Raw genomic sequence first — 57671 nt, 5'->3', positions numbered from 1 at the left:
GAAATCGAATGAAGCCATCACAAGTCCTATTACTAAAATATTTAGTAGCCTTCTATTTTATGACATTCTCATAGAAAAAAAGTCTACTGCGATTTCTCGCTAGCAGACTTTCAATTAATTCTATTTAAATAAACTAGATCGACCAGCCTATTGGATAATTATCTGTAATAGAAACAGGTAATTTACCTTGTGCTTGGATCTCACCCGTTAATACTTTCGCTACTGCCTTCATAGCTAGCGGACGATTCTCGTAAGCAGCTATGTACCCTTTAACCTCAGGGAACTTCATAAGGTCAAACGGATTACGTCCTGCTACAACAACAAAGCATTTACTCCGCTTAGATAACTCCTTAGCAATTTGAGTCTGACCTTCTGAGAAAGTTGCATCATAAGATACCATTACAATCTGATCATAAGCCTTGCTAAGCTCTAGGATATCTACAACCGTCTGATCTGTCGGGAAAAGATCCATACGCGCTTCATCAACTTCAAGCTTAGACTTCTCTAGATAATAACCTAACGTCTCTTCTTGTTCGATAAACTCCACGACTTGGGTATCCGTACGGACCTCAGACCATATAACCAGCGTTCGTTTACTAGGATCTAATGGAAGCTGCTCCTCATTCTTTACGAGGGTTACACTTTTCTCATAAACACTAGATGCTAGCTCACTCCACTCTGGAAGACCTATTTGATCAAATGACAAAACAGAATTGGTTGATTGTTGTTGTAGCTTCTCTTTAAGCTTCAGAATTCGTTCAACGGATTGATTAATCCGCTCTTCTGAAATCCGCCCACTTTGAACAGCTTCAAGCAAGGCATTAATACCTGTTACCTGATGTTCATAAACATGTGATATAAGTACAATATCAACACCAGCTTCTACCGCAAGTACAGTTCCTTCGGCAAATCCAAAATTATCTGCGATCGCTTTCATTTCAATACAATCCGAGCAGACAACGCCTTCAAATCCAAGTTCTTGACGTAAAAATCCATCTATAACACGTGGTGACAACGTAGAAGGTAGCTCACCCTCCTCAAGTGCTGGAAATATGACGTGAGCAGACATAACGATATCAACACCATGATCAATCGCTTTCTGGAAAGGTACAAGCTCAATTGAACGTAAACGTTCCATACTGTGCGGAACAATTGGCAGAGAATAATGACTATCTGTAGCTGTATCACCATGACCTGGAAAATGTTTAATCGTTGCAGCAACCCCAGCAGCTTCATATCCTCGTACTGCAGCTAAACCCATGTCTGCGACTAAGTTTGGATCTTCACCATATGATCGCACACCGATTACGGGGTTCATGGGATTATTATTCACATCAACATCTGGTGCAAAATTCACATTGATCCCCATCGCACGAAGCTCTCTACCTGAAATATAGGCTGTCTGGTAAGCTGATTCTAGATCACGACTTGCTCCTAGAGACATATTACCTGGCATAAGCGACACACCTTCTTCAATACGTGTCACCATTCCGCCTTCTTGGTCAATTGAGATCAGCAAAGGGATATCTGTTGAATTGGAAGCTATCTGTTGTAATTGATTAGATAGTGCAGCTACTTGAACTGGATTCTGCAGATTACGACGGAAGTAAATGATACCTCCTAAATCATACTCGCGAATCAGGTTTTCAATATTGGGATTTGCCTCTACTGCATCAAACCCACACATGATCATTTGACCAATCTTTTGCTTTAATGTTAATTCTGCTGCACGCATCATTCTCATCCTTTCATTCGTTGCATTACTCATTACTTGTAACTAAGATGATAGATCTGGAAGTATAGATTTTGAGTCGGTATTTTTCTCGCGATATTCAGATGGGGTAGCACCTGTAAACTTATAGAAGACTCTCGTAAAATATCTTCGTTCAGAGTACCCAACCAATTTCCCTATCTGAGCAACGCTTTTATCACTCACTAGTAGCATTGATTTCGCTAACTCAATTCTATGTCGTGTTAAATATTCAAGGAAAGTCTCATCAAATGTCTGCTTAAAAAGCATAGAGAAATATGAATAAGATATTCCTAGATAATCTGAAATTTCTTCAACGCCTAGATCAGAAGCTAGATTCTTATCGATATAATCCTTCGCTGAAACCATCAACATATCGCTGGGCTTCCGACTTGTTCCCGAATTAAACGAATCATTGAGTAGCTTATGAATAATATCAAGCAGGCTTTTGATCGATAAAGAGCGTTCAAGCATATTCCATACTGATTTTTCATCCTCGTTAGTTAATACGTTAATTTCATGCATCTCCCGAAGTAAATGTAAGATCATGAAATGTAGAATCTGTTCAGCCCGCTGAAGCGACTGTCCTGATATCTCACGTAACGTATTGTTTAGCTCATGGAACGCTTGCTCCATTCGGTCACGTTCTTGTTTCTTAATCGATGATACAATTTGTTCCACGAGTCCCCACATCGAATAATTTAATTCGTTCGACTGTGTTACTTCCTCCTCCAGCATGATAATCTGATGACTTTTCGGAGATAAATGAACCGTTCTTTGAAGCTGTTTATATGCATCTGCTAGCATTTCAATCGATACATGCACAGGATAAATGCCAACTGAAACAGTCAATTTCACATTTTCTTTAACCGCTTGCAGCATTTTCTCAGACCACATTTTCACGTCATCAAATACAAAAACATCTTCTTTCTCATGCTGAATAAGAATACACCATTCACCCTCGCGTGTTTGCAAGACTGCATAAGCTAGGGATTGACCATTTAAGGCATCTAAAAGAACATTTCGTATAGCAAAGTTGATTAACTTGCGCTCTTTCTCATTCCATTGTCTTGAGATATGAGAGTATTCATCTAAATCAATGAGCAACAGCGTATATTCAAGCTTATCAAGCTTATTTTCTTCATCAAACAAAAATTGTCTGCTACTAACGGTTGTGTAATCCAGTAGAACATCAAATAAAAATTTCTCATAAGCCAATATCATGGCTTTGCTCCATTTTTTTCTCTCTTTGATTACTTCTAACTTCTTACTTTTCAATTCCGTCGCAACCTTACCCACAACAACCTCAAGCTCCGCATAGTTAATCGGCTTTAGAATATAATCCTTTGCCCCATACTTCAAAGAAGTTCTCACATATTCAAAATCTTGATAACCCGTTAACATAATAACTGTGCACTCTTTGCCATGATCTCTAAGCTTCTGGAGAAAAGTAACTCCATCCATATGAGGCATTCGGATATCACATAGAATCAGATCAGGATCATGCTCTAGAACATATTCCAGAGCCTTTAACCCATTAGATGCTATATCCACAGAAATAAATCCATAATTACTCCACGGAATAACCTTCTGTAAATTACGTACAATATTAATTTCGTCGTCGACTAGCAGTACCTTCAAATCCATCATCATCACCTGCCGACTTATATTTAGGAATAACACATTTGATTACCGTTCCTTGGTAAGGCATACTACAGATCATAATGCCATAAGGCGCTCCATAATGAATTCGCAAGCGATCTGCAACATTCATAATTCCTAAACCAACTCTTTCGGATGCTTCTGTCTGCTTATGAATTTTGGTTTGAGTGGTTTTATATTGAAATCTTTCTAATATTTCATTTGAGATACCTAATCCATTATCTTCAACCCAAATCACAATATTTTCTTCCTGCTCTTCTAACTTAATCGTAACTCTGCCACCATGCTCAAACCCCTCAAATCCATGCTGTATACTGTTCTCGACAAGTGGCTGCAGTGTCAGTTTAAGTATAAAGTAGCTTTCTAGAGAGGCTGGAATATCAATCCTATATTCGAATAAGTTCTCAAATCGGAATGACTGAATTTCCAGATAATTTTGGAGATAATCAAGCTCAAGCGACAACGGTATTTCTTCTTTATGCTCAAACATACGTAGCATGGAACCTAATCGATAAATGAACTGACTTACCTTTTTGCCCTCATTCTGAATGGCTAGCGCATTCATTGACTCTAGTGTGTTAAATAGAAAATGCGGCTTAATCTGTGCTGCGAGAAGCATTAGCTCAGCTCTATTCTTATGTTGCTGTTCCATTTTTACTTCTAGAACTAATGAGTTAATACGCTCAACAAGATTATTAAATCCTCTTGCCATAACCGTTGTCTCATCCTTGCCACTCACAGGAACGCGAACGTTTAAATTACCAAGCTCAACCTGCTTCATCGAAGATACGAGCTTAAGGATAAATCGAATATATCGATTAACAAATAATAGATTAAACAAGAGAGCGAAGATCAAACAAGAAACCGTAATGATCGCTACGGTCTTCATCACACCTAGTGTCTTTCCTGAGATATAGACCCAGGGAGTTACATAGACAAGACTCCAATTTTTAATCCCTGCATGCTCGAGATTAAAGTTATATACCGACAACATACTTTCTACATTGCGAAAACTCATTTTCTGTGTTTGATATTCGGAAGCTAAATCAATATCATCTATAATGTAATCATAAATGCTCATACTGTTTAATTCATGACCGCTATCTTGAAGAATTAATCCGTCATGATTAACGATCATAAACCGACTTTCAGGTGGTTGATTGTGCAAGAATGCCCTAAAAATAAAGTCCAGTTCACTTAAGTTCATCTGCTCAAGCAAATAGCCCTTTACATTCATAAAATCGGGTTCTCGAATTAATCGAAAAGTTGTATATAAGGTCTCATTCTTCGTTAAATCTGGGTATTCATAGGGACCAAACCATGTCGGAGTTCCATTCTCTCTAATCATTTCTGAAAAAACGGGGTGTTCTTGAAGTTTTTCGAACGGAACATATTTGATCGACGTTGGTCTMTCCTTCTGATTAGAAAAAGAATCTCCCAATAAATTATAGATGATTGCTTGATTCACGGGGCCAAACGTCAAGAACGTATTCATCATAATATCTTCTGCGTACTTCTTCTCTTCAAAGTTTGGAGACTTCCAAACACTAATAGGAAGAGCATATAATTTATTCAAATCTGTCTGAAATCGCCAGAATTCTGAGTAAGTATTCGCCTCTTTAAAAACGGATGAAATGTTACTAACAACCGCATTAATGGTTAGCTCTGTCTGATCCGTAAAGTTACGCTCGATAATATTTTGCATAAGTATGTAAGTAATAACACCTACAATGAAAAGAGGAGCAATAATGAATGCTATGAATGCTAAATACACTTTTTTTCTTAGATTCATCAATTGAAGTCTCCCCTTGCATCCATCCAGCCTGATTACGTAAGTGAAAAACAATTCTCCTTCATTACTATATTAACCTTTAATACTTCCTGCTGTAACCCCTTCAATAATCCTATTTTGTAAAAATGTATATACAATTACAACTGGAACAATGCTGAACATGGAGGATGCGAACAATCTTCCATAATTCAATTGCATGGAATCACGGAAGGCTACCATTGCAACAGGCAACGTCTTCATCTTATCACTTGACACGAAGAAGGAAGCCATAATAAATTCATTCCAGTTCCCCAAATAGTTTAGAATAAATACAGTGACTAGCGCTGGCATTGTTAGTGGCAGTACAATCTTAAAAAATAAACCGAACGCAGATAATCCATCCATTACACCTGCTTCTTCCATCTCTGCAGGAAGCGATTTTAAGAATGCAGCAATAATAAATACGGTCAGCGGGATCCCAAAGGTCACATAAGGTAATACAATCGCCCACGGTGTATCTACTATACCTAAAGCAACCGTAAGGCGATAGAGTGGTATCAGTAGAAAGCTCCCAGGAATCATAAGCGCTGCACCAATAAAGAGCATAATAAATTTATTGATCATTCTATAACGCATACGACTAATAACATAAGCAGTCATTGCTGCCATAATCATCGATAGAACACTAGCACCTACCGAGATGTACATACTATTGAAAAAATAGCGTGCAACAGGCGTTAAATCCCATACTGCAATATAATTACTAAAATCAAATGTTTTAATCGGTAAACTAAATGGACTTGCGATTACATTTGCAGAACTCTTAAAGGAGTTGGAGAAAGCAAAGTAAATCGGATAAATTGTGACGATCACATAGATCCACAAAACCAGATGGATGATGAATTTTCCTGTATTTTTCATCCGTTCTCCACATCCCCGAATTTTTTGGAAATTACATTATAAATGATCGTTAATCCAATCGTAATAATCATAATTAAGTTTGCAATAGCATTCGCATAACCATACTCACTTCTGTTGTATGCGGAGTGGTACATATGCGATCCCATAACTTCAGTAGTGCTGAATGGTCCGCCATTTGTCATTACGATAACTATATCAAGTGCCTTCATCGCTCCCGTCATGGACAACAGGATGATAACCATAATAACCGGTCTAATGAGTGGTACAGTTATTAAACGCATTCTTTGGTATGCTGTTGCGCCATCAATTTCAGCAGCTTCCATAACTTCCCTCGATATACCAAAAATAGCTGCTAATACAAGGACGACATAAAATCCAGTCCACTGCCAGGCATTGGTAATTAGAATCGCAAGAAATGCCGTCCGATCATCACCTAACCATGGTAATGCCCAGCTTTCCAATCCGATAACCTTTAGAGTTAAATTAATAATTCCTGCATCTGGATGGAATACAACGAAGGAGAATAATACTCCTACAACTGCTGTTGATAAAATACTTGGTAAGAAAACAATCGTTTTGTAAAATCCACGAAGTTTACGTACTTCGGAGATCATAAATGAAATAACAACAATGATTGGAATCTGGACGAAAATTGAAAACAAAATAAAGTACATGTTATTCTTTAAAGCCGTCCAGAAAATTTCGTCATTGGTCAGAGCTTTCACATAGTTATAGAATCCAGCAAATACAGGTTCATTAACCCCATCCCAAATTGTAAACCCAACTGTTAGCGTTTCATAAACGGGAACCAGATAAAACAAGGTATACATAACGACAGTAGGAAGTAAAAACAAGATATAAGTTAGGGGATTTCGAAGTGTTTTATTCATAGGGAATCTGTACCTTCCTTTCTGTTCGAAACTTATGCTTGAGTATGTCAGTTTCTTCAACGTGTTAAGTAGGAACGGGTATCACATGTCGGTGATACCCGTTAACTTCTTTAATTTTTTCAGTCAAACTTCCATTACTTCTTAGCAGCAGCCTTCTCTTTATCTGCTTCTTCTTGAACCTTTTGAATTTTCTCAGCAGCTTGAGCACCTGAGATACGGCCAGCAAGCAATTCTTGCAATGTCGTACCAACTGCTGAATTCACTTTACTTGGAACGATCGAATCGAATGCTGGGAATAGATCCTTACCAGCTGTCGTACTAATGATTTCAGTTATAATTGGTTTTGCTCCAGCAATCTCATACTTCATTGAAGGCAACCAGCTGTCTTCTTTATTCTGTTTAACTTGCTCTTCCTGGTTATACAATGCTTTGATAAATTCTTTTGCAACTTTCAACTCTTGTTCATTCATTTTAGCGGAGAATCCATATCCGTTAGAGAATGAGGAGTTAACTGCATTATCTCCAGGACCACCAGTAGTTGGGAGCAAGAAGAAGGATACATCTGCTGCTACAGGTGTTTGAGCAGGATCTGTATAAGCACCATTAGCCCAGCTGCCATCAAAGTACATTGCAACTTTACCTGTTCTAAATTCTATTTGAGACTCAGCATATGATAGTGCTAGAGCGTTCTTCGTGAAATAACCTTTTTTCACTAGATCTTCGTATCTGTTGAATCCGTCAACAACGTCTGTCCATTTCTTTGTTCCTGCTTGAATGTCCTCAATAATTGTGTTACCACCTGCACGTACCCATAAGGTATTCGCAATCATTGCGCTTGACCATGCATCTTTACCTGACATACCAAATGGCGTTACGTTCTTGGATTTCAAAGTTTCTGCAACAGTTAACAGTTCTTCCCAAGTTTTTGGAATCTGGATATTATTATCAGCAAAGATTTTCTTGTTATAGAATATGCCTTCTACATAGCCAGCTAGCGGGAGTCCATAAACTTTACCGTCAGCTGTGAATTCGGATAAGTTGTAGAACTTATCGTTTATGCCTAGTTCTGCAAGGATTGGCGTCAGATCAAGTAGGTTACCTGTTTTCGCGAAATCTTTAACATCCGTACCACCGAATAAGTTAAAGATTGCTGGAGGGTTACCAGATGACATTTCAGCACGAAGCTTCTGCCAGCGGTGAACTGTCTCCTCAAGTCCTTCAATTTCAAGTGTTGCGCCAGGCACTGCCTTTTCAATTGTAGCTTTTGTAGCCTTCAAACGCTCTAACTCTTTCATTTGTGTTTCTTTTACTAGAATGTGACGAAGCTTAACTGTAAATGGTTTAGCTTGTTCTGGAGAAGGAGTTGCTGCAGGCGCTGTACTTGCCGCTGGAGTTGCTGCAGGTGCCGTACTTGTCGCAGGCGCTGCTTCTTTACTACATCCAGCTAATACTGCTCCTACTGTCAGTAATGAAATCATAGTTACTGCTGATTTTTTCATCTTGTGACCTCCCAATATTTTTTAATAAATCTTACAATTCAAATTATAATTGGGAGGGGATATTCCTCACAGGTTGTTATTTCAACTAAATAGGGATAAAATCCTCTTCTTTTGTAGTTAAAATGTGCCCTACTGCAAGAACCGCTCTTGTACTCTTTACAAAGTTCAAATTTACTATAAAATTAGAATCAAATCTATTTAAGAGGTGTATAAATGCTAGGATTTATTGTTAATCCTGTATCTGGTTACGGAAGAGGAGCAGTTGTCTGGGAGCAAGTTCAGCGAGAATTACGAAATCGGGGTTTGAACTACTTTTACAAAATCACTAAGCATTATGGTGAAACGATCCGATTAACACAAGATCTGCTTAATGAGCAAGACATTAGTACGCTTATTGCTATTGGCGGTGACGGCACAACGAATGAAGTTGCTAATGGGCTCTATCAATCAGGACAAATAAAAACAGTTCGATTCGGACAAATACCAGGCGGAACAGGTAATGATTTTGCTAGAAGTCACGGTATATCATCTGAACCATTACAAATATTAAACTTAATTTTGAATGGCAAAAGTGGTACTTACACAGATTTAGTCGAACTTGATGGTAAAGTTGCGCTTAATTGTATCGGTGTTGGATTCGACGCTGTCGTTGCCAAATATACGAATGAGGCATCCTATAAGAATTTGTTAAATAAATTCAAACTCGGAAAGCTAGCCTATTTTATCTCAGCTATTAAAGCGTTCGCCACTTATCAACCCTATTCTGCTGTTATAACAGTAGGTGAGACTGAGCACCGATTCTCATCCGTTTGGATGGTTGTTAATTCCAATGGCCCTTACTTTGGCGGTGCAATGAAAGTATGTCCTCACGCCATAAGTGATGATGGTGAAGTCGATGTATTAGTATTTCATTCCAAAAACCGTTTGAAACTAGTTTCAATATTCCGTTCAATCTATTCGGGTACACATATTAATCATCCCGCCGTCACGATCCTAAAGGGATCTCAAATTAAACTTTCCACAGATTCCCCGCAGCAAGTTCAAGCAGATGGTGAATCTTTAGAGCACTCATCCATTGATATCCGTGTACTCAAACAACAATTATTCGTTATCAAATAAATATAATTAGAAGAAACGCATCCGTCTACGTATTTGGATGCGTTTCTTCTTGACCAAACAAAAAGGCTGTCCCACTAAGAAGAAGAATCTTCTTGTGGAACAGCCATTATTTATCTGCTAGTAATTAGCGACCGATTTGGTGGATCGGATGACCAAGTGCAACTTCAGCTGCTTCCATCGTGATTTCACCAAGTGTAGGATGCGCATGAATAGTCATAGCAACATCTTCAAGTGTTGCACTCATTTCAATTGCAAGACACATTTCGGAAATAAGGTTTGAAGCTTCAGGACCGATAATTTGAGCACCGATAATAATACCAGTGTCTTTGTTAGCGATTAGCTTCACGAAACCATCGGAAATGTCCATTGAAAGTGCACGACCGTTAGCTGCATAAGGGAATTTACCTACAGCAACGTTAATACCACTTTCTTTGGCTTCCTTCTCACTATATCCAACATAAGCAATCTCTGGATCAGAGAATACAACTGCTGGAATAACTTTATAATCAATCTCACTAGTCAAGCCTGCAATAGCTTCTGCAGCTACTTTACCTTCGTAGCTAGCTTTGTGTGCAAGCGCAGGACCAGGAACGATATCACCAATCGCATAAATATGAGGCACACTTGTGCGACATTGATTGTCGATCTCAACTAATCCACGATCTGTAACCTTCACACCAGCAAGCTCAAGACCTAAGTCACCATCCGTGTTAGGACGACGACCAACAGTTACTAGGCAGTATTCTGCTGTAACTTTCTTCTCTTCGCCATTCACTGTGAACGTTACCGTTACATCTTTATCCGTTTGTTCAGATGATTGAGCTAGTGCTTCATTAAATACATCTACTTTAAGGCGATCTAAATTCTTCGATACTAGCTTAGACATTTCTGTCTCTGAAGCTGGCAGAATCGTTTTGGAGCCTTCAAGAATTGTAACCTTCGTTCCGAACTTCGCGAATGTTTGACCAAGCTCAATACCAATATAGCCTCCGCCGATAACAATCATGCTGCTCGGGATTTCTTTAAGCTCAAGCGCTTCTGTCGAAGACATAATACGTCCGCCGAATGGGAATGGCTTAAGCTCGATTGGACGAGAGCCTGTTGCGATAATGCAATGCTGGAAGCGATAACGCGGAGCTTCCTGATCATTGAATACACGCGCTTCGTTCTGATTAATGAACATGACTTCGCCATTAAACATTTGAATTTTATTGCCTTTAAGCAGACCTGCAACACCACCAGTTAATTTCTTAACAACGGTTTGCTTCCACTCTTGGACTTTACCAAAATCAACTTTAACATTGTCAGCAGTAATACCCATTTGATTGGAATGAGTCATATGCTCATAACGATGAGCTGCTGAGATTAGAGCTTTGGAAGGGATACAGCCGCGATTCAAGCACACGCCGCCCCACTCTGATTTATCAACGATTAGAACACTTTTACCTAATTGTGCTGCACGGATAGCGGCAACATAACCACCGGGACCTGCACCAACTACCAACACATCAATATCTAAAGAAGCATCTCCTACTACCATGTGTTACACCTCCATTAAGAAAAGTTCTGGACTAGCAAGCAATTTTTTAATGTAATTCATAAAGTTTTGCGCTGTAGCACCATCGATCAAACGGTGATCAAAGCTTAGGGAAAGCGCCATTACAGGAGCAACAACGATCTCGCCGTTTTTAGCAACTGGTTTCTCTGTAATACGTCCAGTACCCAAGATCGCAACCTCTGGATAGTTGATAATCGGAGTAAAGAACATACCACCAGCTGAACCAATATTTGAGATTGAAATTGTGCTGCCTTTCATTTCGGCAGAAGTAAGCTTACCATCACGTCCACGTGTAGCTAAATCAGTAATGGAAGCAGCGATGTTCCAAATGTTTTTACGGTCTGCTTCATGGATGACAGGAACGATCAAGCCGTTATCTGTATCTGTTGCAATACCGATATCATAATGTTTTTTGTATACAATTTCTTGTTTTTCTTCATCAATTGAAGCGTTAAGCGCTGGGAACTCGCGGCATGCTGCAACAAGAGCCTTCACGATGAAAGGAAGGTATGTTACTTTAACACCTTTTTTCTCAGCCACAGGCTTCATTTTGGCACGGAAGGATACAAGCTCAGTTACATCAACTTCATCCATAATAGTTACGTGTGGAGCCGTATATGCGGATTTAACCATTGCATTGGAGATCGCCTTACGGATACCTTTGAATGGTACGCGCTCTTCAAGTCCAGCTGTTGTTGTTACTGCTGCTGGAGCTGCTTTAGCTGCAGGTGCTGCCGCTGAGGCTTCTTGAGCAACAGGAGCTGCCGCAGGTGCGCCACTTGCATGTCCAAGAACATCTTCACGAGTAATGCGACCGTTCTTGCCAGTTGCTGATACTTCAGCAATTGCTACGCCTTGTTCGCGAGCAAGCTTGCGTACGCTTGGAGTAGCAAGCACTTCAGTCTTGCTTGTTGCTGGTGCAGCAGCTGCTGGTGCTGATGCTGCTGGAGCACTAGCAGGAGCTGACGGAGCTGATGCTTCGCTAACTGGTTCTGCACCAGCTGGCAATTCGCCAGTTACATCAATAATGGCTACAACTTCACCAATGTTACATACTTTACCTTCAGCAACTCTTACCTCTTTAACAATACCTTCAACTGGACAAGGCACCTCAACAACAGCCTTATCATTTTGTACTTCCATTAAAATTGTTTCATCGTCTACTTTATCGCCAGGCTTAATGTTCATTTTAACAATTTCGCCTTCGTGAATTCCTTCACCTAATTCTGGGAATTTATATTCATACAGAGCCACGTAGATGACCTCCTAAAATTATATTGTAATTTATTTAAATGAATTTTAGGTCATACCAGAAGAAACAGCATTTCCGTCCTTTACAGGACGGATGTGTTTCTTAACTGAAAAACTAAAACTCAAGTACACGTTTTACTGCATCCATAATACGAGCAGGTGTTGGTAACCAAGCATCTTCAATTTGAGCGAATGGATAAATGGTATCAGGACCTGCAACACGAAGCACTGGTGCTTCAAGGTGAAGAATTGCTTTTTCATTGATTTGTGCAATGACTTCAGCTGCAATACCTGAAGTTTGTTGTGCTTCTTGAACAACGATTGCACGATTTGTTTTCTTAATAGATTCAACAATTGTATCTATATCAAGTGGCATTAAAGTACGTAAATCAATAACTTCAACATTAACACCGTTCTTAGCAAGCTCTTCCGCTGCTTTCATCGAAGTATGAACCATCATACCGTAAGTAATGATCGATACGTCAGCACCTTCACGAACTACGTTTGCTTTACCAAGCTCAACAGTGTATTCACCTTCAGGAACTTCTGCACGGAATGCACGGTATAAATTCAAGTGCTCCATGAAGAATACAGGATCATTATCGCGGATTGCGGCAATCATCAAGCCTTTTGCATCATAAGGGTTAGAAGGCACGACTACCTTAATCCCTGGCGTTTGAACGAGCAAACCTTCCAAAGAGTCCGTGTGTAATTCTGCCGCTTTAACTCCGCCACCAAATGGTGTACGGAAAACGATTGGAGAATTGTAGCGTCCGCCTGAACGATAACGCATACGAGCAGCTTGAACTGCAATTTGATCTAGTGCTTCATAGATGAAACCAACAAACTGAATCTCAGCTACTGGACGGAAGCCTTGAATACCAAGACCTACTGCCATACCACCAATTGCAGATTCCGCAAGAGGAGTATCGAATACACGGTGTTCACCGAATTCTTTCTGTAATCCCTCTGTTGCACGGAAAACGCCACCTACGTGTCCAACATCTTCCCCGAATAATAGTACATTTTTATCTCTTTCAAGCTCAACGCGCAGTGCGTCTTTAATTGCTTGAATCATATTCATTTGAGCCATGTTTGTTCACTGCCTCCCTAGTTAGAAAGTCTCCTTGAGACTTTATCGATATTTCCTTCTCTGTTGGTCGGAGACCTATTATTTAGAAAGTCTACACGATACTTTATAGAAATCAGATTATGAGAAATTAGCTTTTTGTTCTTCCAAATACTTAGGTGTTTGTTCAAACATCGAATCGATTAAGCTACTAACTGTCATGCTCTCTGTCGCTTCTGCTTTCTTGATCTGTTCAGCAACAGTCGCTTTTGCTTCTTCTTTCACGCGATTCTCTTCTTCTTCCGTCCAAAGACCCTTCTTCGTAAGGAAATTACGGAAACGAACAAGTGGATCTTTAACTCCCCATTCAGCCTCTTCATCCTTTGTACGATACTTTGTTGTATCATCAGCCAAGGAATGCGGCTTAAAGCGATAAGTAATAGCTTCAATCAAAGTAGCACCTTCACCATTACGCGCACGTTCTGCAGCTTCAGTAACTGCTTGAACAACAGCTAATACATCATTACCATCAACTTGAACGCCTTTGATACCAGCTGCTAATGCTTTATGAGCAATAGATTGTGCACCTGTTTGCTTCGAATATGGTGTCGTAATGGCATAACCATTATTTTGTACAAAATAAATGACAGGCAATTTAAAAGCTCCTGCGTAGTTTAAGCTTTCGTAGAAGTCACCTTCAGAGCTTCCGCCGTCACCTGTATATGTGATCGCTACACGCTTCTCATTTTTAAGTTTAAATGCCATTGCCACGCCCATTGCGTGAAGTACTTGTGCACCGATAATAATTTGTGGCATTAGTACGTGTACATCTTCAGGAATTTGTCCACCATGTTGATGGCCTCTTGAATATAGGAATGCTTGATACATCGGAAGTCCATGCCATACAAGCTGAGGAATATCACGATATCCCGGGCAAATGAAATCATCTTTATTAAGAGCAAACTCAGAACCGATCATTGAAGCTTCTTGACCAGATACAGGAGCATAGAATCCAAGACGACCTTGACGGCCTAAATTTATAGCGCGTTCATCCCATGTACGGGTGAATACCATTCTTCTCATTAATTCGCGAAGCTGCTCATCGCTAAGCTTCGGCATCTTTTCTTCATGTTCAAAAGAACCATCTGGAGCAAGAACAGTTAATGGCGTAATATCGCCAGAGCTTACTTCATAGTTCAACTTACTAAGTATTTTACTCATTCCATTCACCTCAAAATAAATTTTTAAAGTAGTTAATATCTGTTATAGTATTATTATAGTTCTGTTTTAACAAAAAGTACACTGTATTTGTTATAAAAAACAATTATCTTTTTTTATAGTATAGTACAGATGTAAATTCGATATAATACAGTTTGAAGATTTTTCGCAAACTATTATATGACAATAGTCACAGCTTGAGAGGTGTTGTACAATGAATTCTGATTTATCTCGTTATTATCAAAGAACAATTATGAAGCAGACACTTCAATCCGAACATCTTGGTGAATCAAGACCACTCCGAATATATTTGCCACCAGGATATAACGAACTGCTATCCTATCCCGTTATTTATTGCCAAGATGGAGAGGAATTCTTCAATTTCGGACGCATTGCTACTTTTTTTACACGCGGCATATTAGACGAGGGTCTTGAACCAGCCATTATTGTCGGTGTTGATGTGAACGTGGCGATTCGAACATCAGAATATGCGCCAGAAGGAGAGCGTCATCAAGCTTATCTCTCTTTTTTTGCTGAAGAGCTTGTACATTGGGTAGAAGATAACTATCCTGTTAGAACCAATCGTGAGGATAGAATATTAGCTGGCGATTCTCTCGGCGCAACTGTTTCACTACACATTGCCTTAAATTATCGTAACCTTTTTTGCAAAATAGTATCCTTTTCTGGTGCATTTTTTGAATCAACGCGGAAATCCCTTGCGAACGAACAAGATCTGTCTTGGCTAGACATCTTCATGATTATCGGAACAGATGAAATAGAAGTCAAAACCGAACGCGGAACATTCGATTTTGTACATGAGAATCGTGTTACACGCGATATCTTGGTCCAAAAACAAACAAAGCTTCTCTATTTAGAGAAGCCCGGTAAGCATGTATGGGGTTTTTGGCAGACTGAGATGCTACATGCTCTGCATCATTTTTTGGGCTAAGAGCTAAATAAGAGCTAACTAGATTGAATATCATAGCGATTTCTTAACTTATCAATCATAGCTTGAATATCATCGGGGGCAATCAGATCGGCTACACCAAGCTTCTGATTTGCTCCTAATTGTTCTAATGTCTGATGTATTTCACTCACATAACGATCCACTGTCACGTAATCACCTAGTGCTTCAGATAGGGAAACCATAGAATTTGCAGTAACGAGTGGATGATCGCTAGTTTGACCATCAGCAGCATGGTCATAGAATGCTTGTGCTCCCTGTGCATAATTAATACCAGCACCTTCAACAACGATAAAAGCCTGTACTGCAATTGCGTTAAGCAGTCTACGCTGAGCAATGCCACAAAATTTACGTCCCTCAATACTCAAATCATAATCCCCTGGGCAATAGGATCCGCCAACTTCCCCTTTGTTTACTTGATCTGTCCAATTTCTTAAACTCTGTTTGATAAATTGGAACATCCTTTCAAAATCTGTATGGAAATCTACTTTGCCTACAATCTTAGGTACAATTATCGTCATGTTAATTACGCCTTGATCTAGAGGAACCGCTGCACCACCTGAATTTCTTACAGCTACTGAATACCCTTCTTCCTCTAACCTTGTCTTTGCCTGCGCAGCGCATGGTAACTTACTATCGCGTAAACCCATTACAAATGCACGTGGATGTCTCCATAGATGGACAATCGGTAATGCTCCTTCACCTACTTGACGACATAATAATTCTTCGAGTGCAAATGGATATAGTATATCGCTCCCCGTTAAATCTGCGCTTCGATCGAGTATACGGGCAGCACGTAGAATTTCCAACATATTATTTCATCCCTTCAACCTTACAATTATGCATCAACTCCTATTGTAAAGGTTGATCCGCGAAGGTGTCCATCATTTTACGCACAAATGGAAAAACTAGGTTTGCTGCTTGTGGTGAAACATTCTCAGCAACAACTGCAATTGCATATTTTGGAGAAGTCGTTGGACCATAACCAATAAACCATTGATTTACTCTTTCTCTGCCGTCAACAATTGTCTCTGCAGTACCCGTTTTACCTGCTAGTTTCCATTTAGCCGACTTTAAGGGCATCGCCGTTCCACTTGTTACAACCTCTCTCATCCATCCTAATAAGCGATTCGAGGTTTGAACAGAAATGCCTTTGCGTTTAGGTACGATCTCATTTGGTTCGAATTGCAAATAACGCATATCATCTTGAAAACGAATTTCTGAGACAGCCCTTGGACTTAACACCTCACCACCATGTAATAAGCTTACAATTAGATTAGCCGCTTGTAGTGGAGTTACTCGTACATCACGCTGTCCAATAGCTGTCTGAATTCTCACGCCGTTATCTGTTCTTGGTGTCCCTTCAGCAAACAGCTGTCCTGCGTCCTCTGCATCTAATTGTTTGACGATTTCTCGTTCTCCGCGAACCGTTCCAGACCAACCAACTGGAGTTAATAAGCCAAGCTTCTTGGCATATTTCTCGATTTGAACATCGGTTAAACGCTCTGCCACTTTGGCAAATACGACATTACATGAATCTGCAAAAGCCTGCTCAAATGTGATGATCCCGTGTCCTTCCTTTTTCCAGCAATGAAAATGATATTTGCCAAGCGAACCCTTGCATTCAAATAGTTCATCGTTCGTCACAACACCTTCATCTAACGCTGCTGCTGCTATTACTGTCTTGTAGATCGAGCCCGGAACTGTCATTTGCAATGCACGATTATTCCAGTTTCTCTGATCTGGTTGAACATGATTCGGATCGAATCCAGGAGCACTTGCCATAGCGATAATATCACCATTTGTTGTGTCTAACACAACAACCGCACCCTCTTTGATACCTGATTGTCTCAATAATTGATCTACGATTTGTTGTGCAGAATGATCAATTGTCGTCACTAACTTTAGAGGATAATGCCTATTGTCACCCCCGATGGTTCGTACACCTAGCCCCTGCACAAATTCGCCTTGAGGATTCACAAATAATGAAAGCGAGGTACTGCCATCTCCTCTTAACCATCTCTGCATCGTCTTTTCTAATCCAGAGCCACCAATCTCACTTCGCAGCGTTAGGTCACCCTTATTTAATTGATGACTAAATTGAGAGGTAATCCGCTCTGGATCTTGACCAATAAAGCCAAGTAAATGGGATGCAATGAAATCAGATCGATACCTATCACTTACTTTTGCTACTTGAACATAAGGCCAATCGAGCTTAGCGATATACTCCGCTTGATTGTTGGTTAATTCAACAGTTCCGCTACTGTTTGGCCCCTTCCATACATCCGGTTCCTTCACATTCATTAACCACTTCTGTAATCCTTCTAGCGGTGTATGTAAAATAGTCGCAAGACGCTCAACGTTCTGAGCGACTATTCGTTTATCGTTCTCGTCCATTTCTACATTCCCCGTAGGAAATGCAATTAGTGCCGATTTAAGTCCTCCAGTTAAGAGATGCATGTTTCGATCATAGAATTGTCCTCTTCCATCGCCAAGAACTAGCCCTTTTTGCCTCTGTATTACAGAATTTCTTACAAGATCTATTCGATGACTAGAATAGCTTCGAGCCGTTACAGCTTGAATCCAAAAAAGCCTAATTATAATCCATATCATACATGTCGATAGTATAAACAATATAACAAGCATTCGCTGTCTAATTCGCTTCTTCGTTTGGGTCATCACTTGCAATCACCATTTCCATGTAGTCTCATTATTTGTCATTATCTCCGCCTGTGATTGATAAATACATAAAGCCTGCTTTCCTTTACGGAAAACAGGCTTTACTTATCATACTTACATATATTAAACGGATAATTATAAACTAAATTTAGAAAGGGATTCCTTAAGTGAGTCAGATAGATGTTCGAGCTTCTCTGATAGTTTCACGAGATTCCCCGAAATAGTTAGCTGTTCGGAGCTTAGTGAAGCAACCTCTTCGGATGTTGCTAGAGACTCTTCTGCAACCGCACTAACATTCATCATTGTAGCAGATAATACATCTTGTGATTGATCGAGATCAACAATTGAATCACTAACCGCATTTAATTGTTGAATGAAGCCACTCATATCATCTTGCACCTGTGTAAAAATAGTACTTGCTTCTTTAACAGCCGTAATTTGATCTTGAAAAATAGGATACGCACTGCCTAGAACGCTTACCGTATCATCGATTCCAGCTTGAATGCTCTCTGTGATATTGGCAACAACATCAATCGATTCGCGCGATTGAACTGCTAGTTGATAGATCTCATCTGCTACCACCTTAAAGCCTTTTCCTGCGGTTCCAGCACGTGCGGCCTCAATTGTAGCATTGAGAGATAATATATTCGTCTGCTTCGTCATTTTATTTAAAACATCAAGGATTTTAACAATCGAATGTGTACTTTCTTTAAGTAGGTCTACTTTAGTAACCATTGATCTAATCATTTCATCAGCAATCTGTGTCTTAGCATTTAATTGCTGCATATATTCAATTCCTTGCTCACTAGATGCACGTACTTCTAAGGCTGCGTGACCCATACTAACATTCGAGATAATCACATTCTTCATCTTTTCACCGATGTGATGAGTAAGCCCACTACCTTTCTCAGACTCTGTGGCGAGTCCCGACGCACCACCTGAAATTTGCTCTGTTGCAACAGCTATTTCCCTTGAGGCGATTGCAGTTGTCTTAGAGGCACTAGTTAACTCAATGGCTGTCTCTAACACTTCTTGAGCTGATCGACTCGTTTGCTTAACAAGAGTAGTTATTTCTTCCATCATACGATCGAAGCTTCTACCTAAGCGACCAATCTCATCCTTGGATTTAAACCCTGAACGAATATTGAGATTTCCACTCGCACCTTGCCTCATCAGCCCCATTAATCTAACAAGTGGGCGTGCGATAAGCCTAATAATCAGTAAGCCTATAAGAATTGCAATTACGGCTGCACCGATTGACATATATACGGTAATATCCAATATTTGATTAGCATCCTTTACAAGCATCTGCGTCGGAACGCTACTAACAAGAAACCAACCACTAATATCAGATTTGGAGAATGCAATCAATTGATCATCTTGTAAGAAGGAAGATTTATTCATACTCTGCTGCTGTTCAGTTAATTGGATAGGTGATGGCATCCCTGCTTGTAGAGGCTCTGATGCTTGTACCAATCCATTACTACTATTGATAATCATGATCTGATTGCTTTTACCTAACGTAACTTTCGTAACCTCTTTGCTAAGCTCTTTGATTGGAACTTCAATCAATAGAATTCCGTGTTCAATAAGTGTGTATGGATCTGATATCTGTCTAGAAATTGCAATGACATCTGTAGAACTACTAAATGAACCAGGTCCACCTTGCAGCCATACAAATCCTCCCTTTTGATTAGCAACTTGCTTCGTCCAAGCAAGATCCTTCACTTCCGAAGTGCTTCCGAAAATCGGAATTTGTTCTCCCTTAACATTAATTATGCTAACGCCTTTGATACTTGAATTAGATACACCAATAGGCATAACCTTCTCAGATAATTTATTCATCAGAGAAAAATGATCTAACGAAGCTTTATCTTCCGTCTTATTTAACTGCGTGATTAAGTTGTTGATGTCAGAATTAGTTGAGATTTGTTTAGATACTTTTTCAAAGGAATTATAGAAGTATTCTAAATTCAGTTGCGCCATTTCGAGCACCTCAACTGAGGATTGTGCAGCATTATCTGAAATAATATTTTTGGAAATCGAATACGAGGTCATTCCTACCACTAGTACAAATGCAACAATTGAAACAAAGAAAATAATGAAGAGCTTTGACCCAACAGATCTTAAGGGGTTCGTTTTTCGAATGTTCGAAAACAATTGTTTTAAATCTTTCACAAATATTACCTGCCCTTCAATGAACTGTTGTTATAGTTTCGACATCATGAACTGATTTCCTTTTACAAAATCAAATAATTTGCGCAATTTTCAGTTTTAATAGACTATAAACTAAAAAGCCTGCACTCCTAATGGAGTGCAGGCTCAAGGTAATTTTAATATGTAAACTTAGATAAAGATTGTTTTAATGAATTGGATAGCTCCTCAAGCTTATCTGATAGTCTAACGAGGTTTTCTGAAATAGCAAGTTGCTCGGAGCTTAGTGATGCTACTTCTTCAGAAGTGGCTAATGACTCTTCAGCAACCGCACTAACATTCATCATTGCAACCGATAGTACATTCTGCGATTCATCAAGCTCTACAATGGAATCACTAACTGTACTTAGTTGATTAATAAATCCACCCATATTTTCTTCTACTTGTCCAAAGATCAAGCTTGCTTCCTTAACAGCTTCAATCTGTTCTTGAAAAATAGGATAAGCACTAGCAAGTACCGTAACCGTATCATTAATCCCAGCTTGGATCGTTTCTGTTATTTGTCCAACAACATCAATCGATTGTCTAGACTGCGCAGCAAGTTGATTAATCTCATCTGCAACGACTCTAAAGCCTTTGCCTGCATCACCTGCACGAGCCGCTTCAATTGTAGCATTCAGTGAAAGTATATTCGTCTGTTTAGTCATTCTATTTAATACATCTAGAATTTTAACAATCGATTGGGTACTCAGTTTCAATTCATCGACCTTCTGGACCATAGACCTAATCATCTGGTCAGTAGCTTGTGTCTTCGTGTTCAACTGCTGCATATATGCTATACCCTGTTCGCTTGAAATACGAACCTCAGAAGCTGCTGTCCCCATACTTACATTGGAATCTATTACATTCTTCATCTTGTCGCCTATGTATTGTGTAAGTTCACTACCTTTTTCAGATTCCACTGCTAAGCCGGCAGCACCACCCGAAATTTGTTCGGTTGCAACTGCAATTTCCCTTGAAGCAATTGCTGTTGTTTTGGAAGTATTAGATAACTCAAGTGCCGTTTCGAGTACTTCTTGTGCAGATTGATTCGTTTGTTTAACTAGTCCTGTAATTTCTTGCATCATCACGTCGAAGCTACGCCCCAGACGTCCGATCTCATCTTGCGACTTATAATTAGAACGAATGTTTAGATTTCCATTAGATCCTTCTCTCATTAATCCTGTTAAATTAACAAGAGGGCGTGCAATCATTCGGATAATCATCAAACCAATGAATATTGCGATAATAGCTGCACCTATACTCATATAAATCGTCAACTCAAAAATTTGTCCAGCATCCTGAGTGAGAACATCAAGTGGTACACTTCCAACTAGAGTCCAATCACTCATCTTGGATTTCGAAAAAGCAACTAATTTATCATCACTCTCGAATGAGCCTTTATTTGCGTTGATCTGCTCTTCACTTAACTGAATTGGTGAATTATCACCTGACTTCAAGTCACCAATTTCATTAATTAGCTTATTCTTCGCCGTGACAACCATGAGCTGACCATCTGTACCTAAAGACACATTCGTAATTTCCTTCATTAATTCCGTTAACGGCATCTCGATTAATAAGATCCCTTTTTTATCAACTGTGTAAGGATCTGATATCGTTCTAGCGAGAGCAATTATATTCGCATTGGTGCTAAAAGAATGCTCACCGCCCTGTAGCCACATGCTTTTACCTTTCAAATCATGGACGGGCTCTATCCAACCCTTATCTATCGATTTATCATTCGCAGTTTCACCATAGAGTATTGTCTGAGAACCTTCCATATCAAAAAAACTAATTCCCTTGATCGCAGAAGTCGATAGACCAATTGGCAGCACTCTATCATTTAACTGACGCACTGCACTAACATACTCATAGGAGTTCCTATCATAAGATTTGATCTCAAACAACATCCTTTTTGCGATTGTATCTGAGGTAATCTGCACCGAAGCCTTATCCATTGAGCTATAGAAATACTCCAAGCTTTGTTGACCTAGCTCGATAACCTTAATTGAAGACTGAGCAGCATTCTTTGCAATGACATCCTTTGAGATGGAATAGGAAATTAATCCAATTGTCAAAACAAAAGTAACAATAGAAATGAAAAAAATAAAAAAGAGCTTTGATCCTACTGATTTAAATGGATTCGTTACAAAAAGCCGTAAAAACGAAGAAACCGTCCTTTTTACAAAAGGACCAACTGCAGATACTGTTTGTTTCATCTTATCTGACTGCACATGATCACCTTCCTAAAGTCATTAGTATGTATTTGTTTTTCGCCCTTCCTATATGTCGGCATTTACCACCCAGAATATTTGCTTTTTTCAAAAAAAAATTCATAAAAAACTCCTTAAACGATTATTTGTTTAAGGAGTTCGTTGTTTGTTTACTTTCCAGTCTTTTTGCGCATCATATCCCATTTGCATACGGGGTTCGTCATTTTCATTTTAATTAATTGGAGTGGATGTCTCGCAGCATCAAGCGCCGCATCATTCTCATCCCAAATTGCTTCTACTGTTTGTTTAAAATACGTTCCATTAGGACCAAAAAACTCAACATCTTGACCTGGTTTAAAATGGTTACGTTGTTGAATCGTAGCTATTCCTGTTGCTTCATCATAATCAACCACAAGTCCTACGAAATCGTATCCGATTGCTTTATCTTCAGGTTCATAAATATGCTCTTCTTGACCCGGAACCTTATAGAAGAACCCAGTATTTAACGGGCGATTAGCCGCTTTATAAATTTCTTCTAGCCATTCACGCTTAAGCTCGTATTGATCTGGATTATCAAAATAAGCATCAATTGCTTGACGGTAAGCATTTACCACTGTAGCCACATAATGAATACTCTTCATCCGACCTTCAATTTTGAAAGAATCAACACCTGACTCAATCATATCCGGAATATGCTCAATCATGTACATATCCTTGGAGCCCATAGAGAATTGATCATCATCATCATTGAACAGTGGAATCCCTTGAACAAGCGGTCCATCAGCAAGTGGGACATCCTTCGCAAACAAATCATATTTCCAGCGACAGGATTGTGAGCAACCGCCGCGATTAGAGTCTCGGTCCGTAAAATGATTCGACAATACACAGCGACCTGACCATGCAGAACACATAGCACCATGGATGAAGGCTTCTATTTCAATATCAACATTATGCTTAATTTCATCGATATCTGCCATGCTAGCTTCACGAGCAAGCACGACACGGTCAACACCATTCTCTTTCCAGAACTTAATCGCAAGCCAGTTCATTGTCGATTGCTGCGTGCTAAGATGAATTTCAAGCTTAGGTGCTACTCTTCTGGCTGTTTCAATAATTAATGGATCCGCCACAATAATAGCAGCAATTCCAACCTCTTCGAGCTGTTTCAGATATTCCTCAAGACCTTCTATATCTTCATTATGAGCATAAATATTTGTCGTAACGAACACTTGCGCACCATAGGTTTTGGCAAATTCAACACCTTCACGCATTTCTTCAATCGAAAAATTGTCTGCATTCGAACGCAAACCATATTTTTGTCCACCAATAAATACAGCATCTGCACCATAATGGACTGCGAATTTTAATTTCTCCAAATTACCTGCGGGTGCAAGTAACTCAGGCTTTGCTAAACGTACTCGTTTAGCTCTTGCTTTTGAATCTACTGCTTGTGTATTCATTAATGAGTTCACCCCTTTATTGCCTTGCATGAATCAATATACCTGTTCTTTATAGAAAAATCCAAATGAAAGCTCGCGCTCAGGATCTTGAAGCTCTTGAATCTGCTCTAACCATTCTTCATTAAATACATAGTTAGCTGGATCTGATACATATGCATCAATTGCTGCCCGGTAATTACGAACAACTGTCTCATTATTTGCTAATGATTTAAGCAGCCCTTCAATTTTGAGACTATCGATTCCACCATCAATAAGCTCAGGCAGATTCTCAATCATACAGATATCATCAGAACTCATCACCTGAGTACCGTTCTCATCTTGATAAATCGGGAATCGCTCTTCAGGTCTTTCCTGCTCAATCAAATATAAACCACGCTGAACTGATGCATCCTGTGTACCTGTCTTAACACCGCGGTGCCCCATATAACTGTCCACTAACGCACGCTTGGAATGATAAATATTCGTCATTCCATGTACTTGAACTTCGACCTCAAGCTTACTGTTTTGTTTGAACTCCAGTACTTCATCCATATTAAGCTCACGTGCAAGAACAGCTCTTGAGGCACCTTTATCACCCCAGTATGCTGCCGTAACGTAGTTAGTAGTTGTCATTTCTGAATTCCAATGAAGTTTTAACCCTGGTGCAGCTTCTTTAGCTGCCATTATGACAGCAGGATCACCAAAGATAACTGCATCCACCTGTAGTTCGTGCAATTGCTTCAAGTAATCAGGCAGCCCTGCTACTTTATCATTCTCAATCAGTGTATTGACAGAGACATATATCTTTTTTCCATGCTCATGTGCCCATGGCACCATGGTTGCTAAATCGGATAGCGTTACTGAACCTGGTAGACGTAGGCCGTATTTAGGTTCACCAACTACAACTGCATCAGCACCTGCCATTAACAATGTTCTTATTTCTTCAGATGAGCCTGCACTTACAAGAAGTTCTGGTTTATTCATCTATCATTCACCTTCTTAATTTCGCATTATTTGCTTTGTTTTTTACTTTCAGCAATATTCTTCTTGTGTCCTTCAAACGTTTCAGCAAACAAATGCTCCTTGGAACCGTCTTTTTTCGTTACATAGAATAAATACTTCGTATCCTCTGGGAATAACGCAGCCTGGATAGATTCAATACTTGGCGATCCAATCGGCCCTGGAGGAATGCCTGGTATTTTGTACGTATTATAAGGGCTATCAATTTGTAAATCCTTCTCGAACAGCCGCTCTTTAGGCTTATCAAATAAATATTGAACCGTTGCATCGATTTGTAGCGGCATTTTTTGCTTTATCCGATTATAGATAACGCCGGCAACAAGTGCTCGTTCCTTATCAACCACTACTTCTCTTTCAACAAGTGAAGCAATCGTCATCATTTGATGAAAAGTAACTCCGAGCTTATCCAATTGTTTTTGCACATCGACATCTAATCCAGCTAGCTTCTTATCAAGCTCTTGAAGCATGCGTTCTACGACTTCCTCTTCCGTTGTTCCCTTCACGAATTCATACGTTTCTGGAAACAGATAGCCTTCCAAGTGATGAATGATCGATTTATCCTCAGGAATGTTACGATAGGCATCGGCAATATATTTATTTGTTGATGATTCCGCGATTTCTAGGAACTTAGCAGCATCGAAACTTTGTGTTTCTGCTAATTTCTCAGCAATTTGTTTCACCGTGTATCCTTCAGGAATTGTGACACGAATCATTTCTTCCTTGATAGTCTGCCCTTTACTCAGCATATCCACAATCTCATCATTCGTCATGCCAGGCTTCATCGCATACTCGCCTGCTTGAAATTTAGAGCCAATGCCCTTCCACTTTAAGTACCATACAAATATCGTATTATTGCGAATGATGCCATTCTCCTCAAGGTTATGGGCAATCGTAACTGGACTAGAACCAGGCTTAATAGATACCCGCACTTCCTGTTCTGATGCTGGAGTTGGTTTAAGTGCATTGTTTACATACATCCACAGTCCGCCTACTACAACAGCAGCTAGTACAATTAACGTTATAAGAACAGTTATTATTTTTTTACCGATATGACGTGGTTTGTCATCTTGACCTTCTACATTTTCTTCCATATATAGCCTCCTTTAAGCATGAAAAAACAGCATTACCATCCCCTATAGGATGGGAGTGTTTCATAAGGGGAATACGAGAAATTGAAGTGGTAAAACTTGTGCGGCTTAAATCACAGAAAAAAGAGCGGAGAGAAACTCCGCTCGATCTAACGATTATTGTTCTTCCTTGATGGGGAAAGCAAGCTCGTCATAAAGCTCTGAAACAGTTTCCCACTCATCATCGTCATCTATCGTTTCCAGCTCGTATCCGTCTTCCGATTGGGCAATTCGAAACAGCTCAACCTCATCATCCTTTTGCATATCATCTGATTGCAAAACGGCATATTTGCGATCTTCATGTTCAAATTCCATCACAAGATGATATACCACGGATTCATTCTGTTCATCAAGCAAAATAATATCATCACCATAAACATTACGCAATACACTGGTCTGCGTTACACTCATGACTGTTCTTCCTCCGACTCAGCAACGAGTGTGTTAAATGTCTCTTCGACGATTTTCCATTCTTCCTCGTCTTCAATTGGGAATAGCTTAAGATCTTCACCATTCTCATCTTCTTCAAAGCGAAAGGCGTAAACTTCGTCCGTTTCTTCATCGTCGCTTTCGACTGGAACGACCATCATGTATTTCTTGTCCGTTTCGTCGACTTCAAACGTGCAGATAACCTCAAATTCTTCTTCGTTGCCGTCTTCATCAGGGATGTAAATGATTTCTGGTTCCTCTTCACGCATGTTTCTTTCAGACATTGTACTCTTTCACCTCTTCTTATTAGAATCCATATAACCTTGCAAAATAAACCCAGCCGCCAGCTTATCAACAACAGCTTTGCGTTTCTTACGAGATACATCAGCTTCAAGCAAAGTCCTATTAGCTGAAACGGTTGTTAGACGTTCATCCCATAAGTGCACAGGCAGCTTCAATTCATCACGTAAATAATCAGCAAAAGCTACACAGAGTTCGCCGCGTGAACCAATAGAAGCATTCATATTCTTCGGCAAGCCAACGACGATTTCTTCTACTTCATATTGCTCAACAATTTGCTTCAAGCGTTGCAAGTCCTGATCAGGCTTTGCTCTTCGAATAACCTCTAGGCCTTGCGCAGTCAGACCAAGAGGATCGCTTAGCGCTACGCCAATTGTTTTGTCCCCATAGTCCAGCCCCATAATTCTCTTATACATGATGTGTAAGAAGCTACTTGTGCTGGACAAGGTACGAACGAACTAATTCCTCAATTAATTCGTCACGCTCTCTTTTGCGGATGATGCTGCGCGCATTGTTGTGCCGCGGAATATATGCGGGATCTCCAGAAAGTAAATAACCTACGATTTGATTAATCGGATTATAGCCTTTCTCTTGGAGTGCATTATATACCGTGAGCAGTACCTCTTTGGGTGAGATGTCGATTTCATCAGCTTTCAAGTCGAACTTCATCGTTCTGTCCATCGAATTCACCGTAAACACCCCCCAATTTTATCATAAGTCTGTATTCTATATTCGCCTTTTGGCGCTGAATTCCTGTTACAGTACAAAAATATAATTATCCGATCATCTGTGAAATAATCGCATCCACCGCTTGAATCGCATCGCCAAGCTTCGATGTGTCTTTGCCCCCAGCTTGCGCCATATCAGGGCGGCCGCCACCTGAGCCTCCACAAATCGTCGCAATTTCTTTGATTAATTTACCTGCATGCGCACCTTTGCTAATTAAGTCTGGTGTCACAGAAGCGACAAGATTTACTTTATCTCCAGAAATTGCACCGAGCACGATAACAGCAGATCCAAGCTTACCTTTCACCTCATCGACAATATTGCGAAGTGAATCCATATCTGAAGCATTCACAGATGCTGCAAGTACGTTTACGCCTTTAATTTGCTTCACATTGTCAGTTAGTGAGCCTGCTTCAATTCGGCCAAGCTTGCCACGTAGCGATTCATTCTCACGTTGCAGTTCTCTAACTTGCGCAAGTACAGATTCAATCCGCTTAGGTACATCAACAATGTTCGATTTAAGCTGTTCAGCTGATTCCTTGAGTAGATTTAATTGTCCATCCAAGTATTCGTATGCGTTACGCCCTGTGGACGCCTCAATACGTCTTACGCCTGAGCCAATACCAGACTCGGATGCAATCTTGAATAGGCCGATCTGACCTGTACTATTCACATGACAGCCTCCACATAACTCTAGACTGTACTCTCCAACACGGACGACACGTACAACGTCGCCATACTTCTCACCGAAGAGTGCCATCGCACCCATCGCTTTGGCTTCAGCAATCGGCTTCAGACTAATGTCAACGAAAGTGTTCAACCAAATCTGCTTGTTCACCCGCTGTTCGATATCTTGCAGCTCAGCCTCGCTAATAGAACCGAAGTGAGAAAAATCAAAACGTAGGCGATCTGGTGCTACAAGTGAACCTGCTTGGTTAACGTGGTCACCGAGCACTTCTTTAAGCGCTTTATGAAGCAAATGTGTCGCAGTGTGATTCTTAATAATATCTTCACGCTTGGCTTGATCTACTGAAGCTTGAACTTTAGTTCCATTATGCAATACGCCTTGCTCTACAACAACTGTGTGAACATTCTGACCATGTGGCGCTTTGTTTACTTCAAGCACTCGCAAGATGTATCCATCACCTGTAATTGTACCTTGGTCACCCACTTGTCCGCCGCTTTCAGCATAGAACGGAGTAGTGCTAAGAATGACCTGACAGGTTTCACCAGTACCAACAAGCTCAGCCATCTCGTTCTCATGGATTACAGCAATCACATTAGTGGATACTACCAGATCATTATATCCAACAAATTCACTTTTATCCGTAAATTCCCCAAGAGGTCCGCCCTGTACCTTCATAGATCCTGAGTCATGGCGCGCGCTTCTTGCACGATTACGCTGCTCTTGCATCGCTACATCGAAGCCCTTACGGTCAACTGTCATTTTTTTCTCAGCAGCAAAGTCCTCGGTAAGATCAAATGGGAACCCATAAGTGTCATATAGCTTAAATGCATCTTCACCTGAGATTTCTGATAATCCGTTCGCACGAGCTTTATCAACCATTTCACTTAGAATGTTCAAGCCATCCGAAAGCGTCTCATGGAAACGTTCTTCTTCCGTACGAATGACTTTCTCAATGAATGCACATTTCTCTACCACACTTGGATAGTAAGAGCCCATAATTACACCTACAGTAGGTGTAAGCTGATACATGAACGGCTTATCCATACCGAGTACCTTACCGTAACGAACTGCACGGCGCAATAAACGACGGATGATATATCCACGACCTTCATTGGATGGAAGGACACCATCTGCAACTGAGAACGCAATCGTTCTAATGTGGTCAGCAATTACTTTAAGTGCTACATCATGTTCTTCATTCGTTTTGTAAGTGACATTAGCAATTTGACATGTTTGCTCAATTAGCGGCAAGAATAAATCTGTGTCAAAGTTAGAATCCACATCTTGTAAAATAGATGCGAAACGCTCAAGTCCAGCACCTGTATCAATGTTCTTATTTGGAAGCGGTGTGTAAGAGCCGTCCTTGTTATGATTAAATTGGGAGAATACCAAATTCCATACTTCTAGGAAACGTTCATTCTCACCACCAGGCCAGCACTCAGGATCACTCAAATCACCGTATTTATCGCCACGGTCATAGAAAATTTCTGTACAAGGACCACAAGGACCCTCTCCGATATCCCAGAAATTATCATCCCCAAGCTTGTAAATACGTTCTTCTGGAAGGCCGATTTTCTTATTCCACAGTTCAAAAGCTTCTTCATCATCTTTAAATACAGTAACTGAAATTCGCTCAGGATCAAATCCAATCCACTTTGGATCAGTTAGGAATTCCCATGCCCATGTGATTGTTTCTTCCTTGAAGTAATCCCCAATAGAGAAGTTTCCTAGCATTTCGAAGAATGTGTGATGACGACGAGTTTTACCTACATTCTCGATATCATTCGTGCGGATACACTTCTGTGAATTCGCAATGCGTGGATTCTCAGGCACGATACGACCATCAAAATACGGCTTCAGCGGCGCCATACCAGCATTGATCCATAGCAAAGAAGGATCATTATGTGGAACCAGCGAAGCACTTGGTTCAATGTTATGCCCTTTACTTTGAAAAAAATCTAACCATTTCGAACGAATCTCACTTGCTTTCATATTAATAGCCCTCCTATATATTCTATATCACTAAAAAAACAAAAAACGCCCCTAATAAAAGGGACGAATCAGATTCGCGGTACCACCCTAGTTATTGCAACAAGCCTAGATCGTCATCGAAATGACTTCTTGATCTAATTACAATCTCCTCGTGCGGAAGATAACGGTTCCAACCGGCAGATTTCAAGTCCGCACTCCGAAACAAGCTTTCAGCCATCCTTCAACGTAAAGATGTTGCAGCATATATATCAACATTCGATATACTCATCTTCTCTCTGGACGTGGTCTATGGCTTACTTAAGGTTTCATCAACACTTTCCCATTAAAAATTATAGTCTTGCAAGCATGAAGTGTCAATATCTGTACATCCACAGGGCTAGATTCTGTTCGTCTTTCGATAAATATAGTACTTGAACATATGCTGGATGATCACCTTCATAGCTGCAAAAAACGGAACAGCGAGTATAAGTCCTACAACTCCTCCAACCTCTCCACCAACTAGCAGTGCAAATATGATAATAAGCGGATGCATATGTAACGTTCTACCGACAACCTGAGGTGACACGATATTACTCTCCATAATTTGAACGAATGTATTAACGAAGATGACTAGCAGTACCATTTTCCAAGAGACTGTTGAGGCCATAATGACCGCTGGAGCCGCTCCTAGAAAAGGACCTAAATAAGGTACAATATCGAAAACAGCTACTATCCCCGCTAAGAGTAAAGGATAAGGCATGCCAATAATCCAGTATCCTATATAAGCAAGTACGCCCACAATTAAACCAACAAGGAATTGACCACGTATGTAACTGCCAAGTGCATTGTCGATGTCGATAAGCAAGGAAGCAACTTCCTTACGCCGGTTTTTGGGGACTATGGTCAGTGCAGTTTTCTCAATCATTTGAAAATCCTTTAAAATGTAAAAGGCTAAGAAAGGAATGATAAACGCTGTAAACACCAAATTGATCGTACTACCAATCCTACTAATGAAGTTCGAAATCATCTGTGTGATGTTCTCTTCAAAATGTCGCATAGAACCAAAAATTCCTGATCGAACTGATTCAGGCATCAGCCTGCTCTGATTAAATCCCTCCACAATTGACTGCGCCCGCATCATCATATCTGGCATGTGCTCATTAAGCTCATTGAGCTGCATCATAAATACAGGCACCAAATTCATTAGAATGACAGTTAGCGTTGTAAAAAACACGGCATAAATCAACAGAATCGCAATCGTCCTTGGAACTTTGCGCTCATTAAGTAAATTGACAACTGGATTAAGCACATAGGACACAATCATAGCTACAAAGAAAGGCGCAAGCACAGCTTTAAGAAAATCGTAAGTCCCTATGAGTAAAGGACGTATTTGGATTAGCATAAACAAGACAAGTAGTCCTAACAAAGCAAATATTAGGGCGGCTAGCCACTTGTTCTTCCATAATCGATCCACCTTCATTCCCCACTCCTACAACAAGATAGTAAGCAGTAAAAGTATATGTACAACCTTATCAAAATAAACTGCTTCCGCATAAAAAAATACGCCAGACTCAGGTACGGAACACTACAAAAGTGCAACCGTTTGAATCCAGCGTTTTCCTTTAATACAAATAAAGCATGTTTCGTACTATACAAGCGTATAAATTAAGTAGCAACGTGAATATGCTCTTGATGGATCTCGTCTTCAAAAAAGAGATCATCTAGCGAGCTCAGTGTACCGTCTTCTTCCACTTGATAGACAGACATTTTTTCCCCGTTTACCGTTAATTCGATAAAACAGCCCCAACAATAAAACTGATGTGAGCCAATTTTGCCAATATCTTTGGAATTGCAGTTTGGACAACGCATCATCATTCTTCACCCTATTCTTCTTTGGATACGAAGAATTCAGTCACTTCTTCTTCACAGTGTGCCGGAACGATTATCGCTTCTTCACCCCGAGTAACTGAATCGGGTAGAGCTAACCATTTGCGACCTTCCGTTAAATCAGATATGAAACCTTCGGAAATTTCAAAGCCTTTTATCTTATTACCCATTTGTTTACCAAAATAAACATCTTCCAATACACCAAGTTGATTTCCATTGACCGTCATAATAGGCAAGCCCTTGATTTTGTGCTTACCATCAAGTAACGTCGTTTGCTCGGTTTGGTTCAGCCATTTATGTATGACGCTGCGGTTCTCAACCATAATTGCATCTTCCCCGCAAGAAACGAAATCTTCTTTTGCAATCATATGACTTGGGGTAAACCAGCCCTTGGGACCAAGAATAACACCAGCAAGCTGCCAGTCTTGATCGATTAGAAGATCGAATACGTTACCAGCCCTTTTACCATTCTGCAAACAAACAATCGGAAGCCCGATAATATGTCTTGCTTTAAGCAAATGAATCTAACCTCCACTAAGTTTCAACTTTGTGGAAACGACTAGCAACCAATATATTACTTACGGATTCGTTTGATAATGGTTGCAATTTTTTGCGCTGCCGTTTCGATTGTCTTTGTATCGTTCCCCATTCCGAAACTAAAACGAATCGCAGAGCGCATTACATTATCTGGTAATCCCATCGCTTGAAGTACATGAGATATTTCTAGTGATCCTGAAGTACAAGCGGATCCGCTAGCAGCAGCAATCCCTTCAATATCAAGGTTCATCAGCAGGGTTTCGGTATCTAATCCTATGAAACTAATATTCAAGATTTGGGGGACTCGAAGCACTGGATGCCCATTGATAACGAAGTCTCCAGGATTAAGGTAGCTCTTCAAACCATCTACCATAATTTGGCGCAAACTCTCCGCTCTTAAATTCCAATCCTGAATCACTTGTTCATTCGTAGTCAGCTCAATTGCTTTGGCAAAGCCAACAATTCCTGCAACATTCTCCGTACCTCCACGGCGCTTACGCTCTTGAGATCCACCATGAATAGATGCCGAGAATGGAGTGGATTTGGACACATAGAGTAAACCTATTCCCTTAGGACCATAAATCTTATGTGCTGACAAGCTCATCATGTCGATCGGCATGACAGATAAATCAATCGGTATTTTACCTAGTGCTTGTACTGCATCCACGTGAAAAACAATACCTCGATCACGAGCTAATTGTCCGATTTGCTCCACAGGTTGCAGAGTGCCTACCTCATTGTTAACGTACATAACTGAAATGAAAACCGTATCAGGGCGGATCGCTGCTTCGACATCCTCTAGGCGAACAAGCCCATGTGAATCAACCTTCAAATAAGTTACATCAAATCCTAACTTTTCCAGTTCATGAGATGGATGAATAACCGCATGATGCTCTATGCGAGTCGTTATCATGTGTTTCTTCATGCTCTTATAGGCAGATAAAGCACTAAACAAAGCAGTGTTGTCACTCTCCGTACCACCACTCGTAAAAATAATTTCCGAAGGATGGCATCCGATTCGCATCGCGATCAAATCACGTGATCGATTAATTGCGCTACGTGTCTCACGCCCATAGGCATGCATGGAAGATGGATTACCGAATGCTTCCGTCCAAAAAGGAAGCATTGCTTCCAATACTTCCGCATGAATGGGTGTTGTAGCGGCATGATCCAAATAAATGCCCTTCATAGTTGTCACTCACCTAATTTAGATATAAAACATGTAGTTATCATGTTTGCCTATGTCTTTGAAGTAAACAAGATCAGCAAGAGTAGTAGAATCAAGTACATCTGCAATTGCATCACGAATACGAATCCATAAATCGCGTTTAGCTGGATCGTCCTCTTCTGTAAAATCTACTGGTGAAATTGGACCTTCAAGTACCCGTATGATTTCGCCAGTTGTAATTTCTTCAGGTTTTTTTGAAAGAATATATCCACCATACGCCCCACGAACGCTCTTAATCATCAAGGCATTACGCAGCGGCGCAACAAGTTGCTCCAAATAATGTTCAGAAAGTTGATGTTTCTCAGCTATACTTTTGAGTGATGTCGGGCCATCGCCTAAGCGAGTAGCAAGCTCCATCATGATCGTTAAGCCATAACGGCCTTTGGTAGAGATTTTCAAAAAAACACCTCATTACAATAATTAAACTAGGCTTCATTCTACTCACCTTGATATAAGGTTTGCCTGATTGATCAGCATATAAACCCTATATACGCCAGTATATCAAATTATATAATATCATAAGTATAACGGTTCTGTCACAAAAAAAGTTACACAAAGATGACAACTATTTTATATTTAAATAAAAAGGCGTTATAATAGAAAGAATGTTTGCGGGAGAAAGAGAGGAAGATTGAATATGAGTCAATTACCACGTGTAGTACTCGGAATGTCTGGAGGCGTTGATTCTTCCGTTGCGGCACTTATGCTAAAAGAACAAGGCTATGACGTAATCGGTGTTTTCATGAAAAATTGGGACGATACAGATGAATTCGGACACTGTACTGCAGAAGAAGATGCAGAAGATGTTAGACGCGTATGCGATCAAATCGGCATCCCATTCTATACAGTTAATTTCGAAAAACAATATATGGATAAAGTATTTGCCTATTTCTTGGACGAGTATCGTAATGGACGAACACCAAATCCTGACGTCATGTGTAATCGAGAAATCAAGTTTGGTGAGTTCTTAAATAAAGCGCTCGATCTAGGTGCAGAATTTATTGCAACAGGCCATTATGCCCAGGTAGAAAATCGTGACGGTGAGCTTGTACTGCTAAGAGGTAATGATCCTGGTAAGGATCAAACATACTTCTTACATGCGCTTAACCAATATCAATTATCGAAAGCGATGTTCCCTATTGGACACTTGCCTAAGCCAAAGGTTCGGGAAATTGCCGCAACAGCTGAACTTGCAACTGCTAAGAAAAAGGATTCAACTGGTGTATGCTTCATCGGTGAACGCGACTTCAAAGAATTCTTAAGTAACTACCTACCTGCTCAGCCAGGCGATATGTGTACAGTTGATGGTGAAATCAAGGGTCGTCATGACGGTCTCATGTATTACACACTTGGTCAACGTCAAGGGTTAGGTATTGGCGGGGCTGGTACGGGCGAACCTTGGTTTGTCGCTGACAAAGATCTAGAGCGCAATGTTCTGATCGTTGTGCAAGGCGATAAACATCCGAGGTTGTACAGCCAAGGGTTAACTGCTGTTAACGTCAATTGGATCTCAACTCGCAAGCCTGAAGGTGAGTACCGCTGCACCGCTAAGTTCCGTTATCGCCAAGCCGATCAAGGCGTAACGATGAAGTTCTTGGATGACACTTCGATCGAAGTGATATTCGATCAACCTCAGAAGGCCATTACACCAGGACAATCCGTCGTGTTTTATGACGGCGAGATTTGTTTAGGCGGCGGAATTATTGATGTGGTTAGAAGGTAAGTGGAAGGTAGCTTGGAAAAGGTAATGCAATGCAACAGGTAATGCAGTAGTCGATGCAGAAGATAAGAAAATAATGCAGATGGAAATGCAGAAGGCAATGCAGAAGGCAATGCAGAAGATAATGCAGATAGCAATGTAAGGCTGGTAAATGTTGATTAGCGGGTAATGTAAGATCGGTTTAATCAACTAGATCAGTAGCCAATAAAAGATTAAGTCCAAAAGTATACTCTGGAACACAACAATTCTTGAGGATAAACAAAGAAGCTTCCAATACCACTTCACACATAGTGGTTGGAAGCTTCTTTTTCTTATCTATTCACTCTAGTTACACCAGTTGTCCGGTATTCCAATGCATGCGATGAAGGAAACATTACTGGATCAATCCACTAAACCCACTAAATCTGGTTTGCATGTATTTCATACATTCTAATTTAACATTGAAATAGACAAGTAGATGTTTGACTGCAAACTGTGCAGTCAAATCCGACTAATTATCATTTATTGGTTGTTATTGGCCCTTTTGAATGTACGTAATACATTCAAAGGTTGATATATGAGCTAAAGTTTCATTTTGAATGTATGAAATACAGTCAAATAATGATACTTGCACACTACTATCTTGTTGAACGAATAATAAACAACATAGCTGAGCAATTCTAGTTTGGTTTGAGCAACCAAGAATATCTCTACATCTACTTACTACTGTTCTGTTTCAGCGTCATAAGTACAAGGGCATGTAGCAATATCACTCATTACCCTTCAGACTTAGCTCTACGCTTACGTTGATTAATTGCAATCTTCTCTTCCATGCCTTGATCGGATGGTTCATAAATAATTTCATCCTTGATCGGTGTTGGCAGATATTGCTGATCCACATAATGATTCGGATAATTATGAGGGTACAGATAGCCTACATGACCAAGCTCCTTCGCCCCTGCATAATGAGCATCAGCTAGATGAAGTGGCACTTCTGCTGTTCTTATGCGGTCCATCAATTCCATCGAACGTCCAATTGCCAATGCGACGGCATTCGACTTCGGACTGGATACAGCAAACAAAATTGCCTGGGAAATGATATATTTCGACTCAGGCCAGCCGATACGGTGGTACGCTTCCATAGCGGCCACAGCTTGTGGCATGGCCTGCGGGTTCGCGAGCCCGATGTCCTCGGAGCAGGCGACTGTTAGCCTGCGAATGAACACCATCGGGTCCATCCCCAGTTTCTCTACCGCGTAGAGAAACCAGAACAACGCGGCATCTGAGGAGCCGCGGATGCTTTTGTGGAAAGCGGACAAGACGTCATACTGCGTCGACTCGTCCGCTTTCGCGATTGGGCGGCGGATCGATTCTTCCGCCGCCTCCATGTCGATGTGGATACTGCCATCCACATCGGGTGCAGTTGCACGCGCGGCAAGCTCCAGCGCGTGAAGCGCGCGGCGAATGTCCCCATTCGCCATGCGCGCAATATGCTCCAGCGCGTCGTCATCCGCGCGGACATTCATTGCGCCGAGGCCGCGGGCCTTATCGGCGAGTGCCCTGCGCAGCGCGATCATCGCGTGCGCAGGCGTCAATAGCTCGAGCTGGAACAGCGTCGAGCGTGATAGTAACGCCCCGTTCACATAGTGGAACGGGTTCTCCGTTGTGGCGCCAATAAATATGATGACGCCAGCTTCTACGGCAGGTAACAATGCGTCCTGCCTGGATGAATTAAAACGATGTACCTCATCTAGGAACAATATCGTTTTGCGATCATATAGGGCTTTCGTTGTTTTAGCTTGCTCGATTACTTCACGAACATCTTTCACCGTTGCATCGACAGCATTAAGCTTCACAAACTCTCCTTGCGTGTACTTCGAAATAATATGCGCAAGCGTTGTTTTGCCTGTGCCTGGAGGACCGTATAAGAGAATGGAGCTAACTTGATCCGCTTCGATGACTCTTCTCAATAGCTTTCCAGGTCCAACAATATGCTCCTGACCAATAAATTCATCTAGATTAACTGGACGCATACGATCTGCTAGTAGCTCAGAACGGCGAACATTTGACTCATCTGCATATGTAAATAGATCCATGATCAACCCGCCTTTTCATACCATAAGAAGTTAAGAGAAACCTTGCAACTTTAAGTCACATTTATCTCCAACTATAACAAATAATTCCACCCTAATTGGAGGGTTAGATTCATTCGTATAATCCTTCTATTATAGCTTATAGAATAAGCGGTTGTCATGACAGGTGTACAGATGTTACTCGTCAATTTCCCCTTTTGCCACAGCAGCCCAGACAAACATCAGAATTAATGCACCTATTACACACAGACCTGGAGCAATCATTAGGGTGAAAAAATGCTTATCCATTTATCAATCACCCCTTTTTATTTCTGTCACCACGGACATAAGCTGCATCAAATAGGAATAAACGAAGCAGCAATATGATCGACGGGATCAAGATACATAACCCAGCAATAAACGCAGTCACTAGCGCAACCGCCATCGGTTCATTCGTAAAGTGTTCATGGATTGTAATATAGGGATATAGAATATACGGCAAATGCGCTCTCCCATAACCAAAGAAGGCAAAACCGAATTGAAGCATGACGAGAATGAACGAAAGCCCATGTCGTCTACCTTTCCGGACCAGATAAACAGCGATTGCAAAACAGATAAACGAGACAATAAACATCCATTTTATATTCAGCATGTTATTGTAATGCTCGAAGTTGTGTTTGGATAATGCGTAGAACGCGAACAAACTGGCAAGAATTGTCGGTAAGCTCCAGAAGAGCGCATAGCCTCGCAGGATATCGTATGCAGGCTTATCCTTTGCCTTGTATGCATAATAGGTCAAGAACATCGAAGAAATATACAGAACGCTAACAAGGGCTAGCACGATCACTGACCATGTGTATAGGCTGCCAAAGAGCTTACTCCATAAGAGGACAATTTGACCATCGACAATATCAATAATTTTGCCCTCCGAAATGACTAGTACCGTTGATAAAGCAGCAGGAATCAGCAGCCCCGTGATACCTTGCAATAGCATATACCCAACATTCTGTCTCGATCCATAATTACTAAATGCATAATATGCACCACGTATACTAAGCAGTATAAGCGCTAAGCTGCCTGGCACAAGCAGGGCTGTTCCATAATAGAGTGCAGTATCTGGGAAGAAGCCTACCATTCCAATATAGAAAAAAACGAGAAATACATTCGTAACCTCCCATACAGGGGATAGATATCGTTCGATGATTTTGTAGGTAATATGCTTTTTACCTGTCACAATCGAATAATATCCAAAGAATCCCGCTCCAAAATCAATCGAGGCTACAATAATGTATCCGAGCAAAAATATCCACAAGACGGTGATCCCGAGTAAATCGATATTCATTTGCGTTTGCCTCCTTCAATACCAAGCAGCATTAATTCATCCGCTACTTTTGCGTTTTTGAAGAGCTTTGATAATACTTTGATCCCGCTGATCGCGAGCGCTAGATAGAGGAGACAGAATAGATATAACATGATGTCGACATGATTGGAAGTCGTTGCCGCATCAGCGACTTTCATATAGCCAGTAAGAATCCATGGCAACCTACCTACTTCCGCAAAAATCCAGCCTAACTCAATTGCTATAACGGACAAAGGTCCGCAACTAATAATCGCAACTAATAACCAGCGAGGAAGCTTCTTCATTCGCTTCTTACGTGCAAACCATAAATAAACTACTCCAACAGCAATTGTGTATGTTCCGATCAGCACCATACCATCAAAGTAATAATGGATTCGAAGTGGAGGTTGCAAATCCGCAGGAGTATCATTTAGGCCCTCAACTACTGTATTGGGGCTTCCCCCCGCTAAGATACTTAGCGCATATGGTATTTTGAGCGCATATTTCACTTCATTATCTTGGGTCAAAAAACCACCAATATTCAGTTCAGCTTGATCTCTCGTTTCAAAATGCCATTCAGCAGCAGCTAGCTTGACTGGCTGATAGGCAGCAAGAAATTTCCCCGATAAATCACCAATAAGCGCAGTTGTCAGTCCAAAAATAATACCTGCTACTAAGGTTAGCTTTAATGCTTTTCTCGCGTATACCTTGTCACTTCTACCTCGTAAAAGTGTAAAAGCAGCAATTGTAGCAAGCACGAATGCACTGGTCATATATGCAGAAGATAGAACATGGCTTACTTTCGTTGCTGTAGCAGGATTGATCATCGCTTTAATCGGCTCAACATTACGAATAATACCTTCGTCTAACACAAAACCTTGTGGTGTATTCATGAAAGCATTGACACATGTAATAAAGAATGCTGAAGCCGAAGCTGCTAGAGCAACTGGCACAAGGAGCCAAAAGTGAACCATTGGATTCTTAAAGCGATCCCATGTGTACAAATAGATACCTAGGAAAATCGCTTCAATAAAGAACGCGAATGTCTCCATAAATAAGGGAAGTCCAATTGCTTGGCCTGCAATTTTCATAAAGCTTGGCCATAATAAACTGAGCTGTAAGCCAATGGATGTCCCTGTTACAACACCAATTGCAACCGTTATGACAAACCCTCTAGCCCATCTACGTGCAAGTAGAATGTAATAAGGATCATTACGTTTAATCCCTCTCCATTCAGCTAAAGCAATCATGACAGGTATACCAACACCAATCGTAGCAAAAATGATGTGGAACCCGAGCGTTATCTCTGTTAACATGCGACTATAAAAAACTGAATCATACATGCTCATTCTCAACTCCGTTACGAGAACATTTTGCGAACTAGAGCTACTAACAACAGCCCTGCAACTGTCATACATACAATCATTAAATTACGTTCCTGTTTCTTAAAAGCACTCATATCTCATCACCCTTCCCCTACTATTTCCAATTTTCCGTTTTCTAATTCTTGGAATAAAATAAAAAAACCGACTCTCCATTAAGGAGAATCGGAAATTGTTTCGAGCATATCCCTCACTACTACACTGACCATAATTAAACCAACTGTAGGAGGTACAAATGCGTTCGAGGCTGGCGGTTGCTTCGCTTTACGAATTTCAGGAGCAGTATCGGGAACAATTTTTTTCGTCACATCTTCCCGCGGCTTCTGTGGTTCTTCTGTGGAGAACACAACTTTAACACCCTTCTTAATGCCTTCCTTGCGCAGCTTCGTTCGAATCACGCGAGCAATCGGGTCCATTGTTGTTTTTGAGATATCTGCAACTTGAAAACGTGTAGGATCTATTTTGTTCGCTGCACCCATTGAAGAAATAATCGGTATTTTGCGTTCTAAACATTGCTTTATCAAATGGATTTTGTAAGAGATTGTATCTGAAGCATCAACTATATAATCTATTGGGTATTGAAACAGCTGTTCATATGTTTCTTCTGTATAGAACATGCGCATTGCAATAACGTCGCATTCAGGATTAATCAATTTAATCCGATCACGCATTAGATCAACTTTAGGTTCGCCAACAGTGTTCAATAACGCATGTATTTGTCGATTGATATTCGTGATATCAACTGTATCCTTATCAATTAGGATAAGTCGACCCACACCTGTTCGTGCGAGTGCTTCCGCGGCCATCGAGCCAACGCCACCGATACCAAGCACCGCAATCGTACTATTTTTCATGAGCTCAAGACCTTCTGGTCCAATTGACAGCTCAGTTCTTGAGAATTGATTGAGCATAGACAACTTACCTCACTTTCATAAACTAACAACTTGATTCGACCCCTGGTTTCTAATAAAGGGCCCCTAAGGGCCCTCTTAAATTTACTATGATTAGTTTTTACTTGGTGTAGGCATTTTACGTGCAATACGAATGGATAATTGTTCAAGCTGACTATCATCCACTTCACCAGGAGCATCTGTAAGCAGACAAGTTGCACTTGCTGTTTTCGGGAATGCAATTGTTTCACGGATGTTATTACGGCCTGTAAGAAGCATAACCAGTCTATCAAAACCGAATGCCATACCGCCATGTGGAGGCGTACCGTATTCGAAAGCTTCAAGCAAGAAGCCAAATTTCTCATTTGCATCTTCAGGTGAGAACCCAAGCGCACCGAACATTTTCTCTTGAACTTCACGCTGGTAAATACGCATCGAGCCGCCGCCAACTTCATAGCCGTTAAGGACTAAGTCATAAGCTTGCGCACGAATTTGTCCTGGATCTGTATCGAAGAACGCAACATCCTCTTCTTTGGGACGAGTGAACGGATGGTGTTCTGCTACATAACGCTTCGCTTCATCATCATAAGCAAGAAGTGGGAAGTCTACTACCCATGCAAATTTATATACAGAATCATCGATCAATCCAAGCTGACGGCCGATTTTCAGACGAAGATTGCCTAGAACATCAGCAACAACCTTCTTCGTATCCGCTGAGAATAGAAGCAAGTCTCCTTCTTCTACACCAAGACGCTCTTTAATTGCGCTTAGCTCTTCTTCATTCAAGAATTTAACGATTGGACCTTTCATTTCGCCGTCTTTCACTTGAATCCAAGCAAGACCTTTGGCGCCATAACGCATAGCAAATGGAGTTAGATCGTCAATTTCCTTACGGCTCCACAAGCCACAACCTTTAGCATTCAGAGCTTTAACCTGTCCGCCATTTTTGATTGCACCTGCAAATACCTTAGCTTCTGTATTTTCAAGTAGGTCAGATAGATCCACTAATTCCAGTCCAAAACGAAGATCTGGCTTATCAGAACCGTATTTACCCATTGCTTCTGCATAAGGCAGACGCTGGAACGGACGTGGAATATCGATACCCTTCGTTTCTTTCATCAAACGTGCAACAAGCTCTTCCATCAAATCAAGCAATTGATCCTGAGACATGAAGCTTGTTTCGATGTCGACTTGCGTAAATTCAGGCTGACGGTCAGCACGTAAGTCTTCATCACGGAAGCAACGAGCAATTTGATAATATCTTTCAATACCAGATACCATCAGCAATTGCTTGAAGATTTGTGGTGATTGTGGCAATGCATAGAATTCACCTGGATGCACACGACTCGGTACAAGATAGTCACGCGCACCTTCTGGTGTTGAATTAGCTAGGATAGGCGTCTCTACATCAATGAACCCATTCTCGTCTAGGAAATCACGGAAAATCTTAGCTGCTTTGGAGCGAAGCATTAACGTTTGCTGCATTTCAGGACGACGAAGATCTAAGTAACGATATTTAAGACGAAGGGACTCGTCAATTTCAATACCATCTTCAATAAAGAATGGAGGATTCTTAGCAGCGTTCAAAATTTCAATATCTGTAATTTGAACTTCTACTTCACCAGTTTTCATGTTTGGATTAATGGTTTCCTTATCACGCTCAACAACCGTCCCTTTAACAGCTAGAACGAATTCGTTACGTGAACGATCTCCAATTTTAAGTGCATCCCCAGAGAAAGCTGGGTTAAATACGATTTGTACCAGACCACTACGATCACGAAGATCGATGAAAAGTACGCCTCCAAGGTCACGTCTTCTTTGTACCCACCCATTCAGTACTACTGTCTCTCCAATTTTTGCTCTGCTAATCTCACCACATTGGTGCGTCTTAAGCATCATTGTCTAGTTCCCCCCACTGTTTTGTGTATTTATCCAATCTGCAAGTCCGCTAATTGAAACGGCCTGTTGATCACCTGTTGCCATCGCTTTAACGGTAATTTCGCCGCGAGCGAGTTCATCATCCCCAAGAATTGCAACATAAGTCGCTTGTGTACGATCAGCTGATTTCATCTGTGCTTTCATCTTGCGACCTTGGTAATCCTTCTCAGCCATTACACCCTTTATTCTGAGTTCATGAACGAGTCTTGTTACTTCTTTCTCTGCTGCATCACCTAATGCAATTAGGTATACATCAAGTGGTTTCGGTGTAGGTACTTGTGCCCCCTGTGCTTCAAGCACAAGTAGAATCCGCTCAAGTCCAATTCCTAGACCAACACCTGATTGATCGGGTCCGCCGAACTGTTCAACTAGACCATTGTAACGACCACCGCCACCAATCGTGTCGATTGCTCCAATTCCAGCAGCTTTATACTCAAACGCGGTATGGGTGTAGTAATCTAAACCACGAACAAGACGAGGATTAATTTTGTAAGGGATATTCATTGCATCTAAATGTCCAAGCACCGCTTCAAAATGATTCCGGCATTCTTCATCCAAATAATTAAGCAACTCAGGTGCTCCATCACAGAACTTCTGATCCACTTTGCAATCTAGAAGTCGCATCGGATTGCGATCATAACGAGTCTGGCAATCTTTGCACAGCTGATCTTTAACTGGAGCAAAAAAAGCTTGAAGCTTCGAACGGAAGGCTTCTCTAATTGCAGGCGTCCCAACCGAGTTAATCTCGACTGTTACATCCTTAAGTCCTACTTCTTTACAGAACGTATATCCGAAAGCAACAACCTCTGCATCAAGACCTGGGTCAGTAGCTCCGAATGCCTCCACACCGAACTGGTGGAACTGACGAGCTCTACCTGCTTGTGGCTGCTCATAACGGAACATAGGTCCAATATAATACAGCTTCGTAAGATCAGGCTCACCATACAGCTTATTCTCTACAAAAGCACGTACTACCCCAGCAGTACCTTCTGGTCTTAGTGTAACGCTGCGATCGCCTTTGTCAGCAAAGGTGTACATTTCTTTCTGTACGATATCTGTCGTTTCACCAACACCACGAGCAAATACTTCTGTGTGTTCAAAAATCGGCGTCCGTATCTCTTTGTAATGAAACCGGCGACTTAAATCCCTTGCCTGTGCCTCGAGATACTGCCACTTTTCAACAGTTCCCGGGAGCAAATCGGAGGTTCCTTTTGGTTTTTGCAAATTCATCTCTTTGACCCCCTAAACTAATTTGTTTAATCATTCATGTAAACACTTTTATAGTAAAAAACAGTTTTATCAACAAAAAAACTCCCGTTCCTAACGATTATAAAATCGTCAGGGACGAGAGATCTGTTTATACAATCACCCGTGGTACCACCCACATTCCAAAACTACATAAGTCAATGAGATTCATTAGACTCATTCGTCTTGCTTCATGCGGTTAACGCCCGCTTACGCAATTCAGTTACTGACCGTTATGTTATTCACGTGGATTTATCACGCGATCATACCCGTGTTCACTGATTGTCCTCTGGGAAGTCTTTCACTTGCTCATCATAAGAAAGCTTACAGCCTAGGCTTTCATCTCTAGATATGTGGGGGCAAAATACTTTATCCCTTCATTGGATCAAAGGATTATCAAATTACATTATCTATATTCTAATCAGGTGATAACTCAAAGTCAAGATGATCCTTCATTCAAATTATTATTTTCTTTTTAATGAATCAATTTCATAACTGATCTAAATAGATAAATTGAAACTATATATAGACTAATTAAACCGTTTTGATCTATATATACTCCCGATTGAAGCAGCTAAAGGTAATATGAAATTGATTCTAATGTGTAACATTTGAATTAAAATCATCGTAGCTTGATAGGTCTCCGTGGTAGAAAATCACATCTCCATCCTTTAAGTTAAATGGATTCCCATATGGATCAGTAATCTTTCTTGTATATCCCTCCATTAGCCACTGATTGTCGAATGGATAAGCCTGATTATCTAGAGGATAGTACCTTAAATATGGCTGATCGAGCTTTTCATTACGAATGGTTTCGATATTAAAATTAACAATAAGATATCCATTTTTAAGGAATATAGGTGATTTCTCATCAATACCCTTATGCGTTCGACCATACTCAGCGATATTAGTTCCCTGCTTAACGACATAAACCGCGGCAGGCAGACTGTAATCACCATACCATTGTTGCTCAGCAGCAAGCTTTCGTTGTTGATCCACTCCTGATGGTGCATTCATAATCCCCTGGAATGTGCGTACTTGCCAAGGTAAGATCAACAAACTATACTTGCCCACCCAAGTAGGCTTACCTGACTTTACTACATAATTATCAATATACTCATCTCGACCATTGCTTGTGCTTGGATTTATTGTTCGAACATGATCATAAAGATAGTTTGCTGTATTTCGGATATCAACAAGAGGTACATTGCGAAGTCTAGTATTTAACGTAACCGTACGTTTCTCTATATCATTCGCTGAACCGATCTGTACAAATAACTTATCATTCGTATGATAATACAAATCTACTGCCTGACGATTACTTCCATCCTTATTTACAAAATAGAATGAGGGTAGTATCCGAACTGCATCACCAGAGTCGAACATATTCCCTTTCGTTCTCATATCGAAGCTGAATTGATAACCTGTTTTGACAGAAATATTCTTGTATCCTTGTGTAGGATGACTTCCAGGTCTAATAGGTAACAAATAGGGAGTACGATTACCTCTAGGATCGCCATCAATATTCTTATCCCCTACATAATAAGCTGCATCAGTAGGCTCACTACTAGCTTTATTCTTTCGAAATACTGTCTCCCAATTGAAATCTGCAATATCAGTGATGCGGAAATCGTACAATCTTCCAATAACATCGACTTTAATTACATCACTAGCAACATGATGGTCTAGATTCGTATTTGCATCGGGTTGTGATGTATGAGGAATAGGTGCATTCTCAGCTATTGTCCGAAATAAAATATCATAAAATCCTTCATCTACCCACACAGGAAGATTAAAAGTCGTATTCAATTGCATTGTCGGGACATCAATCCATTGTTCTTTATGATAAAAAATCGATTTATCAGCACTATAGACATCAAAAGGAAACCACACCTGTTTCTTACGAATGTATTTGGCATAATCCCGATCCCCATAACCCGGAATATTCAGATGTTGACCATCTGTTGGAATGGTGACGATGAATGGTCGATCAAGGATAACAGCCGATCGATCTAGTGCAGGATTAATCTTCTGGTTATGAGCCCTGTCATCCGAAACAGAAGAATAATTTACAACTGGCGTGTGGACTGTTACCGTATTAATTCCGTTGATCGGATAATCCTTCGGACTACCTCCTTTAATTCCTACAATCAAATCATAGTAAATGGTTCCAGAGCTTGTTGTATTAGCCTTATTAACAAGAGAATTGCTAATGGTGTTTCCACTGCTATAGAGGACATTCTGATTAATTTCTGAGGGCTGAGGTATGGTAGACGGTGTAGGTGCACTCTTCTCTGTTTCTTTGTTATCCATGATCTTAGATCCGTTGAAGGTTACTAGATCATTCTTAACTTTGTTCTCACCTACTGCCCCTTCAGCTTCAGAAGTAAAATCTTCTTTTGGTACAGTAGGTTTTTTATCTCCACCATCTCTTGTTTCAGTTCCTAAATCTACGGATTCACACGATGCAGGAGTAACATGATCTTCAAGTACATCTGAGTTCTCAGCATCTACAGATGGTGGGGTATAACCACTTGGATTAAGTGTTACGCTTCCTCCTGGTAGTGCGTAGTTCTCCATTATTGCCTTCTCGATGCCGTACACTTCTAAGTTGTCTATTGTCCAGTAGGAAAAATCTCGTTTAATTTGATATTCTTTCTCTACTTTTTCTGTTTCACTCATTGGCGTTTCGGTTGGTGGTAACGGCTTTCCATCTGGACCTTCCCCATTATCTTTCTTTTCAGTCCATGTGAGTTCATATGTTTTCTTTACTTTAACCGTAAATATGTAGGCTCCCGTTTGATTTGCAAACGCATTTTGGAATAAGTAGTTCATTCCAAAGGCGTTGGCGTAAAGATTTTCTGAGGTTGGAATCCCCTGCAGAACATCAAACTCTTCATTTCCTCTCGGATCGGAACGAATAACGCCGTTAGCCGACGGATTCATGACGGCTGCATTGTTCACTGTGCCTTTTGTCGGGCCAGTGACAGTGAATGAGCATGAATTACCGCCACCCGGATTACCTCCGTCACCTGGATCATCACCTTCAACAGCCCAAACGGTCATTTTAGGGTATTTGTAAACGTAACCGTTTACTCCGATCTTCCAACTGTTGTAATACCTAATTCCTAGATTGAGGTCCCCTGGTTTTGTATAAATCTCATCCTCCTCAACATCGTATCTCGCCTTAAAATCAAAATAGTACGTCATGGCTGCCTTATCAATTTTTGCTTCGCCAATGCTTATAATATTGCGCTGTTGTAATTTTCTCTTTCCATTATCTAATTCAAATTTCGTTTTATCGAAACCTAATTCATCAACGTCAGCAATCTTTACTACATCATTTGTATCAGTAATTTTAAGTTCAGAAATCATCATCGTGCCTTCACGGAAATCATCTACTACATTGCATTCTGGAATATCTCTTATTTTAGGATCATCAACATAAGGGCCATTTGTTTCTATGCAAGCTCCGCTAGGAGGACGTTCATAAATCTTTGGTATCATTTTGTTCGTATTGTGAAAGTGTCTTCCATGAAAATCGTACATCCATACTACTTTATTGGGATCTCTAAACCATGCAAAGGAACCTTCATTGATTTTCTCAATTCCTGTCGCTTCCATCTTTTCTCCTGTGACCTCTCCAATGGCATACTTGTTACCGCTTGATTTAGAGAGTGTCTTAATAACCTTCGTACCCGACTGATCGCGAAGCTCGACACGATAATTTCCTTGAAGATTTACTTCCACATCAGGGAACGAGAGCTTGGAAGATTTAGCGATTACGTAGTTACCTTTATCAAAAAGTATTTTAGTTGGATCTATTGTTACATCAGATATTTTTTGTGCTTGTCCTGCAGCAGCGTAAGCGTAAGGGAGATTCGCCCCGAATATGCTCAGGGCGAGTAGCAAGTATAAAAGCTTTTTATGCATCCTCCTCACCTACCTACTAAGTGAATAATCAATTTTTGATGAATACAAGTTTTGAACACCAGTATGTCCAAGCTCTTGCGAGGGTTCAAGATAAATCCATATACTACTATCCTTATTTACCGAAAACTCGCCTTTTGGTAGCAATGTTCCTGTAACGACTCTTATATCATGATGTCCTTTTTTAAGATCTCTGATAGAAGATGCTAGATACCCTCTCTTCTCTATATACTCCGCGTACATAGTAATCTCGTGTGGCTTTCCTGCTGCTTTTAATTCGTCTGATTCGATATTAAACTTATCTGTAAAAAATTCAACACGACTAAATCTAAATTGGTCATAATCCTTCTCTAAATCCAACACCATATGATTCACTGAAAACAACGCATAACTATTCGTAGGAACATCAGTATAGTGAGTAATTTTGTTGCCGTCCCTGAACATCCAACGTGCATTAGGAGGAATTAAACTGCGATTAGGATCATTTAGATCGTCCATATCAACAACCACATATTTTTCAACTTCGCTGTATCCAATCTTCCCTTCTTGCCGCATCAAGTTATCTTTAAATTTCGCCCCGAATTTATTGTAATCATAAGCAAAGTACTGCGGTAACATCGTTAAAATGTTCGTCTTATGCCAAGCTATTTCCGCACTCGATATTGCGTATTTATCGACTGGAAGTGTTCCTCCTGCTTTCACAGTTAAAATCCGTTCTATAACCGCGACTGCTTGCGCACGAGTTGAAGTTTCTTCCTCAGCTAGTACACCACCTGGATGGCCGTGAATCAGCCCATTCTTTGTTGCTAAGTACATCCATTTCTTGTCTTCATCCGTTGATTCACCTATTGCTCTAGCTGCAACTCGTGCCATTTCATAGCGTGTAATCGATTTGTTTACTTCTTGCTCACTTATATCATTATTAACAATCAATTTCTGCTCTTTAGCAGAATTCCAATAAGACGTATACCAAGCAGAACTCTCACCCTTTGACGATAATTTATATTTCAACGCAGCAACTGTCATTTTAATAAACTCAGCTCGTGTTACCGTGCCTTCTGGATTAAACGACCCATCTGGATAACCATCGACATAACCTTTAGTGACTGCACCTACAATATCTTTCTTCGCCCAATGTGATTCTTTAACGTCTGCAAAAGCTTTGGCTGGTACTTCTGCGGCACTACATACCCCCATGCAACTTCCTAACATCACACTAATAAATAGAATCATGAATCCTCTTTTAATTTGAATCAGTCCTCTCCATATTAACAATTGTTATATTTAGGTAAATTACACAGTTGTATAATCTATATATCGTCATATTATCCATCTTCTGTATATCGTTTTTTGAAATAAATATTCATAGGTTTGTATTCAAGCAATCACGAGGAAAATACCCATGCTTTGCTGCATCCTTCTCACTAGTAAATGTCTCAATAATCGTGTCCGAATAGGAACAGCTATCTCGAAAGTACACCTTGACTCCATCTCGAATCGCGCCATAAATAACAGGCTTCTTAAGAAGTCTGCTTCCACCTAAAGCATAATTATTGTAGTACTTGTCACCAATAGGAATGCCTTGAATAAAAGCAATTACACCCATGTCATTGATTGTATTATGCCACTGCTCTTGACTGATCAAGGGCAATGTAAACGTATAAGTAATACCATATTGACGAGCGTATGTATTATGAATATTGATGGCATACGCCAAGTCTTGCTCGATTGCATTAACGATCGTGCTTCGTCTAATTTGATCAAACTCATCTGGATTATTGAGAATAGGAATAGTAGCTAATGCTGCAACATCTATTCGGAATCCTTCACTCCATTTACGATCTGCTCGGTCATAAGCATAAACATAATCATCTAGTGTAAAAGATAGACTATTCCCAGCTTGGTCCACATATGCATAAGGCTTCTTAGGTTTCCATACGTGCTTAAGCTCAGTTTCCCCATTCTTATTCTTGTATTCTTCTACTGCGTAGATGTAATAGCCGTCATAATCCACTACCACTATTACAGGAATATAGGCAGCTAATACACTTTGAGCGATGGGGTCATCCATGACATTAAAATTCATGTACATTGTCCGAAAGAAGGCTTTGATCGCTTGTTCTTTATTCGCTCTAAATCTCTTCATCGATTCATAATTAGCTTCATATTCCTGTTTTTCGTTGAAATTAAGTGCAGTTGCTGCGTCTTCTATAGCTGCCGAAATATATTGATTATAGAGCTGTTCTGTTTGCAAATTTACTTTCTGAGCCTTAAGCTGCTGGCCATTAATATATGTCATCGGAAAAAGAATTAGTATGAATACAATTGCTAGGTTAGTAATCTTCATTTAACACCATTCCCCCATAAGGGATGTGAATTCTAGTATTATTACCTGTGTTCGATTGATTTAGGAAATCTCGAATTAATGTCGCATTCGTCCTATTCGTATTCTTAACAATAGCACCAAAATAATCACCAACAGTAAGCTTATACATTCGACTTGAATCATCTAAAGGCAGGGTATTGTTTGGATAAAGAACGGATACAATTTGTTCATGATAATATCCGTCATAATCGATATTGAATGCAGCTTGGAACGTTGCTGAATTAGCCGGATCTGTATAAATCGGGTTATAGCGTTTATGTTGATGTTCCAACTGAATATCGAACGTATTTCCTGTTAGATTTAAGGCTTGTACTAAATCGTTATACATCATAGGTGTTACATATCCCTTGTTCCTAACTGCATCAACAAAATTAACGACTAACTTATTGGCCGTCATGTAAGAAATCTCGTCTTGTTTCTCATAAGAATCAGATATCGGATACAAGTACAGCAATAAGACAGCTAGAATAGCAGCAACTATCTTCGATATGGCATTCACTAGTAGTTAACCTACCTCCTGTTATTGCTATTGTGGATTAAATATGATTTTGCTCAACCCGCCATTCTCATCTCTGATATAGGTGGGTACATAACTTCTATGGACATCGATCTTGCTAACATCCATATGATTAATGTCTAAATTACGAAAGAACTCTTGGCCATCTACCTGAATATCTGCTCCAATGCTTCCAATATGATAAATAGACTGCAATACTTCTGCACCTGTGACTTCATATTTCTTAGGAATGGCAAGTGTTGTATGTATGTTACGATCCTGACCTACATTAAACTTATTTGTTATTTCTACAGCCTGTGAAACTTTAATAAACAACATCGCACCTATCGTAAGTGCTCCAATAAACAAGCCGATCGCAGCAGTTAATTCAATCATCTTCTGTGCAGGGTTATCCATAACATCATTTAATTTTCTTGATTAAAAACGATGGCACGAATCGCATTGCTTTTATCTCGAATGAGCTTTGACTTAAATTTTCCACTTGGATTAATATAATCTTCATTTACTTCATTAGTTGCCTTAGCTAGTGTTCCATCAGGCTCTATTGGACTCACTTGACCATAATTCACATCTTCTGGGTCACTTGTCACGATGACATGCTTATGATACCAAGAACCAATATTGCTGTTAGCAATGTTCTTTCCAGTTCGAACTTGAACACCAAAACTTCCTTTATCTTTGAATTTGCGCAGTGCATTAACAACCTGACTACCAGAAAGTATGGTATTATCGTAAACCATGTAAGCTTGCTCTGCTAACTCTGTTTGAATCCCAGCAAATTCATTCTGCGCTTGTTTGGAAGCATCCTGTGCAGATCCAAACAAATTGACAACCAACGTAATTAAAGCGATCGTCAGGAATAAACCTGCTGCAATCAATAAAGCTCTTTGTGCATTACTCATTATTCATTTCCTCTTTTCTTCTAGATTATTGTTGAAGCACTTTTACATATTGAGTCATTTGAACTGAGCTAATATAAAGAAGAGGGATGACCAGATACATAAATACCAGTGCATACATAGGAGCAAATCCAATGAGTTTCCCCCAATTTGATTTCTGTTCAATCACTTTCTCATAGTGTTGTTCACGCTTCTGCTTGTAATACTCTTGTTCCATTTCCAAATCATCAAAAGCTAATTTGAGAGGAATCTTCTCTACAGCAAGCTGTAATCGTTCCACGACTCGAACAAAAGGAATGAACACTACATCATGTTTCAATTGCTCCAAAGCTTTCTCCGCTCCATGATCATAATGAAGTAAACAAGCTTGCAGAGGTGCCTTGAAGATAGTGGCAGATCGCTCCAACCATTCTAGTACATTCTCTACTGAAACTCGTTCAAACTCGCTGAGTATAGCAATCAAGGTATGGAACTGATCTACTTCATTCTGCATATCGATTGCACGCATTCTTCTTTGAAATTGTAAAATCCAGATTGGGACATGGTATGCTATCACACTGAGAGCAAGTCCAATTGCCAGCTCCCACCACTTAAAATACTCACTTTTGAGAAGATTGATTTTTCCAAAAATTCGATTTGCGGTAATGATTACAGCTGTGGAATTCCGATCATCTAGGGTCATTTCACTTACTTTGTGAATCACTTGTTCTTTAGCAAGATTAGGGGATACCTGTAAATTTTCGATGACAGAACGATCAAAGTCTGTTAATTGCTGGGCTTTAATCTGTTCATCAGCAGGAAGCTTACCGATAAAAGCCGTCTGTTTGGTCGGAGCATGTAACACTTGGTTAATAGAGGTCATATGCATGTAGTAGAATAAAACGAGCACTCCAACAAAACAAACTAAGGTAAGCAGCATTCGGTGTAAATAAAACCATTCAATGGTATAAGGTGAATTGGTTTCTTTAAGCAAAGTCGTTATTTTAAAATATTGCCTTGTATGTGTGCCAGGTACAAACCGATCAACAATCCATTTAATCGGCGAATAGCTATAGAGCTTTTGCCTCCATTTATTACGCCTAGGCTTTGCACTATACTCCGCTTCATCGTTCTCAAGCATTTTTCTAAGTAATACATAGGATACAATTATGATTAGAAACACAATAACCTTAAATACAATACCAATTTGTCCTGAATAGAAATCACTTATCGCTGGAAAATAGGTGCTAGCCCAATTCTCAATTGGTGAAGTAAAGAGGACGGGTAATAATGCAATAGCAGTCAATCCCTTTAATAAATGTCCTAATTTCTCTCTCCGAAGAATATCGAAGTTCATCTCTTGTGTAAGACGATTAAGCGCATTCAAGTACAATGAACCGTTCTTAACAAATTTATCGCCGTACTCCATGATAAAAAAAGAGATTCCTGCAAACATCTTCAAATACCGATTAGGTGCAACCTCGTAATATTCATCCAGCCTAGCTTTGGGATCATTAGACGTTAGGATATGATGTACCCGCTCCGCATGTAATTCAGCTTCATAGCTCGACACTTGTGCCGCTTCATAAATAGCTTCTTCAACCATCTTGTGTTGTTGATAGTAATGGCGAATATGACTTAAACACTGCACGAATTGTTTAACTACCCGATCCTCCAATCGGTTAACAAAGGCGTCAATCATCATCCCATTGATGACAATTAATCCAAGTATTACCCAGATGATAAACATTAAATTAGGATTTATCAGGATGACTAATAACAGCGTTATTACCGTAAAACCTAAAGTGGCGAATGTAATTTTCATCGTTTCCTTACGTACGGTGTAACCATCATACGTATGAATATTCTCCAGCCGTTTACGTATTTTACGTACATAGCTTTTAAGAAACGGAATATTTAATGACCACACATAAGATTTCTGATATAACTGCATCATTTTCTTCCGTGTATTTTCTTTGGAAACAAGCTCTTCAATAAGGGTTGCCATACTCCGCCGATCACCTTGTCTTGAGCTAACCCATAAGAATAGAGCCACACATACCATTGTCACTATAATTAGGGCACCGAATAGCATCCACATACGTTACTCTGTTACCCCCCACTGCTCGATTAGAAAAGAGTTAAAGGCATCTCTATCCTTAGTCGACATAAATCTAAGCATCTCTTGAATGTTATTCTCTGAAATTCGGCTGCCAACAACATACTTACCGTCTTTAAATTCAATAATATTATTTGCTTTGAATATATGGCCTGCATGCGGAGTATCCGAATCAAAATGCTCAAGTGGTACACATTCTGTTATTCTTTCAATATAACGTCTACCGTTATAATCTTTCGTCAGATGAATATCAAAATTAATAACTTGAACAACCTGCTCTTCAGCAATCATTTCGTTATTAAATATCCCTACCTTAAGCAGTGAATTACGGAGGGAATAAACTAAATCCTTGAACGTCTTAGCATGGTGTGTGAATACAGTGAAAAGACTTGCAACCTGTGACATCTGTATCATCCACGCCGCGACTGCATCTGTAGCTATTTCGCCCAGAATGTTCACTGCCCCATCCGTTTTCTTCTGAACGTCTAGACCTTCTTGTCCGGATACAGCACTCGTTTCTCGAAAGGTTAATATATTACGCTCTGGATAAATATTACGAGCATGCAGCTCAAATGCCATTTCTTGAATTCGAAGCGTAAGTGACCCGTATATGGATTTAATCATTGCCATTAACAGTGTTGTCTTACCACTGCCTTGTGCTCCAGTCACAGCTGTTATCCGCGCACCCTTCATCAAATATCGAATCATGGCAATCGGTAGCTCAGCATTCTCATCCTGTATTAGCCGCTCTAGGCTAACATTAGGAAGATCGAATTTCCTAACAAAGAATGCCCATGATTCGGAGAACGGGGGTCTTACAACTACAACTCGTGATCCATCCTTCATTTCATTAACCTTGTAACCATTCGCTTCGGATAACTGTCCAGGATTATTGTATTTGTAAATATTCTGGCATATCCGCTTAAGCTCTAGCTCTGAACCAAATGATAGGAAAGAACAGTGAATCGATATCCCCTTATAGAACAACCATACACTTCGATTAGCTAGAGCATTATCGCCACCAATTCCTGATACCCCACCCGAAACGCCATCAATATTCATATCGCGAATATCATCAATAACCCCGAAACCTTTGTAATACGCGTAGATTCGCTGAACAATAATATGCAGCTTGTCCTCAAACGTTATTCTAGGGTTCTCTAGCTTGTAGATATCATGGATCTCATTCTCCGTGATAATGAATGATTCACTTTCTGCATTCTCGATAATCATCTTGGGTTGATCGAGTTGATAGGCCTGGATTATATCATTCAAGGCATCAAAGCCTACCTTCTTTTTATACACATAGAGCAGAATCTCAAATTTATCCTGTGTAGTAAGCTTACCTCGATCCTCAAATGGAACCGCATAATTGATCGTCTGATCATTTAAGTTATAAGTTCGAATCAATAGATCAAATATGAATTGTTTAACATACGTCTTATCATTATAATCACCTGTCGTACACCCCTTTAAAGCTTTCTTGAGCTCTGTTCTTTGGCTGCATCGACGCTTGAATTCCTCCTCTGTTAGTCCCAGATCATATAGATTACTGCTCACAATTTCATTAAGCTTGTGACGAATATGCTCTGTCATGTTTGCGATCGTATACTTCTCTATATCAAGTCGTTCATTCTTATTAGGTTTATAATTAGGTTTGTTTTGGGCTAGTTTTACATATAAAAGGATAATAAGTCCAAATGATAACAATATAATGATTACCAGGTTAATAGCTGAGTAGGACAACATCTTAAGATGCTCTCCGTTCGATATATATCGAATCAGCATCTATCCCTGCTTTACTTAACAATGCTTGAATGAATCTACGAATTTCTTGGATAAAAAAATAATTCTCATGACGCTTCGATACATTGCGGTTACGCATGAAGAATTCCAGTACGCTCCTATCATTACATGCATCTTTGTAATCTGTACAATAAGGGATTGTATAGATTGGATCTTTATAATCAAACCTCCTAGCTATATTCGTTGCAGAATACTTAGATTTGGGATCGTATTGCCCTATGACTACCATAAAAGGCTTGCTGTTCAGCGCTTCTGGCCAATCTTGTTTAGAAAAGAAGCGTTCTAATACCGTCATATTCTGACTTAGATTCACGACAATCAAATCAGAGGTTTCTAATAATGACTCTGTTATCGTATTCTTATGTCCACTATGTATATCGAGCAATATGGCATCGTAGCATTGATCTGCGCAACTGAATATATCTGGTAATACATCCCTCATATTCTCGTATAGTGGTTCCGTCGGTTTCGATGTTCCGGTTAACAGGTCTAACCGATTCTGAATAATTGGAATCGTATAATCAGCTACGATCTCGGGTATTAAACGTTTACTACGAGCTAATCTCTCTAAAGCATCAATCCCAATATCAGCATAATGCATCGCCCGATTAAGAATAGTTGAGCTTTCGGTAAAGACTGATTCTAAAGTAGATCTTGACCATTGTGTTTGACCAACCATAATTCGTGTCGCATATTCAAAGCCAATCATCGTGGCAGCTGCTACGACATTAGATGTGGAACCAACTTGACCATGCACGCTTCCCCAAAAAGAAATTTGACTCAAGACAACTTCCCCCTGATTACATATTTTAACGCTTTCCTTAGCGGCTTCGCTTGAAGATTAGATACTCTTACTAGTAATTCTATAAGCATTCTCTTGTAACTCCGTGATAGGCCCTTCAGATTTACCCTACTCTTATATTGATTACTTAGTTTAACTGCGTAATCATATTCATCATGATGAATGATAATCGCTTGATCAAGCCAAGTAATTGGAAACGCCTCTAGCGTCGAGTCAATATAGACTTCATCCATATGACAGTCAACATGATAAATGACTTTGTGCATTTCAATCGTTTCATTGTTCTGTGTTCGGACAAATTGATCTATTAACAATTGATTCTGGACAATTGTTCGTTTCTCGTAATTCGTCACTAGAATACATGATTGAAACTCTTTATAATTCAGCATTTGCGCTGGATCATCTATATCAATAATCACATAATCATATATTTCGTATTGGTCTTCTTCCATTACACCACTAGCAATGTCAAAGCCATCATGTTCACTTAATTTCATGTTCGAAATATGAGATACCGCATATTGATACATTTGGTTTGATGTTGCATCAATTAATAAAA

The 57671-nt window shown here is 40.1% G+C and carries 47 protein-coding genes (1 of these 47 running past the window's edge); 3 read left to right on the top strand and 44 right to left on the bottom strand.

Features of this window, described 5'->3' with window-relative positions:
* Positions 1-133: 133 nt before the first annotated feature.
* The 6 genes from nagZ to AC1DOK_RS07475 all read right to left on the bottom strand — a co-directional run bounded on the left by nagZ (position 134) and on the right by AC1DOK_RS07475 (position 8493).
* A complete protein-coding gene (gene nagZ, locus AC1DOK_RS07500; protein WP_477553627.1) occupies positions 134-1735 on the bottom strand; it encodes a beta-N-acetylhexosaminidase in 1602 nt (533 codons plus the stop codon).
* 42 nt (positions 1736-1777) lie between these two features.
* Entirely contained in the window at positions 1778-3397 is a 1620-nt protein-coding gene (locus tag AC1DOK_RS07495) for a response regulator transcription factor (RefSeq protein WP_477553626.1), read from the bottom strand.
* Entirely contained in the window at positions 3360-5204 is a 1845-nt protein-coding gene (locus AC1DOK_RS07490) for a sensor histidine kinase (protein ID WP_477553625.1), read from the bottom strand. Before AC1DOK_RS07490 ends, AC1DOK_RS07495 begins: the two co-directional genes overlap by 38 nt.
* 72 nt (positions 5205-5276) lie before the next feature.
* The gene (locus AC1DOK_RS07485; RefSeq protein ID WP_477553624.1) at positions 5277-6104 is read right to left on the bottom strand and encodes a carbohydrate ABC transporter permease; all 828 of its coding nucleotides are present in this window, start codon (positions 6102-6104) and stop codon (positions 5277-5279) included.
* Entirely contained in the window at positions 6101-6994 is an 894-nt protein-coding gene (locus AC1DOK_RS07480) for a carbohydrate ABC transporter permease (protein ID WP_477553623.1), read from the bottom strand. The genes AC1DOK_RS07485 and AC1DOK_RS07480 overlap by 4 nt, the downstream gene beginning before the upstream one ends.
* A gap of 134 nt (positions 6995-7128) precedes the next feature.
* Positions 7129-8493, bottom strand: coding sequence for an ABC transporter substrate-binding protein (locus tag AC1DOK_RS07475; protein ID WP_477553622.1), 1365 nt, complete (start codon positions 8491-8493; stop codon positions 7129-7131).
* Between the two features lie 213 nt (positions 8494-8706).
* Here AC1DOK_RS07475 and AC1DOK_RS07470 point away from each other — a divergent pair, with 213 nt between their 5' ends.
* Entirely contained in the window at positions 8707-9612 is a 906-nt protein-coding gene (locus tag AC1DOK_RS07470; RefSeq protein WP_477553621.1) for a diacylglycerol/lipid kinase family protein, read from the top strand.
* 124 nt (positions 9613-9736) lie between these two features.
* Here the strand turns inward: AC1DOK_RS07470 and lpdA are convergent, their stop codons facing one another.
* The 4 genes from lpdA to pdhA form a co-directional block, all read right to left on the bottom strand.
* Complete coding sequence (lpdA, locus tag AC1DOK_RS07465; RefSeq protein ID WP_477553620.1) at positions 9737-11152, bottom strand: dihydrolipoyl dehydrogenase; 1416 nt, start codon at positions 11150-11152, stop codon at positions 9737-9739.
* Between the two features lie 3 nt (positions 11153-11155).
* On the bottom strand, positions 11156-12424 hold the full coding sequence (locus AC1DOK_RS07460; protein ID WP_477553619.1) for a dihydrolipoamide acetyltransferase family protein: 1269 nt from the start codon (positions 12422-12424) through the stop codon (positions 11156-11158).
* A 112-nt stretch (positions 12425-12536) separates the two neighbouring features.
* Positions 12537-13514, bottom strand: a complete 978-nt coding sequence (locus AC1DOK_RS07455) for an alpha-ketoacid dehydrogenase subunit beta (RefSeq protein ID WP_477553618.1) — start codon at positions 13512-13514, stop codon at positions 12537-12539.
* A 117-nt stretch (positions 13515-13631) separates the two neighbouring features.
* Entirely contained in the window at positions 13632-14711 is a 1080-nt protein-coding gene (gene pdhA / locus AC1DOK_RS07450; RefSeq protein WP_477553617.1) for a pyruvate dehydrogenase (acetyl-transferring) E1 component subunit alpha, read from the bottom strand.
* Between the two features lie 211 nt (positions 14712-14922).
* Between pdhA and AC1DOK_RS07445 the strand changes: the two genes are divergently transcribed.
* On the top strand, positions 14923-15657 hold the full coding sequence (locus AC1DOK_RS07445) for an alpha/beta hydrolase (RefSeq protein ID WP_477553616.1): 735 nt from the start codon (positions 14923-14925) through the stop codon (positions 15655-15657).
* Between the two features lie 14 nt (positions 15658-15671).
* Here AC1DOK_RS07445 and AC1DOK_RS07440 read toward each other — a convergent pair whose 3' ends face one another.
* The 17 genes from AC1DOK_RS07440 to cymR form a co-directional block, all read right to left on the bottom strand.
* Positions 15672-16484 (bottom strand): lipoate--protein ligase family protein, encoded by an 813-nt coding sequence (locus tag AC1DOK_RS07440; protein WP_477553615.1) that lies wholly within the window; start codon positions 16482-16484, stop codon positions 15672-15674.
* Positions 16485-16524: 40 nt separating this feature from the next.
* Positions 16525-18351, bottom strand: coding sequence for a peptidoglycan D,D-transpeptidase FtsI family protein (locus tag AC1DOK_RS07435; RefSeq protein WP_477553614.1), 1827 nt, complete (start codon positions 18349-18351; stop codon positions 16525-16527).
* 135 nt (positions 18352-18486) lie between these two features.
* On the bottom strand, positions 18487-20529 hold the full coding sequence (locus AC1DOK_RS07430; protein WP_477553613.1) for a methyl-accepting chemotaxis protein: 2043 nt from the start codon (positions 20527-20529) through the stop codon (positions 18487-18489).
* 155 nt (positions 20530-20684) lie between these two features.
* Positions 20685-22763 carry a methyl-accepting chemotaxis protein gene (locus AC1DOK_RS07425; RefSeq protein ID WP_477553612.1) on the bottom strand — a complete coding sequence of 693 codons (2079 nt, stop codon included), beginning with the start codon at positions 22761-22763 and terminating at the stop codon, positions 20685-20687.
* A 164-nt stretch (positions 22764-22927) separates the two neighbouring features.
* The gene (locus AC1DOK_RS07420) at positions 22928-24217 is read right to left on the bottom strand and encodes a peptidase U32 family protein (protein ID WP_477553611.1); all 1290 of its coding nucleotides are present in this window, start codon (positions 24215-24217) and stop codon (positions 22928-22930) included.
* 33 nt (positions 24218-24250) lie between these two features.
* Positions 24251-25180, bottom strand: coding sequence for a peptidase U32 family protein (locus AC1DOK_RS07415; protein WP_477553610.1), 930 nt, complete (start codon positions 25178-25180; stop codon positions 24251-24253).
* 26 nt (positions 25181-25206) lie between these two features.
* Complete coding sequence (mltG, locus tag AC1DOK_RS07410; RefSeq protein WP_477553609.1) at positions 25207-26307, bottom strand: endolytic transglycosylase MltG; 1101 nt, start codon at positions 26305-26307, stop codon at positions 25207-25209.
* Positions 26308-26460: 153 nt separating this feature from the next.
* Positions 26461-26754, bottom strand: coding sequence for a DUF1292 domain-containing protein (locus AC1DOK_RS07405; protein WP_477553608.1), 294 nt, complete (start codon positions 26752-26754; stop codon positions 26461-26463).
* Positions 26751-27056 carry a DUF1292 domain-containing protein gene (locus AC1DOK_RS07400; protein WP_477553607.1) on the bottom strand — a complete coding sequence of 102 codons (306 nt, stop codon included), beginning with the start codon at positions 27054-27056 and terminating at the stop codon, positions 26751-26753. The genes AC1DOK_RS07405 and AC1DOK_RS07400 overlap by 4 nt, the downstream gene beginning before the upstream one ends.
* A gap of 9 nt (positions 27057-27065) precedes the next feature.
* On the bottom strand, positions 27066-27488 hold the full coding sequence (ruvX, locus tag AC1DOK_RS07395; protein WP_477553606.1) for a Holliday junction resolvase RuvX: 423 nt from the start codon (positions 27486-27488) through the stop codon (positions 27066-27068).
* A 13-nt stretch (positions 27489-27501) separates the two neighbouring features.
* Complete coding sequence (locus tag AC1DOK_RS07390) at positions 27502-27762, bottom strand: IreB family regulatory phosphoprotein (RefSeq protein ID WP_477553605.1); 261 nt, start codon at positions 27760-27762, stop codon at positions 27502-27504.
* An 85-nt stretch (positions 27763-27847) separates the two neighbouring features.
* A complete protein-coding gene (gene alaS / locus AC1DOK_RS07385; RefSeq protein WP_477553604.1) occupies positions 27848-30478 on the bottom strand; it encodes an alanine--tRNA ligase in 2631 nt (876 codons plus the stop codon).
* A 376-nt stretch (positions 30479-30854) separates the two neighbouring features.
* Positions 30855-31931 (bottom strand): AI-2E family transporter, encoded by a 1077-nt coding sequence (locus AC1DOK_RS07380; protein WP_477553699.1) that lies wholly within the window; start codon positions 31929-31931, stop codon positions 30855-30857.
* Between the two features lie 191 nt (positions 31932-32122).
* Positions 32123-32329: a hypothetical protein gene (locus tag AC1DOK_RS07375; RefSeq protein WP_477553603.1), complete on the bottom strand. Its 207-nt coding sequence runs from the start codon at positions 32327-32329 to the stop codon at positions 32123-32125.
* A gap of 11 nt (positions 32330-32340) precedes the next feature.
* The gene (locus AC1DOK_RS07370) at positions 32341-32862 is read right to left on the bottom strand and encodes a PRC-barrel domain-containing protein (protein ID WP_477553602.1); all 522 of its coding nucleotides are present in this window, start codon (positions 32860-32862) and stop codon (positions 32341-32343) included.
* Between the two features lie 56 nt (positions 32863-32918).
* The gene (locus tag AC1DOK_RS07365) at positions 32919-34070 is read right to left on the bottom strand and encodes a cysteine desulfurase family protein (RefSeq protein ID WP_477553601.1); all 1152 of its coding nucleotides are present in this window, start codon (positions 34068-34070) and stop codon (positions 32919-32921) included.
* An 18-nt stretch (positions 34071-34088) separates the two neighbouring features.
* Positions 34089-34508 (bottom strand): cysteine metabolism transcriptional regulator CymR, encoded by a 420-nt coding sequence (cymR, locus tag AC1DOK_RS07360; RefSeq protein WP_477553600.1) that lies wholly within the window; start codon positions 34506-34508, stop codon positions 34089-34091.
* Between the two features lie 238 nt (positions 34509-34746).
* Here cymR and mnmA point away from each other — a divergent pair, with 238 nt between their 5' ends.
* The gene (mnmA, locus tag AC1DOK_RS07355) at positions 34747-35832 is read left to right on the top strand and encodes a tRNA 2-thiouridine(34) synthase MnmA (RefSeq protein WP_477553599.1); all 1086 of its coding nucleotides are present in this window, start codon (positions 34747-34749) and stop codon (positions 35830-35832) included.
* Between the two features lie 752 nt (positions 35833-36584).
* Here the strand turns inward: mnmA and AC1DOK_RS07350 are convergent.
* The 17 genes from AC1DOK_RS07350 to AC1DOK_RS07270 form a co-directional block, all read right to left on the bottom strand.
* Positions 36585-37904, bottom strand: a complete 1320-nt coding sequence (locus AC1DOK_RS07350; protein WP_477553598.1) for a replication-associated recombination protein A — start codon at positions 37902-37904, stop codon at positions 36585-36587.
* A gap of 174 nt (positions 37905-38078) precedes the next feature.
* On the bottom strand, positions 38079-38189 hold the full coding sequence (locus AC1DOK_RS07345) for a cytochrome bd oxidase small subunit CydS (RefSeq protein ID WP_477553597.1): 111 nt from the start codon (positions 38187-38189) through the stop codon (positions 38079-38081).
* A gap of 7 nt (positions 38190-38196) precedes the next feature.
* The gene (locus tag AC1DOK_RS07340; RefSeq protein WP_477553596.1) at positions 38197-39222 is read right to left on the bottom strand and encodes a cytochrome d ubiquinol oxidase subunit II; all 1026 of its coding nucleotides are present in this window, start codon (positions 39220-39222) and stop codon (positions 38197-38199) included.
* Positions 39219-40568, bottom strand: a complete 1350-nt coding sequence (locus AC1DOK_RS07335) for a cytochrome ubiquinol oxidase subunit I (protein WP_477553595.1) — start codon at positions 40566-40568, stop codon at positions 39219-39221. The genes AC1DOK_RS07340 and AC1DOK_RS07335 overlap by 4 nt, the downstream gene beginning before the upstream one ends.
* A gap of 188 nt (positions 40569-40756) precedes the next feature.
* A complete protein-coding gene (locus AC1DOK_RS07330) occupies positions 40757-41512 on the bottom strand; it encodes a tRNA threonylcarbamoyladenosine dehydratase (RefSeq protein ID WP_477553594.1) in 756 nt (251 codons plus the stop codon).
* Between the two features lie 93 nt (positions 41513-41605).
* The gene (gene aspS, locus AC1DOK_RS07325; RefSeq protein ID WP_477553593.1) at positions 41606-43390 is read right to left on the bottom strand and encodes an aspartate--tRNA ligase; all 1785 of its coding nucleotides are present in this window, start codon (positions 43388-43390) and stop codon (positions 41606-41608) included.
* Between the two features lie 3 nt (positions 43391-43393).
* The gene (gene hisS, locus AC1DOK_RS07320; protein WP_477553592.1) at positions 43394-44659 is read right to left on the bottom strand and encodes a histidine--tRNA ligase; all 1266 of its coding nucleotides are present in this window, start codon (positions 44657-44659) and stop codon (positions 43394-43396) included.
* A gap of 612 nt (positions 44660-45271) precedes the next feature.
* Entirely contained in the window at positions 45272-48607 is a 3336-nt protein-coding gene (locus tag AC1DOK_RS07315) for a DUF5704 domain-containing protein (RefSeq protein WP_477553591.1), read from the bottom strand.
* Between the two features lie 9 nt (positions 48608-48616).
* The gene (locus AC1DOK_RS07310; protein WP_477553590.1) at positions 48617-49837 is read right to left on the bottom strand and encodes an S-layer homology domain-containing protein; all 1221 of its coding nucleotides are present in this window, start codon (positions 49835-49837) and stop codon (positions 48617-48619) included.
* A 130-nt stretch (positions 49838-49967) separates the two neighbouring features.
* Positions 49968-50951, bottom strand: a complete 984-nt coding sequence (locus AC1DOK_RS07305) for a hypothetical protein (protein ID WP_477553589.1) — start codon at positions 50949-50951, stop codon at positions 49968-49970.
* Positions 50938-51489 carry a hypothetical protein gene (locus AC1DOK_RS07300; protein ID WP_477553588.1) on the bottom strand — a complete coding sequence of 184 codons (552 nt, stop codon included), beginning with the start codon at positions 51487-51489 and terminating at the stop codon, positions 50938-50940. The genes AC1DOK_RS07305 and AC1DOK_RS07300 overlap by 14 nt, the downstream gene beginning before the upstream one ends.
* 27 nt (positions 51490-51516) lie before the next feature.
* Positions 51517-51903 (bottom strand): hypothetical protein, encoded by a 387-nt coding sequence (locus AC1DOK_RS07295; RefSeq protein WP_477553587.1) that lies wholly within the window; start codon positions 51901-51903, stop codon positions 51517-51519.
* An 8-nt stretch (positions 51904-51911) separates the two neighbouring features.
* On the bottom strand, positions 51912-52409 hold the full coding sequence (locus tag AC1DOK_RS07290; RefSeq protein WP_477553586.1) for an ABC transporter permease: 498 nt from the start codon (positions 52407-52409) through the stop codon (positions 51912-51914).
* A 25-nt stretch (positions 52410-52434) separates the two neighbouring features.
* Positions 52435-54456: a hypothetical protein gene (locus AC1DOK_RS07285; protein WP_477553585.1), complete on the bottom strand. Its 2022-nt coding sequence runs from the start codon at positions 54454-54456 to the stop codon at positions 52435-52437.
* A 33-nt stretch (positions 54457-54489) separates the two neighbouring features.
* Positions 54490-56292, bottom strand: coding sequence for a pilus assembly protein CpaF (locus tag AC1DOK_RS07280; RefSeq protein ID WP_477553584.1), 1803 nt, complete (start codon positions 56290-56292; stop codon positions 54490-54492).
* Entirely contained in the window at positions 56255-57094 is an 840-nt protein-coding gene (locus AC1DOK_RS07275; RefSeq protein ID WP_477553583.1) for a chromosome partitioning protein ParA, read from the bottom strand. The genes AC1DOK_RS07280 and AC1DOK_RS07275 overlap by 38 nt, the downstream gene beginning before the upstream one ends.
* A protein-coding gene (locus AC1DOK_RS07270; protein ID WP_477553582.1) for a hypothetical protein crosses the window boundary here: on the bottom strand, positions 57091-57671 show its 3' portion. The gene runs 88 nt beyond the window's last position; 581 of the gene's 669 nt are visible here — the last part of the coding sequence; its start codon lies off the right edge, out of view; its stop codon occupies positions 57091-57093. Before AC1DOK_RS07270 ends, AC1DOK_RS07275 begins: the two co-directional genes overlap by 4 nt.

The organism is Paenibacillus sp. P5_B5 (genome assembly GCF_056400365.1).
This window is presented reverse-complemented; position numbering and strand designations above follow the sequence as displayed.

What these genes read in the sequence shown, in the direction of transcription:
- nagZ (WP_477553627.1), bottom strand. Translation starts at nt 1,735, where the DNA reads ATGCGTGCAGCAGAATTAACATTAAAGCAAAAGATTGGTCAAATGATC.
- AC1DOK_RS07495 (WP_477553626.1), bottom strand. Translation starts at nt 3,397, where the DNA reads ATGGATTTGAAGGTACTGCTAGTCGACGACGAAATTAATATTGTACGT.
- AC1DOK_RS07485 (WP_477553624.1), bottom strand. Translation starts at nt 6,104, where the DNA reads ATGAAAAATACAGGAAAATTCATCATCCATCTGGTTTTGTGGATCTAT.
- AC1DOK_RS07480 (WP_477553623.1), bottom strand. Translation starts at nt 6,994, where the DNA reads ATGAATAAAACACTTCGAAATCCCCTAACTTATATCTTGTTTTTACTT.
- AC1DOK_RS07475 (WP_477553622.1), bottom strand. Translation starts at nt 8,493, where the DNA reads ATGAAAAAATCAGCAGTAACTATGATTTCATTACTGACAGTAGGAGCA.
- AC1DOK_RS07470 (WP_477553621.1), top strand. Translation starts at nt 8,707, where the DNA reads ATGCTAGGATTTATTGTTAATCCTGTATCTGGTTACGGAAGAGGAGCA.
- lpdA (WP_477553620.1), bottom strand. Translation starts at nt 11,152, where the DNA reads ATGGTAGTAGGAGATGCTTCTTTAGATATTGATGTGTTGGTAGTTGGT.
- AC1DOK_RS07455 (WP_477553618.1), bottom strand. Translation starts at nt 13,514, where the DNA reads ATGGCTCAAATGAATATGATTCAAGCAATTAAAGACGCACTGCGCGTT.
- pdhA (WP_477553617.1), bottom strand. Translation starts at nt 14,711, where the DNA reads ATGAGTAAAATACTTAGTAAGTTGAACTATGAAGTAAGCTCTGGCGAT.
- AC1DOK_RS07445 (WP_477553616.1), top strand. Translation starts at nt 14,923, where the DNA reads ATGAATTCTGATTTATCTCGTTATTATCAAAGAACAATTATGAAGCAG.
- AC1DOK_RS07440 (WP_477553615.1), bottom strand. Translation starts at nt 16,484, where the DNA reads ATGTTGGAAATTCTACGTGCTGCCCGTATACTCGATCGAAGCGCAGAT.
- AC1DOK_RS07435 (WP_477553614.1), bottom strand. Translation starts at nt 18,351, where the DNA reads ATGACCCAAACGAAGAAGCGAATTAGACAGCGAATGCTTGTTATATTG.
- AC1DOK_RS07425 (WP_477553612.1), bottom strand. Translation starts at nt 22,763, where the DNA reads ATGAAACAAACAGTATCTGCAGTTGGTCCTTTTGTAAAAAGGACGGTT.
- AC1DOK_RS07420 (WP_477553611.1), bottom strand. Translation starts at nt 24,217, where the DNA reads ATGAATACACAAGCAGTAGATTCAAAAGCAAGAGCTAAACGAGTACGT.
- AC1DOK_RS07415 (WP_477553610.1), bottom strand. Translation starts at nt 25,180, where the DNA reads ATGAATAAACCAGAACTTCTTGTAAGTGCAGGCTCATCTGAAGAAATA.
- mltG (WP_477553609.1), bottom strand. Translation starts at nt 26,307, where the DNA reads ATGGAAGAAAATGTAGAAGGTCAAGATGACAAACCACGTCATATCGGT.
- AC1DOK_RS07405 (WP_477553608.1), bottom strand. Translation starts at nt 26,754, where the DNA reads ATGAGTGTAACGCAGACCAGTGTATTGCGTAATGTTTATGGTGATGAT.
- AC1DOK_RS07400 (WP_477553607.1), bottom strand. Translation starts at nt 27,056, where the DNA reads ATGTCTGAAAGAAACATGCGTGAAGAGGAACCAGAAATCATTTACATC.
- ruvX (WP_477553606.1), bottom strand. Translation starts at nt 27,488, where the DNA reads ATGTATAAGAGAATTATGGGGCTGGACTATGGGGACAAAACAATTGGC.
- alaS (WP_477553604.1), bottom strand. Translation starts at nt 30,478, where the DNA reads ATGAAAGCAAGTGAGATTCGTTCGAAATGGTTAGATTTTTTTCAAAGT.
- AC1DOK_RS07375 (WP_477553603.1), bottom strand. Translation starts at nt 32,329, where the DNA reads ATGATGCGTTGTCCAAACTGCAATTCCAAAGATATTGGCAAAATTGGC.
- AC1DOK_RS07365 (WP_477553601.1), bottom strand. Translation starts at nt 34,070, where the DNA reads ATGAAGGGCATTTATTTGGATCATGCCGCTACAACACCCATTCATGCG.
- mnmA (WP_477553599.1), top strand. Translation starts at nt 34,747, where the DNA reads ATGAGTCAATTACCACGTGTAGTACTCGGAATGTCTGGAGGCGTTGAT.
- AC1DOK_RS07350 (WP_477553598.1), bottom strand. Translation starts at nt 37,904, where the DNA reads ATGGATCTATTTACATATGCAGATGAGTCAAATGTTCGCCGTTCTGAG.
- AC1DOK_RS07345 (WP_477553597.1), bottom strand. Translation starts at nt 38,189, where the DNA reads ATGGATAAGCATTTTTTCACCCTAATGATTGCTCCAGGTCTGTGTGTA.
- AC1DOK_RS07340 (WP_477553596.1), bottom strand. Translation starts at nt 39,222, where the DNA reads ATGAATATCGATTTACTCGGGATCACCGTCTTGTGGATATTTTTGCTC.
- AC1DOK_RS07335 (WP_477553595.1), bottom strand. Translation starts at nt 40,568, where the DNA reads ATGAGCATGTATGATTCAGTTTTTTATAGTCGCATGTTAACAGAGATA.
- AC1DOK_RS07330 (WP_477553594.1), bottom strand. Translation starts at nt 41,512, where the DNA reads ATGCTCAATCAATTCTCAAGAACTGAGCTGTCAATTGGACCAGAAGGT.
- aspS (WP_477553593.1), bottom strand. Translation starts at nt 43,390, where the DNA reads ATGATGCTTAAGACGCACCAATGTGGTGAGATTAGCAGAGCAAAAATT.
- hisS (WP_477553592.1), bottom strand. Translation starts at nt 44,659, where the DNA reads ATGAATTTGCAAAAACCAAAAGGAACCTCCGATTTGCTCCCGGGAACT.
- AC1DOK_RS07315 (WP_477553591.1), bottom strand. Translation starts at nt 48,607, where the DNA reads ATGCATAAAAAGCTTTTATACTTGCTACTCGCCCTGAGCATATTCGGG.
- AC1DOK_RS07310 (WP_477553590.1), bottom strand. Translation starts at nt 49,837, where the DNA reads ATGATTCTATTTATTAGTGTGATGTTAGGAAGTTGCATGGGGGTATGT.
- AC1DOK_RS07305 (WP_477553589.1), bottom strand. Translation starts at nt 50,951, where the DNA reads ATGAAGATTACTAACCTAGCAATTGTATTCATACTAATTCTTTTTCCG.
- AC1DOK_RS07295 (WP_477553587.1), bottom strand. Translation starts at nt 51,903, where the DNA reads ATGGATAACCCTGCACAGAAGATGATTGAATTAACTGCTGCGATCGGC.
- AC1DOK_RS07290 (WP_477553586.1), bottom strand. Translation starts at nt 52,409, where the DNA reads ATGAGTAATGCACAAAGAGCTTTATTGATTGCAGCAGGTTTATTCCTG.
- AC1DOK_RS07280 (WP_477553584.1), bottom strand. Translation starts at nt 56,292, where the DNA reads ATGCTGATTCGATATATATCGAACGGAGAGCATCTTAAGATGTTGTCC.